The 56,018-nt window shown below is 55.7% G+C and carries 62 protein-coding genes and 2 pseudogenes (2 of these 64 cut by a window edge); 51 read left to right on the forward strand and 13 right to left on the reverse strand.

Annotated features, from left to right (window positions below; genetic code table 11):
• The 9 genes from Q1B13_RS19755 to pcaF form a co-directional block, all read right to left on the reverse strand.
• Positions 1-331, reverse strand: partial view of a bestrophin family ion channel gene (locus Q1B13_RS19755; protein WP_299083267.1) — the 5' portion only. The gene continues 179 nt to the left of window position 1, outside the view; the window shows 331 of its 510 coding nt (coding positions 1-331); it begins with the start codon at positions 329-331; the stop codon falls past the left edge of the window.
• A gap of 59 nt (positions 332-390) precedes the next feature.
• Complete coding sequence (locus Q1B13_RS19760) at positions 391-675, reverse strand: bestrophin family ion channel (protein ID WP_299083269.1); 285 nt, start codon at positions 673-675, stop codon at positions 391-393.
• Positions 676-1,058: 383 nt separating this feature from the next.
• On the reverse strand, positions 1,059-2,132 hold the full coding sequence (locus Q1B13_RS19765) for a 2Fe-2S iron-sulfur cluster-binding protein (protein ID WP_299083270.1): 1,074 nt from the start codon (positions 2,130-2,132) through the stop codon (positions 1,059-1,061).
• A gap of 18 nt (positions 2,133-2,150) precedes the next feature.
• Positions 2,151-2,507, reverse strand: coding sequence for a nuclear transport factor 2 family protein (locus Q1B13_RS19770; RefSeq protein WP_299083272.1), 357 nt, complete (start codon positions 2,505-2,507; stop codon positions 2,151-2,153).
• A 12-nt stretch (positions 2,508-2,519) separates the two neighbouring features.
• Positions 2,520-2,978 (reverse strand): 1,2-phenylacetyl-CoA epoxidase subunit PaaD, encoded by a 459-nt coding sequence (gene paaD / locus Q1B13_RS19775; RefSeq protein WP_299083273.1) that lies wholly within the window; start codon positions 2,976-2,978, stop codon positions 2,520-2,522.
• A gap of 1 nt (position 2,979) precedes the next feature.
• Positions 2,980-3,741: a 1,2-phenylacetyl-CoA epoxidase subunit PaaC gene (gene paaC / locus Q1B13_RS19780; protein WP_299083274.1), complete on the reverse strand. Its 762-nt coding sequence runs from the start codon at positions 3,739-3,741 to the stop codon at positions 2,980-2,982.
• Positions 3,741-4,043, reverse strand: coding sequence for a 1,2-phenylacetyl-CoA epoxidase subunit PaaB (paaB, locus tag Q1B13_RS19785; protein WP_299083275.1), 303 nt, complete (start codon positions 4,041-4,043; stop codon positions 3,741-3,743). The genes paaC and paaB overlap by 1 nt, the downstream gene beginning before the upstream one ends.
• On the reverse strand, positions 4,040-5,017 hold the full coding sequence (gene paaA, locus Q1B13_RS19790) for a 1,2-phenylacetyl-CoA epoxidase subunit PaaA (RefSeq protein WP_299083276.1): 978 nt from the start codon (positions 5,015-5,017) through the stop codon (positions 4,040-4,042). Before paaA ends, paaB begins: the two co-directional genes overlap by 4 nt.
• 12 nt (positions 5,018-5,029) lie before the next feature.
• A complete protein-coding gene (gene pcaF, locus Q1B13_RS19795) occupies positions 5,030-6,232 on the reverse strand; it encodes a 3-oxoadipyl-CoA thiolase (protein ID WP_299083277.1) in 1,203 nt (400 codons plus the stop codon).
• Positions 6,233-6,437: 205 nt separating this feature from the next.
• Here pcaF and Q1B13_RS19800 point away from each other — a divergent pair, with 205 nt between their 5' ends.
• The 19 genes and pseudogenes from Q1B13_RS19800 (at position 6,438) to Q1B13_RS19890 (ending at position 26,019) form a co-directional block, all read left to right on the forward strand.
• Positions 6,438-7,466 (forward strand): TRAP transporter substrate-binding protein, encoded by a 1,029-nt coding sequence (locus Q1B13_RS19800; RefSeq protein ID WP_299083278.1) that lies wholly within the window; start codon positions 6,438-6,440, stop codon positions 7,464-7,466.
• A gap of 73 nt (positions 7,467-7,539) precedes the next feature.
• The gene (locus Q1B13_RS19805; RefSeq protein WP_299083279.1) at positions 7,540-8,100 is read left to right on the forward strand and encodes a TRAP transporter small permease; all 561 of its coding nucleotides are present in this window, start codon (positions 7,540-7,542) and stop codon (positions 8,098-8,100) included.
• The gene (locus Q1B13_RS19810; RefSeq protein ID WP_299083281.1) at positions 8,097-9,593 is read left to right on the forward strand and encodes a TRAP transporter large permease; all 1,497 of its coding nucleotides are present in this window, start codon (positions 8,097-8,099) and stop codon (positions 9,591-9,593) included. Before Q1B13_RS19805 ends, Q1B13_RS19810 begins: the two co-directional genes overlap by 4 nt.
• A gap of 67 nt (positions 9,594-9,660) precedes the next feature.
• Complete coding sequence (locus Q1B13_RS19815) at positions 9,661-10,128, forward strand: DUF4863 family protein (RefSeq protein WP_299083283.1); 468 nt, start codon at positions 9,661-9,663, stop codon at positions 10,126-10,128.
• 22 nt (positions 10,129-10,150) lie between these two features.
• Positions 10,151-11,689 (forward strand): benzoate-CoA ligase family protein, encoded by a 1,539-nt coding sequence (locus Q1B13_RS19820; protein ID WP_299083284.1) that lies wholly within the window; start codon positions 10,151-10,153, stop codon positions 11,687-11,689.
• A complete protein-coding gene (locus Q1B13_RS19825; protein WP_299083285.1) occupies positions 11,686-12,498 on the forward strand; it encodes an alpha/beta hydrolase in 813 nt (270 codons plus the stop codon). The genes Q1B13_RS19820 and Q1B13_RS19825 overlap by 4 nt, the downstream gene beginning before the upstream one ends.
• Positions 12,498-12,911, forward strand: coding sequence for a DUF309 domain-containing protein (locus Q1B13_RS19830; protein WP_299083286.1), 414 nt, complete (start codon positions 12,498-12,500; stop codon positions 12,909-12,911). Before Q1B13_RS19825 ends, Q1B13_RS19830 begins: the two co-directional genes overlap by 1 nt.
• A 128-nt stretch (positions 12,912-13,039) precedes the next feature.
• Positions 13,040-14,701, forward strand: a complete 1,662-nt coding sequence (gene boxC / locus Q1B13_RS19835) for a 2,3-epoxybenzoyl-CoA dihydrolase (protein WP_299083288.1) — start codon at positions 13,040-13,042, stop codon at positions 14,699-14,701.
• 33 nt (positions 14,702-14,734) lie between these two features.
• Positions 14,735-16,186, forward strand: coding sequence for a benzoyl-CoA 2,3-epoxidase subunit BoxB (gene boxB / locus Q1B13_RS19840; protein WP_299083290.1), 1,452 nt, complete (start codon positions 14,735-14,737; stop codon positions 16,184-16,186).
• Positions 16,187-16,246: 60 nt separating this feature from the next.
• The gene (locus Q1B13_RS19845; RefSeq protein WP_299083291.1) at positions 16,247-16,414 is read left to right on the forward strand and encodes a hypothetical protein; all 168 of its coding nucleotides are present in this window, start codon (positions 16,247-16,249) and stop codon (positions 16,412-16,414) included.
• A complete protein-coding gene (boxA, locus tag Q1B13_RS19850) occupies positions 16,411-17,601 on the forward strand; it encodes a benzoyl-CoA 2,3-epoxidase subunit BoxA (protein WP_299083292.1) in 1,191 nt (396 codons plus the stop codon). The genes Q1B13_RS19845 and boxA overlap by 4 nt, the downstream gene beginning before the upstream one ends.
• Position 17,602: 1 nt before the next feature.
• Positions 17,603-18,049, forward strand: a complete 447-nt coding sequence (locus Q1B13_RS19855) for a thioesterase family protein (protein WP_299083441.1) — start codon at positions 17,603-17,605, stop codon at positions 18,047-18,049.
• 63 nt (positions 18,050-18,112) lie between these two features.
• The gene (locus Q1B13_RS19860) at positions 18,113-19,030 is read left to right on the forward strand and encodes a helix-turn-helix transcriptional regulator (protein WP_299083293.1); all 918 of its coding nucleotides are present in this window, start codon (positions 18,113-18,115) and stop codon (positions 19,028-19,030) included.
• 66 nt (positions 19,031-19,096) lie between these two features.
• Positions 19,097-21,169 carry an FAD-dependent oxidoreductase gene (locus Q1B13_RS19865; RefSeq protein ID WP_299083295.1) on the forward strand — a complete coding sequence of 691 codons (2,073 nt, stop codon included), beginning with the start codon at positions 19,097-19,099 and terminating at the stop codon, positions 21,167-21,169.
• A gap of 1,147 nt (positions 21,170-22,316) precedes the next feature.
• The gene (locus Q1B13_RS19870) at positions 22,317-22,793 is read left to right on the forward strand and encodes a DUF3768 domain-containing protein (RefSeq protein WP_299083298.1); all 477 of its coding nucleotides are present in this window, start codon (positions 22,317-22,319) and stop codon (positions 22,791-22,793) included.
• Positions 22,794-23,044: 251 nt separating this feature from the next.
• Positions 23,045-24,388, forward strand: coding sequence for a ParB/RepB/Spo0J family partition protein (locus Q1B13_RS19875; protein ID WP_299083301.1), 1,344 nt, complete (start codon positions 23,045-23,047; stop codon positions 24,386-24,388).
• A 294-nt stretch (positions 24,389-24,682) separates the two neighbouring features.
• Positions 24,683-25,138 (forward strand): annotated as a pseudogene (locus Q1B13_RS19880) (aldehyde dehydrogenase (NADP(+))); the annotation flags it as partial.
• A 306-nt stretch (positions 25,139-25,444) separates the two neighbouring features.
• A complete protein-coding gene (locus Q1B13_RS19885; protein ID WP_299083304.1) occupies positions 25,445-25,708 on the forward strand; it encodes a type II toxin-antitoxin system ParD family antitoxin in 264 nt (87 codons plus the stop codon).
• Entirely contained in the window at positions 25,705-26,019 is a 315-nt protein-coding gene (locus tag Q1B13_RS19890) for a type II toxin-antitoxin system RelE/ParE family toxin (protein ID WP_299083307.1), read from the forward strand. Before Q1B13_RS19885 ends, Q1B13_RS19890 begins: the two co-directional genes overlap by 4 nt.
• Before the next feature lie 214 nt (positions 26,020-26,233).
• Here the strand turns inward: Q1B13_RS19890 and Q1B13_RS19895 are convergent, their stop codons facing one another.
• Positions 26,234-26,539, reverse strand: a complete 306-nt coding sequence (locus tag Q1B13_RS19895; protein WP_299083309.1) for a hypothetical protein — start codon at positions 26,537-26,539, stop codon at positions 26,234-26,236.
• A gap of 175 nt (positions 26,540-26,714) precedes the next feature.
• Here Q1B13_RS19895 and Q1B13_RS19900 point away from each other — a divergent pair, with 175 nt between their 5' ends.
• Entirely contained in the window at positions 26,715-27,095 is a 381-nt protein-coding gene (locus Q1B13_RS19900) for a VOC family protein (RefSeq protein WP_299083311.1), read from the forward strand.
• A 924-nt stretch (positions 27,096-28,019) separates the two neighbouring features.
• Here Q1B13_RS19900 and repC read toward each other — a convergent pair.
• Complete coding sequence (gene repC, locus Q1B13_RS27055; RefSeq protein ID WP_366871118.1) at positions 28,020-28,244, reverse strand: replication initiation protein RepC; 225 nt, start codon at positions 28,242-28,244, stop codon at positions 28,020-28,022.
• On the reverse strand, positions 28,163-29,260 hold the full coding sequence (locus Q1B13_RS19905) for a helix-turn-helix domain-containing protein (protein WP_299083313.1): 1,098 nt from the start codon (positions 29,258-29,260) through the stop codon (positions 28,163-28,165). Before Q1B13_RS19905 ends, repC begins: the two co-directional genes overlap by 82 nt.
• 600 nt (positions 29,261-29,860) lie before the next feature.
• Here Q1B13_RS19905 and Q1B13_RS19910 point away from each other — a divergent pair.
• The 19 genes and pseudogenes from Q1B13_RS19910 (at position 29,861) to Q1B13_RS19995 (ending at position 46,598) form a co-directional block, all read left to right on the forward strand.
• Positions 29,861-30,595 (forward strand): helix-turn-helix domain-containing protein, encoded by a 735-nt coding sequence (locus Q1B13_RS19910; RefSeq protein WP_299083315.1) that lies wholly within the window; start codon positions 29,861-29,863, stop codon positions 30,593-30,595.
• A gap of 283 nt (positions 30,596-30,878) precedes the next feature.
• A pseudogene (locus Q1B13_RS27060) lies at positions 30,879-31,361 on the forward strand (LysM peptidoglycan-binding domain-containing protein); the annotation flags it as partial.
• Positions 31,362-31,424: 63 nt separating this feature from the next.
• The gene (locus Q1B13_RS19915) at positions 31,425-31,670 is read left to right on the forward strand and encodes a TcpQ domain-containing protein (protein WP_299083317.1); all 246 of its coding nucleotides are present in this window, start codon (positions 31,425-31,427) and stop codon (positions 31,668-31,670) included.
• Entirely contained in the window at positions 31,667-33,145 is a 1,479-nt protein-coding gene (locus tag Q1B13_RS19920) for a secretion protein (RefSeq protein ID WP_299083319.1), read from the forward strand. Before Q1B13_RS19915 ends, Q1B13_RS19920 begins: the two co-directional genes overlap by 4 nt.
• Positions 33,145-34,350: a hypothetical protein gene (locus Q1B13_RS19925; RefSeq protein ID WP_299083321.1), complete on the forward strand. Its 1,206-nt coding sequence runs from the start codon at positions 33,145-33,147 to the stop codon at positions 34,348-34,350. The genes Q1B13_RS19920 and Q1B13_RS19925 overlap by 1 nt, the downstream gene beginning before the upstream one ends.
• Positions 34,350-36,413 carry a hypothetical protein gene (locus Q1B13_RS19930; protein WP_299083324.1) on the forward strand — a complete coding sequence of 688 codons (2,064 nt, stop codon included), beginning with the start codon at positions 34,350-34,352 and terminating at the stop codon, positions 36,411-36,413. Before Q1B13_RS19925 ends, Q1B13_RS19930 begins: the two co-directional genes overlap by 1 nt.
• On the forward strand, positions 36,406-37,113 hold the full coding sequence (locus tag Q1B13_RS19935) for a hypothetical protein (protein ID WP_299083326.1): 708 nt from the start codon (positions 36,406-36,408) through the stop codon (positions 37,111-37,113). Before Q1B13_RS19930 ends, Q1B13_RS19935 begins: the two co-directional genes overlap by 8 nt.
• Positions 37,113-37,817, forward strand: coding sequence for a hypothetical protein (locus Q1B13_RS19940; protein WP_299083328.1), 705 nt, complete (start codon positions 37,113-37,115; stop codon positions 37,815-37,817). Before Q1B13_RS19935 ends, Q1B13_RS19940 begins: the two co-directional genes overlap by 1 nt.
• Positions 37,817-38,401: a hypothetical protein gene (locus Q1B13_RS19945; protein WP_299083330.1), complete on the forward strand. Its 585-nt coding sequence runs from the start codon at positions 37,817-37,819 to the stop codon at positions 38,399-38,401. Before Q1B13_RS19940 ends, Q1B13_RS19945 begins: the two co-directional genes overlap by 1 nt.
• A complete protein-coding gene (locus tag Q1B13_RS19950) occupies positions 38,401-38,529 on the forward strand; it encodes a hypothetical protein (protein ID WP_299083333.1) in 129 nt (42 codons plus the stop codon). The genes Q1B13_RS19945 and Q1B13_RS19950 overlap by 1 nt, the downstream gene beginning before the upstream one ends.
• The gene (locus Q1B13_RS19955; RefSeq protein WP_299083335.1) at positions 38,526-39,326 is read left to right on the forward strand and encodes a hypothetical protein; all 801 of its coding nucleotides are present in this window, start codon (positions 38,526-38,528) and stop codon (positions 39,324-39,326) included. The genes Q1B13_RS19950 and Q1B13_RS19955 overlap by 4 nt, the downstream gene beginning before the upstream one ends.
• Positions 39,323-40,996 carry an ATPase, T2SS/T4P/T4SS family gene (locus Q1B13_RS19960; protein ID WP_299083337.1) on the forward strand — a complete coding sequence of 558 codons (1,674 nt, stop codon included), beginning with the start codon at positions 39,323-39,325 and terminating at the stop codon, positions 40,994-40,996. Before Q1B13_RS19955 ends, Q1B13_RS19960 begins: the two co-directional genes overlap by 4 nt.
• Entirely contained in the window at positions 40,993-41,223 is a 231-nt protein-coding gene (locus Q1B13_RS19965) for a hypothetical protein (protein WP_299083340.1), read from the forward strand. The genes Q1B13_RS19960 and Q1B13_RS19965 overlap by 4 nt, the downstream gene beginning before the upstream one ends.
• Positions 41,220-42,269 (forward strand): type II secretion system F family protein, encoded by a 1,050-nt coding sequence (locus Q1B13_RS19970; RefSeq protein ID WP_299083343.1) that lies wholly within the window; start codon positions 41,220-41,222, stop codon positions 42,267-42,269. Before Q1B13_RS19965 ends, Q1B13_RS19970 begins: the two co-directional genes overlap by 4 nt.
• Before the next feature lie 40 nt (positions 42,270-42,309).
• Positions 42,310-42,915, forward strand: a complete 606-nt coding sequence (locus tag Q1B13_RS19975) for a hypothetical protein (RefSeq protein ID WP_299083346.1) — start codon at positions 42,310-42,312, stop codon at positions 42,913-42,915.
• Positions 42,916-43,025: 110 nt separating this feature from the next.
• Positions 43,026-44,138, forward strand: a complete 1,113-nt coding sequence (locus tag Q1B13_RS19980; RefSeq protein ID WP_299800327.1) for a hypothetical protein — start codon at positions 43,026-43,028, stop codon at positions 44,136-44,138.
• Positions 44,123-45,268 carry a hypothetical protein gene (locus Q1B13_RS19985; protein ID WP_299083351.1) on the forward strand — a complete coding sequence of 382 codons (1,146 nt, stop codon included), beginning with the start codon at positions 44,123-44,125 and terminating at the stop codon, positions 45,266-45,268. The genes Q1B13_RS19980 and Q1B13_RS19985 overlap by 16 nt, the downstream gene beginning before the upstream one ends.
• A 74-nt stretch (positions 45,269-45,342) precedes the next feature.
• Positions 45,343-45,636: a hypothetical protein gene (locus Q1B13_RS19990; RefSeq protein WP_299083354.1), complete on the forward strand. Its 294-nt coding sequence runs from the start codon at positions 45,343-45,345 to the stop codon at positions 45,634-45,636.
• Positions 45,637-45,986: 350 nt separating this feature from the next.
• Positions 45,987-46,598, forward strand: coding sequence for a hypothetical protein (locus Q1B13_RS19995; protein ID WP_299083357.1), 612 nt, complete (start codon positions 45,987-45,989; stop codon positions 46,596-46,598).
• Positions 46,599-46,880: 282 nt separating this feature from the next.
• Here the strand turns inward: Q1B13_RS19995 and Q1B13_RS20000 are convergent, their stop codons facing one another.
• On the reverse strand, positions 46,881-47,195 hold the full coding sequence (locus tag Q1B13_RS20000; protein WP_299083360.1) for a VirB3 family type IV secretion system protein: 315 nt from the start codon (positions 47,193-47,195) through the stop codon (positions 46,881-46,883).
• Positions 47,196-47,257: 62 nt separating this feature from the next.
• On the opposite strand from Q1B13_RS20000, the gene Q1B13_RS20005 reads away from it, so the two are divergent.
• The 12 genes from Q1B13_RS20005 to Q1B13_RS20060 all read left to right on the forward strand — a co-directional run.
• Positions 47,258-48,178: an ATPase, T2SS/T4P/T4SS family gene (locus tag Q1B13_RS20005; RefSeq protein WP_299083363.1), complete on the forward strand. Its 921-nt coding sequence runs from the start codon at positions 47,258-47,260 to the stop codon at positions 48,176-48,178.
• Positions 48,162-48,521 carry a TrbC/VirB2 family protein gene (locus Q1B13_RS20010; RefSeq protein ID WP_299083366.1) on the forward strand — a complete coding sequence of 120 codons (360 nt, stop codon included), beginning with the start codon at positions 48,162-48,164 and terminating at the stop codon, positions 48,519-48,521. Before Q1B13_RS20005 ends, Q1B13_RS20010 begins: the two co-directional genes overlap by 17 nt.
• The gene (locus Q1B13_RS20015) at positions 48,511-49,599 is read left to right on the forward strand and encodes a TrbG/VirB9 family P-type conjugative transfer protein (protein WP_299083369.1); all 1,089 of its coding nucleotides are present in this window, start codon (positions 48,511-48,513) and stop codon (positions 49,597-49,599) included. The genes Q1B13_RS20010 and Q1B13_RS20015 overlap by 11 nt, the downstream gene beginning before the upstream one ends.
• Positions 49,596-50,054, forward strand: a complete 459-nt coding sequence (locus Q1B13_RS20020; protein ID WP_299083372.1) for a hypothetical protein — start codon at positions 49,596-49,598, stop codon at positions 50,052-50,054. The genes Q1B13_RS20015 and Q1B13_RS20020 overlap by 4 nt, the downstream gene beginning before the upstream one ends.
• Positions 50,055-50,116: 62 nt before the next feature.
• Positions 50,117-50,635, forward strand: a complete 519-nt coding sequence (locus Q1B13_RS20025; RefSeq protein WP_299083374.1) for a TrbG/VirB9 family P-type conjugative transfer protein — start codon at positions 50,117-50,119, stop codon at positions 50,633-50,635.
• Between the two features lie 21 nt (positions 50,636-50,656).
• The gene (locus Q1B13_RS20030) at positions 50,657-53,068 is read left to right on the forward strand and encodes a hypothetical protein (RefSeq protein ID WP_299083376.1); all 2,412 of its coding nucleotides are present in this window, start codon (positions 50,657-50,659) and stop codon (positions 53,066-53,068) included.
• A complete protein-coding gene (locus Q1B13_RS20035) occupies positions 53,065-53,859 on the forward strand; it encodes a hypothetical protein (protein WP_299083379.1) in 795 nt (264 codons plus the stop codon). The genes Q1B13_RS20030 and Q1B13_RS20035 overlap by 4 nt, the downstream gene beginning before the upstream one ends.
• A gap of 181 nt (positions 53,860-54,040) precedes the next feature.
• Positions 54,041-54,847, forward strand: coding sequence for a P-type conjugative transfer protein TrbJ (gene trbJ / locus Q1B13_RS20040; protein WP_299083381.1), 807 nt, complete (start codon positions 54,041-54,043; stop codon positions 54,845-54,847).
• Positions 54,844-55,062 carry a hypothetical protein gene (locus Q1B13_RS20045; RefSeq protein WP_299800328.1) on the forward strand — a complete coding sequence of 73 codons (219 nt, stop codon included), beginning with the start codon at positions 54,844-54,846 and terminating at the stop codon, positions 55,060-55,062. Before trbJ ends, Q1B13_RS20045 begins: the two co-directional genes overlap by 4 nt.
• A 38-nt stretch (positions 55,063-55,100) precedes the next feature.
• On the forward strand, positions 55,101-55,301 hold the full coding sequence (locus Q1B13_RS20050; protein ID WP_299800329.1) for a hypothetical protein: 201 nt from the start codon (positions 55,101-55,103) through the stop codon (positions 55,299-55,301).
• The gene (locus tag Q1B13_RS20055) at positions 55,298-55,699 is read left to right on the forward strand and encodes a hypothetical protein (RefSeq protein WP_299083386.1); all 402 of its coding nucleotides are present in this window, start codon (positions 55,298-55,300) and stop codon (positions 55,697-55,699) included. The genes Q1B13_RS20050 and Q1B13_RS20055 overlap by 4 nt, the downstream gene beginning before the upstream one ends.
• Positions 55,689-56,018, forward strand: the 5' portion of a protein-coding gene (locus tag Q1B13_RS20060) for a hypothetical protein (RefSeq protein WP_299082935.1). The gene runs 24 nt beyond the window's last position; the window shows 330 of its 354 coding nt (coding positions 1-330); its start codon is at positions 55,689-55,691; the stop codon falls past the right edge of the window. Before Q1B13_RS20055 ends, Q1B13_RS20060 begins: the two co-directional genes overlap by 11 nt.

Below are 56,018 nucleotides of genomic sequence, written 5' to 3' on the forward strand. Positions count from 1 at the left end.
ATGGTAGCAACCAGCAGTAGAGGTATGTCGTTCTGCGGACCAGCAGTGAATAGACAATTGGCAACGGTGTTGTGGCAATCCTTTCACATCCAACCTGAGCCAGCGCCAAAGAGGAAAGTGTTTGCGAGATGGTCATCATGCCAAAGCCACCAATGGCCTCATCTCTTCCAAGATGCCCCATTTGATCCGCCATGGATCGATGCGCTGCGTTGGCAGGATTGTTAGTAGACGTCATCGCGTGGGAAATCTCTTCACCAATCCTATTTGTCGTTTTGCTATGCACCTGCACCTCTCGAAGCGATCCTCGGAGAAAATGGGCGAAGGCAACCACGTGTGAAAGGAGGTGCTCCCGATGCTCGTCTGAGTAGAGGCATACATTTGCCAGGTGTCCTATTTACGCACGTCAGCTATTATCGAACCCCAGAGTTTACGTGCTTCCCACCAACGATCGTATGCAGCGTTATTTCGAAATCTAAGCAACAGGGACAGAGCGACCCCAAATACCCCCATAGCTCCAATCGAGATATGGGGCAGCTCAAAGGCGTAATGATCGTTCAGTAGAACAACGATGGAAAACAAGGCGACGCCAACGATCTTGCCAACAATCTTTGGTACGATGGATCCCTGCATCACGAAGAACAAGGGCAGTGATGACGGAGAGGCTCTGACGATCATTGGTGCTGCTCCACATGACGAATTCCAGCTGTTTCTTCTGCTGTTGCGCAACCCTTGTCATTCATCTGGTTTGCGCAGAGCATTTCAAAGTTGGAAAACGGAGCGCCAGACAGCTTATGTCTAGGAACGTTGAGTATTGAGAGCACCCCTCCAAGGCGGACCTTCGCAGTATCGAGGCCAATGAACAGGCTAGTTCTTACCTGACTTTCACCGCGCTCGAACTGACCAACGAGGGTCGGTACAGAAAGGCCGTCAGTCGGAAAAACCCAACCGTCTTGCAGTCGCAGGGCCCGCGGAATGGAAAACGATGTGATTGCCACCAACGCATAGCAAACCATGGACTAACCCAATGTGTTTGTGCGACTGAGCCATGGCAATATTGCTCAGTGCCCGCCATCGTAGTCGATGACCACCTTGTCAGTCGTTGGGAAGGATTGGCAGGACAGGACATAGCCGCGGTCGACTTCGTAGTCCTCGAGGGCATGGTTTGTGGCCATTTCGACGGCACCCTCTTCGACCCGGCACATACAAGTGGAGCACACGCCGGCCTTGCACGAGAAGGGCGCGTCCAGAGAATTTTCCAGCGCGGCGTCAAGTAGCGTTGTGTCTTTGTCGACCTTCATTGTACGGGTCGCACCATCGATCGTTACGGTCAGCTCATAGGTTTGACTTGCCGCATCATCCACTGTGCCTCTGGTTGGGCGTTTCAGCTTGCCTGGCTGCGCACTTGCGAACAATTCAAACTTAATTTGATCATCGGATAGGCCATGGTCTCGCAACGCGCCTGCAATGCCAAGCATCATGGGCTCGGGCCCACAGATGAAAGCGGTATCAACTTCTTCGATACTGACCCAATGTTCAAACAGCGCGGCACACTTTTCTTTTGTTACGCGCCCAGTGAACAGGTCGATATCTTGGCTGTCTTGTTCGAGCACATGGATAACCGTCAGCCGACCCATATGCTGGTTCTTGAGATCTTCGAGTTCTTCCCGAAACATGATCGTGTTTACGCCGCGATTGGCATAGACGAGCGTGAACGTGCTGTGGGGTTCCTCGGCCATAACCGTACGAAGGATCGACAAGACTGGCGTGATGCCGGATCCGCCAGCAAAGCCGATGTAGTTCTTGGCTTTCTCCGGCTCAAGCGCAGCATGAAAGTTGCCCGCTGGGGACATGGCTTCGAGCACCTGACCAACTTTTAGTTCGGTATTGGCCCAGGTCGAGAAGGCTCCGCCATCTACTTTCTTGATCCCAACTTGCAGATGCGGCGCACCGCGCTCGACACAAATCGAGTAGGACCGGCGGATTTCGATTCCGTCGAAATCGCGCCGGAACGTGAGGTATTGGCCTTGGGTGAACTCAAAGTCTCCCCCATTGACCGGTTGCAACGTCACGACAACCGCATCTTTGATCGTCATTTCGACGCCGGTGACGGACAGTTCATGAAAGCGAGCCATGACATTACTCCTGTCGTTTTAGGCGTGGCGGAACAATTTCGACGTGATGCGCCAAGTGCCATCGCCCAATTGAGCGAGATGGAAGTGATTGGTGAAGTTCAGACCAAGCAGGTTCTTTTCTTCGGTTACGGCTGAGGCGATCTTGTCTGTCACCACCAAGCTGGTGGTTTCCGAAGCATAGTCGCTGCCAACTTCATTTGCCTCGAGGGCGCCATAGAATGGGGCAGGGCTGCCGTTGAGGAAGTCGGGTCCGAGGTAGCCCGTCATCACCGCATCTTCATGAAAGAGCGATTTCAGCAGCGCAATATCGCGGGTGGCTGTGCCTTTCGCATAGGCATTAACGACGGCTTCGGGGGTTGATGTGGCATCCGTCATTTTCTTCTCCATTCAGATGCATTTGAAATAGTCGAAAGGTTCAAGGCAGGACTTGCACCGCCAATGTGCCTTGCAGGGTGTCGAGCCAAACTGGCTGACCAAGGTGACATCTGCACTGCCGCATTGAGGGCAGGCGTCGGGACCGCCCGCCGCACGTGGAGGCGCGATGCCATAATCTCGTAGTTTCGCGCGGCCTTTTTCCGTCAACCAATCTGTGGTCCAGGCCGGTGAAATTTGGGTCTTGATGCGAACATCGCTCATACCCTTGTCTCTTAGCGCCGTCTCGATATCCGTTGAAATGACGCGCGTTGCAGGGCAGCCAGAATACGTAGGCGTCACTGCCACTTCTAACGTATCACCATCCCAGCACACGTCTCGCACGATCCCAAGATCAACCACAGAAATCACCGGAATCTCCGGGTCAGGCACATCGTCCAGCCAGGCCCAGATATCAGCGACGTCGGGTTTCATCTCACCAATTCAACCCAGGATAAGCGCGCTGCAGATGCTGCATTTGCGCCAGCATATGGCCTAGGTGTTCGGTATGTCGAAACCCGCTCTTTCCGCCCTTATGGGCGAACTCACTTGCTGGTTGTTGCAGGGTCGCTTGCTCTATGACAGAGCGAAACTTCGCGAAGCACGACTCTTTCAGCGTCGATGGCAAAGGGGCAATGCCTGCTTCAGCGATGGCGTCGTCGACGTCGTCATCGTGAAACATCTCGCCCACGTATGGCCAGACAACTTCAAGCGCATCTTGCATTCTCCTGTGGCTTTCTTCAGACCCGTCGCCCAGAGCGATCACGGTCTCTGTTGACCGGGTGACGTGGTACCGAACTTCTTTGATCGACTTCGCCGCAATTTCAGCAACCTGAATGTTGCTCGAAGTTTGAAGTGTCTCCAACAGAGCCAAATGCCAGGTGTCGAAAAAGAACTGGCGCATCAATGTATGGCCATAGTCCTCGTTCGGCCGCTCGACCAAAAGAAGGTTCCGGAAATCCGTTGCATCACGCAGCATCGCCAAATCGTCTGCACTGCGACCCTTTCCTTCGATCTCGCCCGCCAAACCCAACCACATTTGAGTCTGGCCGATCAGGTCAAGAGCGACATTGGCCAACGCAATGTCTTCTTCGAGCGCGGGCGCCATGCCACACCACTCGCTAAGACGATGGCCAAGAACCAGGGTGTTATCTCCGGTCCGGCAGAGGAACTCGAAGAGGGCAGTTTGATTGTCCATCACATTGCCCCCACTTCATCGGGAATATTGAAGAAGGTTGGGTGGCGGTAAGCCTTGGTTTGGGCGGGCTCGTACATCGGCCCCTTGTCGGACGGTGATGAAGCGCTGATCTGCGCGGTAGGAACCACCCAAATGCTGACCCCTTCATTGCGCCGGGTGTATACATCGCGTGCATTGAGGATCGCCATTTCGGCGTCAGCAGCGTGAAGTGAGCCGACGTGACGGTGGTTCATCCCGTGTTGGCCGCGGATAAAAACTTCCCAAAGAGGCCATTCGCGCTTGGTTTTGTCTGAGCTGGTCATTCTGCCGCTACCTTTCTTGCTGCTTTTTTCTCAGCATGTGCCAACAGACCGTCGCGCACCCATGCCCCGTCATCCCATGCCTTGTTACGGGCACGAAGTCGGTCGACGCTGCATGGTCCATTTCCCTGGATCACGTCGTGAAACTCAGACCAGTCCGGTTCACTGAAGTCGTATCCGTCTTTTTCTTCGTTCCATTTGAGGTTGTCGTCTGGGATCGTCAGGCCGAGGAAATCCGCTTGTGGCGCGGTCTGGTCGACGAACTTTTGGCGCAGTTCGTCATTGGTGTTCATCTTGATTTTCCAGGCCATAGACTGGGAAGAGTGAACGGAATCCTTGTCCGAAGGTCCGAACATCATCAGTGCCGGGTACCAGAACCGATTGAGAGCATCTTGAGCCATGCGTTTTTGTTCCGGTGAGCCAGTCGCCATCTTCATCATGACGTCGAAGCCCTGGCGTTGGTGGAAGCTCTCTTCTTTGCAGACACGGATCATGGCACGGGAGTAGGGGCCAAAAGAAGTGCGTTGCAGCGGCACTTGGTTCATGATCGCTGCGCCATCAACGAGCCATCCAACGGCACCCATATCCGCCCAAGTCAGCGTAGGATAGCTGAAGATCGAGCTGTATTTCATGCGGCCATCGAGCAGCATTTCGGTCAACTCGTCGCGCGAAACCCCTAGAGTCTCTGCAGCACAGTAGAGGTACAATCCGTGACCGGCCTCGTCTTGGATTTTGGCCAAAAGGATTGCCTTGCGCTCAAGTGTCGGTGCGCGCGTCAACCAGTTGCTTTCCGGAAGCTGCCCGACGATTTCAGAATGGGCATGCTGCCCAATCTGGCGGATCAAGGTCTTGCGATAGCCTTGAGGCATCCAGTCTTTCGGTTCGATCTTTTCACCCGCATCAATACGCGCCTGGAAAGCGGCAAGCTTCTCGGGGTCTTCCTTGGTCGCTTCAGACTTGACCATTTGAGCATACATGGGCGTTCTCCTCTATACGCGCTCAAGGATGAGGGCTATGCCCTGGCCAACACCAACGCACATAGTGCACAGGGCGTAGCGGCCTTGATTGCGTTGCAGTTGATAGGCGGCAGTCAGAACAAGACGGGCTCCGGACATGCCTAGGGGATGACCCAGGGCAATGGCACCGCCATTGGCATTCACATGTGGTGCGTCGTCGGCGATGCCCAATTGACGCAATGTAGCGAGGCCTTGACTTGCAAACGCCTCGTTCAATTCAATGACATCCATCTGTTCGATCGTAAGTCCTGAGCGCTTTAGGACTTTCTCAGTGGCTGCCACCGGGCCGATTCCCATCACGCGGGGCGCAACGCCAGCGGATGACATGGCAACTATCCGGGCTAAGGGCGAAAGTCCGTTGGCCTTTGCGGCTTCAGTAGATGCGATCAAAAGGGCAGCGGCCCCATCATTCACACCTGATGCGTTGCCTGCCGTGACGCTGAGCTCAGGGCCATTGACACCGTGCAGAGTGCCCAACTTTTCTGCGGTCGTGCCGGGGCGAGGGTGCTCGTCAGTGTCCACAATGATCGGGTCACCTTTGCGTTGCGGGACGTGGACTGGGACGATTTCTTCGTCGAAGGCCCCTGACACATGGGCAGCATGCCAACGCTCCTGACTGCGTGCGGCAAATGCGTCCTGATCCGCTCTGCTCACATCGTAGTCGGCCGCAACATTGTCTGCGGTTTGTGGCATTGAATCGACGCCATACATTTCTTCCATCTTGGGATTGATGAAGCGCCACCCGATGGTGGTGTCGTAGATGGCATTGGCGCGCGTAAAGGCATTTGTCGCCTTCGGCATGACAAATGGAGCGCGGCTCATGCTTTCAACACCGCCAGCGACGGTGATGTCATAGTCACCTGCCTTGATACCTCGTGCTGCAAATCCAACGGCATCCATGCCGCTGGCGCAGAGACGATTCACGGTTGTACCGGGAACAGTCTCTGGAAGTCCGGCCAAAAGCGACGCCATACGCGCGACATTGCGGTTGTCTTCGCCGGCCTGGTTGGCGGAGCCAAAGATCACTTCGTCGATCTGTGTTGGATCAAGTGTGGGGTTTCGCTCCATGAGCGCAGCAATGGGCAGGGCGGCCAAATCATCTGCCCGGACGGACGAAAGCGCGCCTCCATACCGTCCTATCGGGGTCCTCACACCATCACAAATCAAGGCCTGCATCCGCCATCTCCAAAAATTGATCGACCGGTTGGTCAATATATGGCATGATCGATTCTTGCAACAAGAAGTTACAGATTTTTCGCGATACACAATAACGGTAACAAAACGAGAGTCAAAAAATATATTGCATTATGTCGCGAAAGATGTAGCACTATGATGCACCATATGCATTAAAACGCATTGCACTAACCCTAGGGAGGGAACCATGATCAAACGAAGAACTATGCTTGGAATTGCGGGTGCCGTCTCGCTGGCATTTGCAACACCAGCACTTGCCGCCGAGTATGAATTCAATTTGCAAAGCTTCCTGCCAGCGCAGGCAACGATCCCATCCAAAATCATCGACGTTTGGGCTGATAAGATCGAGGCGGACTCAGAGGGCCGGATCAAAATCAATCGCTACGCGTCGATGCAATTGGGCGGCAAGCCTCCTGAGCTTCTTGACCAAGTCATTGACGGGGTTGTCGATATGACCTGGAACGTGATCGGCTACACTCCTGGTCGTTTCCCGTCGACCGAGGTCTTTGAACTGCCGTTCCTTGTGTCAGATGCGCGCCCTGCATCTGCGGCGTTTTGGACGATGTTGGAAGAGGACATCGCCGCCCGTGAATTTGCAGATGTGAAGGTTCTGGGGGGATGGGTCCATGGTCCCGGAGTGATCCATGCCAACAAAGAGATCACTACACCGGACGACTTCAACGGCATGAAAGTACGCGGCGCGTCACGACAGGTGAATGCGCTTCTTAATACATTGGGTGCGACACCTGTCGGCATGCCCGTGCCCGCCGTGCCCGAGGCACTTTCGAAAGGCGTAATCGATGGCACGACGATCCCCTGGGAAGTCACCGGTGCTCTGAAAGTACCGGAGCTTGTCGAAAATCACACTGAGTTCACTGGCCCGATGATGTACACTGTGACATTCGTCTTGGCGATGAACAACGACAAGTACGACGCGCTCCCAGAAGATCTGCAGGCCGTGATTGATACAAACTCCGGACTGGAATTCTCGGTATTTGCGGGTGAGGTGCAGCAATCATACGATGAACCTGCGCGCGAGATCGCGCTCGACCGTGGAAACAATATCATCACGCTCGATGAAGCGCAGTCCGCTGCGTGGGCGGAAGCTGCGATGCCGGTTTACGATGCCTGGCTTTCCGAAATGGAAAGCAAAGGCATCGACGGCCAGGCCCTGATTGATCGGGCGAAGGCACTGATGGCGGACTATCAAGGTTGATGTCCTGAAGAGCGCGCGGTTGGCAACCAACCGCGCGCCTCACAACACGACGTCCACAATCGGGGGGAGGGATATGCATCGCTTTATCGAGCGTTTGGCCCACGGCATGGCACTTCTTGGGGGTGTCGCTCTCAGTTTGCTGATCCTGCTCACCTGTTTGTCCGTTGCAGGTCGCGTACTGAACGGGATGTTGCACAATTGGATTGGGAGTCTGGCTCCAGGTTTCGCCGAATGGGCGCTCGATCTCGGGATCGGTCCTATCAACGGAGATTTCGAAATCGTTGAAGCCGGAGTGGCATTCGCGATTTTTGCCTTCATGCCCCTGTGCCAACTCACATCCGGTCATGCGGTTGTCGACATCTTTACTTCGAACCTCTCGCCGCGCGTGAACCGTGTGTTGCGCATGCTGACCGAAGTGGTCTTTGCGATTGTGCTGGTGGTCATCGCTGTTCAACTCTTTGGCGGCATGCTGGCCAAGCAGCGTTTCGGGGAAAACACCTTCATCCTCCAGTTTCCGGTCTGGTGGGGTTATGCCGCCAGCTTCGTCGCTGCCGCCTTGGGTGCCATCGTCGGAATCTACATGGCTGGTCTGCGGTGTCGTGAATGGCTGGTAGGTGAGGATCTTGAGGCATGAGCGATTTTGCAATTGGCCTGTTTTCCTTTCCTGCTCTTCTTGCCCTGATCTTCATCCGGGTACCCATTGGCTTGGCCATGTTCCTAGCTGGGGCCATCGGAATATTTCTTGTCACCGGCAGCTCAAACATCCCGCTTGGGCGCTTAAAGTCAGAAACCTACACGACGTTCTCGAATTATTCCTTGTCAATTGTGCCGATGTTTCTTCTGATGGGCCATTTTGCTACGTTGGGGGGCATGTCGACGGCTTTGTTCAAAGCGGCCGAAGGTTTCCTTGGGCATCGCAGAGGCGGTGTGGCCATGGCCGCCGTGGGCGCCTGCGCTGGCTTCGGAGCAATATGTGGATCGTCGCTGGCGACAGCCGCAACCATGGGTCGGGTCGCGCTTCCCGAGTTGAAACGATACGGATATGCTGGCGGATTTTCCACCGCTACGCTGGCCGCAGGAGGCACGTTAGGGATCCTTATTCCACCCTCAGTGGTGCTGGTGATCTATGCGATCCTCACCGAACAAAACATTGCCAAGCTGTTTCTCGCCGCATTCATACCCGGGATTCTTGCGGCCCTTGGGTATGTATTTGCGATCTCGATTTATGTCCGCCTTTATCCGGAAAGTGCAGGCACACGTGCAGCAATTCCATTTGGTGAGCGCTTTCGGCTTTTGCTTGACGTCTGGCCTGTCTTACTGGTGTTTTCGCTCGTTGTTGGCGGGATCTACGCAGGTTGGTTCACGCCGACGGAAGGCGCTGCGATTGGAGCAGCAGGGACCGGTCTCATTGCGCTGTTCAATGGCGGTCTCACCATCGCGACACTTCAGGAAAGCTTCATCACAACAGCCAAATCAACCGCGATGATCTTCTTCATCATTTTGGGCGCCGGGTTCTACAACGGGTTTCTGGCTCTGACCAATGTTCCGCAGGAGCTTGCGGACTATGTTCTGGGGAATGGATTCAGTCCGTGGATGATCCTTGCGATCATCCTGGTCTTTTACCTCATTCTCGGCTGCGTGATGGACAGTCTGAGCATGATCTTGTTGACGATCCCGATCTTCTTTCCGGTGATTTCTGTTTTGGATTTTGGGCTGGTGGACCTGGTGGCGATGCAACATGACGCGGCACGCGCTGCCCTGTCTGCCGCCACGGACCTGGCTCCGGAAATACGCAACGACATTGAGGCACTGATTGCGACTGGATCAGAGATAAGCCGTGATCTGCAAAAGGAAATCGGCATCCGCGTAACACAAGGTATGGCGGACCGGATCTCGCTGGAGCAAACGGCAATTTGGTTTGGCATACTCGTCTTGATTGTCGTTGAAGTCGGATTGATCACACCGCCGGTGGGCATGAACCTCTTTGTCATCAATGCGATGGATCCAAACACCCGCATGCTCGACACTTATAAGGCTGTCCTCTTTTTTGTTGGGTCCGACATCGTCCGGGTCGTCATCCTCGTACTTTTCCCCGCGATCACGTTGTTCCTGATCCCGTTCGGATGACTCTGCACGAACACTCAAAGACAGAATTCAAAGACACACCGAAATACACGAACGAAGGAGACACCAGATGGCCCAACAAGACTTCATAGACTTAGTTGGAAAGATCGCAGGAAAAATTGCAGATGCGCCGTTGGACCAGGCACTTGAGGCCCAACTAAATCGGGATTTAGCCCCGGGATCATCAGATTTCAGCAAGCTCGGGAATCTGTGCGCAGAAGGCGAGAGAGATGGATGGCTCATGGCGCGTGAAGCCGGAGGCATCAAATATGGCCGGGCGGTGAAGCCAGGCGAGATTCCGGGGAATTTCAGCGTCGACGTGGTTCGCATGAAGGATGTGCGGGGTCCACATCACATTCATACGCAGGGTGAGATCGGCGCTATCTTCCCGTTGGACGGAGAGCCGGCGTTCGATGGCAAACCAGAAGGCTGGTATGTTTATGGGCCAGGATCGGAACATCACCCGACTGTCACGGGCGGTGATGCGTACGTTCTCTATTTCTTGCCCGAAGGGGCAATTGAATTCACCGGAAAATGATGCGCCGGGTCGGGAGGAAATAATGTTAAAAACAGAGAATGCCGCGGCATGGTTCGTAGATCGCCATTTGGAAGAGGGGCGGGCCGACAAAGTCGCATTTCTTGAGGCCGACGGCAGTCAGCGCAGGATCACATACGGCCAACTGGCCACCGACTCCAGCGAGTTTGCCGGGGCGCTTCTCCGCGCGGGAATTCGTCGCGAAGAAAGAATGGCGATGCTCATTCGGGATCAGATTGAGTTTCCCGTCGCCTTTTGGGGCGCCCTGAAAGCCGGGGTCATTCCAATCCCCCTGAACACGCTCCTATCTAGCGCGGTATACGACACAATCCTGACCGATAGCCGGGCGTCTATTCTCGTGGTTTCTGAGGCTCTGTGGGAGACCGTTGAACCCGCCATCACTGAGAATCCTTTCTTGCGGACCGTGGTCGTGATTGGAGATGCGCCGCAAAACACAATCAGCTTCTCGGCTTTCACAAAGGGTGCCGAGCCTCAACCAACTGTGTCTGTGAGCGGAGACGAAACAGCCTTCTGGCTGTATTCCTCGGGTTCAACTGGAATGCCGAAGGGCGTGCGTCACGTTCATTCCAGTCTGAAGGCCACGGCAGACACATTCGGAGCACAAGTTCTAAATATCCAGACAGACGATGTCGTTTATTCCGTGGCGAAGCTGTTCTTCGCGTATGGTCTGGGAAACGGCATTTCGTTCCCAATGGCGGTTGGCGCAACAACTGTTTTGCTTGGCGGGCGTCCTGTACCCGATGTCGCCTTCGAGATTATTGAGCAGCACAAACCGACACTCTTTTGCGGAGTCCCAACGCTTTTTGCCGCAATGAACGCAGAACTCGAGAAGTCAGGGCGTTCGATTTCATCGAAATTGCGCCTGTGCACCTCAGCGGGTGAGGCATTGCCGCGCGAAGTCGGAGAAGCTTGGCAGAAGCACGTCGGCGCAGAGATTGTTGATGGGGTCGGATCGACGGAAATGCTGCATATCTTTTTGTCGAACAGACCCGGCGACGTCGTCTACGGAACCTCAGGAACCGCCGTGCCTGGTTATGAAGTCCGTTTGGTCGGTGACAATGACCAGGATGTCGGCGAGGGGGAAGTGGGCGAACTTTTGGTATGCGGCCCATCTTCGGCTGAGAGCTATTGGAACAGGCGCGAAAAGTCCCGGGAAACCTTCGAGGGTCTGTGGACCCGGACAGGCGACAAATACGAACGCACAAAGGAAGGTCGCTACATTTACTGCGGGCGCACGGACGATATGTTTAAGGTGTCTGGCATATGGGTTAGCCCCTTCGAGATTGAGCAAACATTGGTCGAGCATCCTGCTGTTCTGGAAGCGGCGGTCGTGGCCCATGCCGACGACAAGGGATTGGACAAGCCCAAGGCATTTGTGGTTCTGAAAGATGGTCAAGAGGCTGCTGCGATTGCAGACCTGAAGGACTATGTCAAAGATAAGATCGGGATGTGGAAGTACCCCAGGTGGGTTGAGATCGTTGACGATCTTCCCAAGACCGCCACCGGGAAAATTCAACGTTTTAAACTGCGAGCACAGTCATGACTTGGTCGGAACTCAAATCAGTGAATGTCGATGGTATGGTGTTGGAATGTGCCACTTGGGGGCCGTCCCCAACCGAAGCACCAACACTTGTACTGCTTCATGAGGGTCTGGGGTGTGTAGAGCTTTGGCGAGATTTTCCGGCACAAATTGCCGCTGATACAGGGCTCGGTGTGCTGGCGTTTTCGCGGGCCGGATATGGTCAGTCGGATCCTGCAACGTTGCCTCGTCAGCTCGACTACATGACGAGAGAAGCAAATACCGTCCTTCCCCAGGTCCTTGACGAAGCTGGAATAGGGCGTTGCATTCTCGTTGGACACTCGGATGGGGCGACGATAGCGGCCATTTATGCCGGCTCCGCAGTTGATGCTCGTGTGCGTGGACTTGTACTGATGGCCCCACACTTCTTCACGGAAGGCATGGGTTTAATGGCCATTGCGAAGGCAAAGGACGCGTTTGATACAGGCGACCTTGCGACACGAATGGCGCCCTACCATCAAGACCCGGAGGCCACATTTAGAGGGTGGAACGATGCATGGTTGGCCCCAATATTCAAAGACTGGGATGTCAGCGAGGTGATTGATTACCTACGTGTGCCGTCATTGGTCATTCAAGGCCACGATGACCAATACGGAACGAGCGCCCAAATTGACGAGCTTGCAACAAGGAGCTACGCGCCGGTTGAAGTTGCAATGTTGGAGAACTGCCGCCACTCGCCTCATCTGGATCAAGCGGAAAAGACGCGTCATCTGATTGCAGACTTCGTTTCGCGCCTTGAGAGGATAGAGCGGTCCGAAGTCCGGGTGGCATAGTGGCCAATTGGCGACCATCACACGCCTATGTTCCGGGGCAAACGTCCCGGCATCCGGAGGACCTTTTTGATCTGATCAAAGCCGGCACCGACACCATGTGTCTCGATGAGATCACTGGATCAAAAGCCTGGCAATATGGTTTGGCCTTTCTCGATGAGGGATTCTACTGGGAGGCCCACGAAGTTTTGGAAGCGGTCTGGATGAATTGCCCGCAAAACTCACCTGAAAAACTCATGACCCAAGCCGTTATTCAGACCGCAAATGCCCGATTGAAGCAGAAGATGGGGCGCAAGTCTGCTGCACGTCGTTTGGGCATAGAAGCCCGTCGCCTTGCGAAAGAAGCGGTAACCAGAGCGCGCGGCCCTGTACTTGGGCTCGATTCGCAAGACATGCAATATATAGCATCATTCTAGGAAGAATGCAGAGATACTCATAAAACTCTGATATACTTACATAAATATGTGAGATATTATGCACAATATCACTTTACCTGGAGCAAGTGACGCACTATCATGCATAACAACAGAAATAGGAGAGCGCCATGACACAGGGCATAGATTTTCAGACTGACCCCTCCAAATATCGCCACTGGCGCGTCGAATATGACGGCCCAATTGCCAATCTCATCATGGATGTGAATGAGGATGCTGGCCTGTTCGACGGATATCAGCTCAAGCTGAATTCATACGATCTGGGTGTGGACATCGAATTGTCCGATATCGTTCAGCGAATGCGGTTCGAGCATCCGGAAGTCAAAGTTGTTGTGATGCAGTCCGGCAAAGACAAGGTCTTTTGCGCCGGTGCCAACATTCGCATGCTTGGCGGAGCCGCGCACAGCCATAAAGTGAACTTCTGTAAGTTCACGAATGAAACCCGAAACACATTTGAAGCAGCCGAAGAAGACAGCGGTCAAAAGTACATCGCGGCGGTGAAGGGTGCCTGCGCTGGTGGCGGATACGAGCTTGCATTGGCATGCAACCACATCATGCTGACCGATGACAGTACTTCTTCGGTAGCTTTGCCAGAAGTACCACTCCTAGCAGTTCTCCCGGGGACCGGCGGCCTGACGCGCGTCACAGACAAGCGAAAGGTACGCCGTGACCTCGCGGATATTTTCTGTTCGATCGAGGAGGGCGTTAAGGGCAAGCGCGCGGTTGAGTGGCGGTTGGTAGATGAGGCCGTCCCAAACGCGACTTTTGAAGCTGTCGTACGTGAGCGCGCCGAAGAATTCGCTGCGTCATCCGCTAAGGCAGACGTCGAGCAAGGCGTCTGCCTGAACCCGCTTAACCGTCAATTCGGTGATGATGGCTCGGTCACATATTCACTCGTAGAAGTGGTTATTGACCGGGATGCCCGCAAAGCCACCATCACTCTGAACGGACCGGAAGACGCGGCACCAGCGGATATGGAGGCCTTCACCGCGCAAGGGGATCAGGCCTACCTGTTGCGGCTCGCGCGAGAGCTAGATGATGCCATCTTACATTTGCGCCTGAATGAAATGGACATCGGATTGCTTGTCTTCCGCACCCAGGGTGACCCGGACGCATTCCTGTCCCATGAAGATCTGCTGCGCAACAATGCTGATCATTGGTTGGCCAATGAGGTTTTGTCATACTGGAAGCGCCTCCTGAAGCGTATCGATGTAACGTCGCGGTCTATGGCGGCGCTCGTCGAGCATGGATCTTGTTTTGCAGGAATTCTCGCGGAGATCCTTTGGTCAGTCGACCGAACCTATATGATGGAAGACGAGTTTGACGGCGACAATCGCCCGACAGCGGCGGTCACAATGTCTGAGGCGAATTTTGGACTGATGCCAATGGGCAATGGCCTCACCCGGCTTGAAACGCGCTTCCTCGGAGAGCCGGAGATTGTCGACAAGGCGCAGGCGAGGACGGGGGAGAAGCTGGAAGCCGAAGCCGCCAACGATCTTGGTCTGGTCACAATGATCCTGGACGATATCGATTGGGAGGATGAAATCCGCATCTTCATGGAAGAGAGAGCATCTTTCAGCCCTGATGCAATGACTGGCATGGAAGCAAACCTGCGCTTTGCTGGACCAGAGACGATGGAAACCCGGATCTTCGGACGTCTCACTGCTTGGCAAAACTGGATCTTCAATCGTCCCAACGCGGTTGGTGCCGATGGTGCATTGCAGCGCTACGGCACTGGCGTCCGCGGAGACTACAACATGGAACGGGTTTGACCCGCATCCCCAGAAATCTAGCAGGAGAAAGACATGCTTGACCTCATCAATGTCAGCTATGACACGCAAATCCCCAATAACGTGGGCTTAAGTGAAGATCGCAAAGTCCTGAAGGCGCTTGAGAAATGGCATCCGGGCTATATCGATTGGTGGAATAAACTCATTCCGCAAGATTTTCAGGAATCCATGGTGTATCTGCGTACTGCGGTTAGCGTGGATCCAAAGGGCTGGGCCAAATTCGACTATGTGAAGATGCCGGAATATCGCTGGGGTGTTCTGCTTGCGCCGCAAGCCGAAGATCGCGTGATCCCAATGGGAGAGCACAAGGGTGAGAAGGCCTGGCAAGAGGTTCCTGGCGAATACCGCAATATGCTCAAACGCCTGATCGTCATCCAAGGCGACACGGAGCCAGGCTCGGTAGAGCAGCAACGGTTTCTTGGTTTGACGGCACCGTCCCTCTACGACATGCGGAATCTGTTCCAAGTAAATGTTGAGGAGGGCCGCCACCTTTGGGCGATGGTCTATTTGCTGCAAAAGTATTTCGGTAAAGATGGACGCGAGGAAGCCGATGACCTGCTCGTCCGCTCGTCAGGTTCCGATGAAGCGCCGCGTATGTTGGGCGCCTTCAATGAAGAAACACCCGATTGGTTGTCGTTCTTTATGTTCACTTACTTCACCGATCGTGACGGTAAGATGCAGTTGGAAAGCCTTGCACAGTCTGGGTTCGATCCACTATCGCGCACCTGCCGCTTCATGTTGACCGAAGAAGCGCATCACATGTTTGTTGGTGAAACCGGCGTGAGCCGCGTGATCCAACGGACCTGCGACGCTATGAACGCAGCGGGGATTACAGACCCTTATGACATTGGCAAAATTCGCGACCTAGGCGTGATTGATCTGCCAACGATCCAAAAGAAGCTCAACCTTCACTACTCGCTGTCGCTTGACCTCTTTGGACAAGAGGTGTCGACGAATGCGGCCAATGCCTTCAATGCTGGCATCAAAGGTCGCTACATGGAAAATCGGATCGACGACGACCATTCGTTGCAGCACGATACCTACGTTGTCCGGAATGTTGTCGACGGCAAAATCGTCAGCGAGGAAGTTCCTGCTCTGACGGCAATCAATATGCGTCTGCGCGATGACTATGTTCGAGATGCCTCCGGTGGCATTGGGCGTTGGAACAAGATCATCGAGAAGGCGGGTATCACATTCAACCTGGCTTTGCCTCATGAGGCATTCCATCGCCAGATCGGTGTGTTTTCTGCGATTAAGGCCAACCCCGAGGGTGATATCATTTCGACGGAGGAATGGAACGCAAGCTCCGAGAAATGGCTCCCGACAAAGGAAGATGGTGCCTACATCCAGTCACTCATGGTCGCCTGCTACGAACCAGGGAAATTCGCAGGCTGGATCGCTGCACCAAAGGTGGGCATCGACAACAAACCGGGCGACTTCGAATATGTGAAACTTCACATGGCCTAACGGCGTCAAACGGCGGGGCACAAGGCCCCGCCAAAACTTCGTGGCTTGAGGAGAATTGAGATGAAGATCGAACGTATTACAGTCAAAAACGCAGAGCCAATTTCCAGCATCGAAAAGATCGCCGACATTCAAGGGTGTATCGGGTGCAAAGGATGCAAAGGGATGTGTGCGGCACTGCTCGACGTCTTAACCGTCCCGACTATTGTGGCCAGCCGGAGCCCGGCATGAACAAGCCATTCAAGCAACATCTCATCGACCCTGAAGTCTGCATTCGTTGCTACACATGTGAAATGACCTGCCCTGAGCAAGCCATTGAACACGACGACAACAATGTTGTTGTCAATGCCGACCTTTGCAACTTTTGCATGGATTGCATTCCAGTTTGCCCGACAGGATCGATCGACGAATGGCGTGTCGTTAAAGACGCCCATAGTCTTGAAGAACAGTACTCTTGGGATGAACTTCCGCCACAAGAAGACATTGCAGGTCCAGCAGGAGATGCCGATCTGGATGCTTTGGATGAAGCGATGGCTGCACTCCTCGCTGATGCGCATCAAGGGGCAGGCGGCAAGGCAAAAGCGCCAGCGACAGCGGCAAAGCCCACGATCAATCTCCATAACCTTGGAAAGCCTGTTGAGGCCGTTGTGCAAGGAAATTACCGCCTGACCGATTCAGATGGGAATGTCGACGTTCGCCACATCATCTTGGATTTTCAAGGCCACCCGATGCCAGTGCTGGAAGGGCAGTCAGTTGGTATCATTCCGCCTGGAACCGACGCGGAAGGAAAGCCCCGTCTTCCTCGTCTCTACTCTATCTCCAGTCCGCGCGATGGCGAACGAAGTGGCTATAACAACGTGTCGCTTACCGTCAAACGAGAGGAGCATGGAGTTTGCTCAAACTTTGTTTGCGATCTTGAAAAAGGGGATACCGTTAAGATTACCGGCCCCTTCGGTGCGACCTTTCTGCTCCCAGATGATCCTGAAGCCAGAATCATGATGATCTGTACTGGCACCGGCTCCGCACCTATGCGTGCCTTTACCATGCGACGTCAGCGGACAGTCGGCGCAAAAAACGGTGGGATGACGATGTATTTCGGAGCACGTAGCCCCAAAGACTTGCCCTATCACGGGCCGTTGAAAAAAGTACCCGAGAGTTTGTTGAAACAACATCTTGTTTTTAGCCGCGTTGAGGGCGAACCCAAGGAATATGTGCAAGATCGCATGCTGACGGATCAACCCGCGATCGCGGACATGCTCAAGGATCCCAAATGCTATATCTACATTTGCGGGCTTCGGGGAATGGAAGAGGGTGTGAATTCCGCGTTTTCGACAATCGCAAGCGATATGGGCACCGATTGGCTGTCATTGCGAGACACGATGCGTGAAGAAGGACGCTACCACGTTGAAACCTACTGAGATGTCGCCTCGGCCCTGTTCTGCGCATTGTCACAGGATCAATGTGAGCTGGGGGGACTGCGATCCGGCCAGGATCGCTTACACAGGTCGACTGCCTTGGTTTGCACTTGATGCCATCAACGGTTGGTGGGAAACGCATCTCGGAGAGGGTTGGTATCAGATGGAGCTCGATCGCAATGTCGGGACGCCATTTGTACGACTGGAGATGGATTTCAAAAGCCCTGTGACACCGCGCCACCCATTGATTTGTCACGTTTGGCCCTCTCGCCTCGGAGAGACGTCTATCGAGTTCCGCGTGGACGGCGAGCAAGATGGGGCATTGTGTTTTGCTACACGCACTGTGAGCGTCTTCATTGTCGCGGATGCCTTTAAGAAGTCTCCGCCTCCCAAGGAGATAACCGACATCCTTGCACCATTCATTGCTGAACTGGATATGGCTCAAGTTTAGCCATTCCCTTTTGATGATGTTGGTGCATACTATGCATTATTGTTCATCAAGGGGGTTCGCCCTATGGCGGAAATCGCGACTTTTTCGGGTGGGGCCAAGAAGCTCGACGACAAAACCGAAATGGAACGGCAGGTTGCCGCCTTGCTCGTGCATGTAGGATTGCGTGTTCGTGCTTCTCGGGAGCGTAAAGGCATTTCACGGCGGGTTTTGTCTGAAATGTCAGGTGTATCCCCGCGCTATTTGGCCCAGCTTGAAAGTGGCGAAGGCAATATCTCCATCGGGCTTCTGAAGCGGGTTGCCCATGCGCTGGATCACAAGATCGAATGGTTTGTAGGCGCAGAAGACCCGTGGACCTCAGAAAAGATGCGGGTTGCAGAGATGTTCGCCACGGCCGACAAGCATAGACAGCAGCTTGTTTTGAGTGCGCTGAATCCGCTGCCGACGGAGGCCAACAAAGCCGAACGCGTCTGTCTCATTGGTCTGCGTGGTGCTGGGAAGTCCACACTTGGACGCATGGCCGCGGAGAGGTTGGACGTTCCATTTCTTGAGTTAAACAAAGAGATTGCGCTCTATGGCGGTATGCCAATTGACGAAATCATGGCACTCTATGGCCAAGAGGGATATCGCAAGCTCGAGGCGAGTTCACTAGATCGCGTCATCGAAAACTATGATCGCATGATCCTTGCAGTTGCAGGTGGTATCGTTGCGGAACCCGAGACCTTCCGAAAACTATTGTCAAGGTTCCATACCATTTGGATCAAAGCCAGCCCGCAGGAACACATGAACCGCGTGCAGGCTCAGGGCGATGAACGCCCAATGGCTGGAAACGCAGATGCCATGGAGCAGCTGCGGTCGATCCTAAAGAGCAGGGAAGGGCTCTATGCCAAGGCGGATGCACAGCTCGACACAACTGGGACGCCGCTCGAAACTTCCCTCGAGCAACTTTTGGAGCTGACAAAGATGTGTGGGTTTTTCGCATAGGCCGCACACTTTTGCCGTTGCAATATATCACATCACAGGCATTATAGCGCTAAAAAGGAATCGTTAATGTCTGTCGAAGTCCGGCGCGAAGGCACTGTTGCCTTCGTCACGCTGTCAAATCCGCCTGTGAACGCAATTGGCCTGGAGGTGCGCAAAGGGTTATCTGAAGCGCTCGATTGGGTGAATGGGCAAAACGGCCTTTCCCGCGTGATCCTCAGTGGATCGGAGCGCGCCTTTGCAGCGGGAGCCGATGCGCGTGAGTTCGACGCCGATCCGGTTGCGCCCCATCTTCCCGACATCGTGGCCCGTATTGATGCCTGCGAAACGCCCTGGGTTGCGGCGATTTCTGGCGTGGCTCTAGGAGGCGGCTGTGAGCTGGCCCTGGCCTGTCGTTACCGGATCGCAAGCCCATCAGCAAAAATCGGATTGCCGGAAGTCACGCTCGGCGTGGTTCCAGGCGCTGGCGGAACGCAGCGTTTGCCGCGCCTGGTTGGCCTGAAGGCAGCGCTTGATCTTGTTGCAACGGGGCGGCCTGTTTCAGCCAATCGGGCCGAGGAAATTGGACTGATACACGGGCAAGCCGACGATCCAGTGATGCTGGCGCAGCATCTTGATCTTGGTACGATTGCATTGGAAGTGGCCATCAGCACGTTGCCGAAACCAACAGCGAATTCAGATGCAGTTGAAGGTGCGCGTGCCCTTGCAGAGCGGAAAATGCCAAATCAAATTGCGCCGAAACGGGCCATTGATCTGATCGCGGCGTCCGCGACGATGACTTTGGAAGACGGCATGGCGCAGGAGCGCGAGGCCTTTCTCGCACTACGCCGGGGCGATCAGGCGCACGCCCTTCGCCACATCTTCTTTGCGGAGCGTGGAGCCCGGGCGCCTGATCGCATCAAAGGAGCCGAGCAACCGCTTGATCATGTCGCGGTCGTCGGCGGCGGCACGATGGGGGCAGGCATCGCCTACGCGTTGCTGAATGCCGGATTGACCGTGACTTTGTTGGAGACGGACGCGGAAGGCGTCACGCGCGCAAACGAAAATGTTGAAAAAATCGTGGCGGCCAGCCTGAAGCGCAGACTGATTTCGGACGCTGATGCGCAGAGCCACCGTGCAAAGTTCCTTGCGACCACTGACTATGGGGCGGCCGCAAAGGCGACCCTTGCCATTGAAGCGGCCTTCGAGAGCATGGAGGTGAAAAAGACGATCTTTGGAATGTTGCAAACCCATTTGCCCGCAAACGCAATCCTTGCCACCAACACCTCATACCTTGATGTCAACGAAATCGCGGCTTGCGTACAGGATCCATCCCGGGTTGTAGGTTTCCACTTTTTTGCGCCAGCCCATATTATGAAACTGTTGGAAATCGTCGAAGGCAGCCAGTCAAGTGATGCAGCCCTGGCAACCGGATTTGCCCTGGCAAAACGACTTCGCAAAATTCCAGTTCTTTCCGGCGTCTGCGATGGTTTCATCGGCAACCGAATTCTGGCCCGCTATCGCGAGGCTGCGGACACTGTATTGCTTGAAGGGGCAGCGCCTTGGGAAGTTGACGAGGCAATGGTCGAATTTGGTTATGCCATGGGCCCATACGAAGCTCAGGACTTGTCCGGGCTGGACATTGCCCATGCAAATCGACGCCGCCAAGATGCCACCCGTGACCCCAATCGTCGTTACATTCCAATTGCGGACCGGATGGTCGAATTGGGCAAGCTTGGAAAGAAGACGGGTGCTGGCTGGTATCGGTACCCGGGAGGCGCTGGCAAAGTTGAAGACCCAATCGTTGCTGACCTTGCGATAGAGGAAGCGCATCTTGCAAAGGTGGAAAGACGAGAATTCACTGCTGAAGAAATCCGAGAGCGCTTGCTCATTGCGATGATCAATGAGGCAGCCGACATTTTAGACGAAGGCATTGCGGCCTCTGCCGCCGACATCGATCTTGTAACAGTGTTTGGTTACGGGTTTCCACGTTGGCGGGGAGGGCTGTTGGCCTATGCAGATACATTGGGTGCGTCCAAAATTCTGGAAAAGCTCAAGTCGTTTGCTCAAGAAGATCCCCTAGTCTGGACTCCGAGTCCGAGCGTCATAAAATGTGCGCAAGAGGGATCTTCATTTGCTCAACTATTCGGGAAGGGGACCTGAACGGAAGGCCGCGTCCAGTGGTGGTGAGGAGACTTAAAGGGAGGGAAATGAATATGACAGCAGAGCGACTCAAGCCAGTCCATGTCGATGAATTTGCAACCGATCTGAGGGCGGTATGCGGAAGGTTCCAAGTCAGTCCGCCGCGGCGCAAGCATCACATCGACTCTCAGCTTTCAGTTCGGAGCTCGGCAGGCTTCGATGTTGTATCTGTGTCGCAAAACGCGCAGAGAATTGATCGAACCCAACGAGACATTCGTCGCATTCCCGGCGACCATTTTTTCCTCATCATTCAACAATAAGCTGGATCCGTTCTTCAGCAAAACAACCAACCTGAAGAGATGCAGGTTGGAGACATGTTTGTTGTCGACAGCGCAACACGGGGTCTGCTCCGGCTCAGTGCAGAATGACACCTCTTATGAGCGTTTTTGTGTTTCCCGACACGATGAGACTATCCCGCTGACGCGGAATGGTCAAAATTTGTAGCCTGTACAGGCGCTGGAGACGGTGGGCCGAACCGAGTGTTGTCATGCTCTCATCTGCGCATTCTCGCGTGCTGCCTTTGTGGCCTGCTGCGGTGCCCGAATGATTACAGGGTTTTCGTCGGGTTTGCCGAAATCCCTTTCTCCCAAGGTCGAAATCACGGGCACTGGAAAACTGCCGATCCCCTCGGGTTGCGATGTTGAGAACCTATAGCAGCTCATCGGCATTTGGATGTGTTGAAGAGGCTTGTGAGATCCGCGCGGGCGCGCGGCTCACTTGATCCATGAGACAGGGCAGGGGATCCACACGGGCTTGCGCCCGCGCTCACCCCGGCCCTGACATTCTCATAATTGGCTGAGCAGACCGCCGGGCGGTCTGCTGCGCTTGATTTCCCCGAACGTCAGGGGGCCGAAAATCTCTCGTATCTGATCCGGTCCAGGGGGAAGGCGCAAAGAGAGATCCGCGCCAGGGCGTGGCTCACATATCTCTTTCCCATGCGCCTCAAGCAGAAATCGTGAAAATCCCGGTTCCTCCCACGCGCCAGCGCGCGGGTCCCTCCCAAATTTCCCCAATTTCAGCCTGACCCCCAGTCCTCAGATCAGAAACGGATCTTTTCCATCGGCCCCCCTCCTTGCCGGGGAAAAACGCGGATGGGGTGCGGGTGTCGATGTCACAGCCAATGGGCCGTTTCCTTGGCCCATTGGAACAAACCAAACCGCAAGCGGACAGGCCGGGGAACATCGGCATTCGCGTCACCACGAAGGAAACAGATATGAATGCACAAGTTGCAGATATGGCAATGACCCAAGCGCAGATTTGCGCAATGATTGCCGAGCAGAATGACGCTTTTCGCAAGCGTGAATCCGCAGGCGGGAGCGGCCAGTGGGTCTTTACCACAGCTATCGACAACGAAGGCCCGGCATTCTTGCAAGCCTGCCTTGAGGCGGTCCAAGCCTACGACGATTTCACCGAGGAAAACGACCCACAGGGAACCCACGAAATGGGGTTCATGGAAGTGATGGGCAAAAAGGTCTGGTGGAAAATCGACCTCTACAACCGGACCTTTGATGGCGGTGCCGAGAACCCAACCTCGCTGGCCGATACGCGCCGCGTCCTGACCATCCTTTTCCCGAGCGATTACTGAAATCGGCTCCGCCCGAAAGGGTGGGGCTGGTTGCGCAACCCGCGCAGGAAAGGAGGTGAGTGCATGAACCCATACACGATTGACCGTCAACGCAAGTTGGCTTGGAGCAATCTCAAGAAGGGCGGCCTCTCGAGCAAGATCGCCCGCGCCTTCTTGAAACTTCACGCAGCCGTCTAGGCGGCCCCGCTCTACCCCGGAAGGGGTAGGGCACCCTTAACACAAAAATTCACCACGAAACAAGGAATGCCCTTATGACTAAACAATCGAAAATCGACATCGAAGCCGCAGCCGACATCATCGAATACGTCGCGTTGAAAGACCTGTACCTGTCCGACATCAACCCGCGAAAAGAGGTTGACGAGGAAGGCATTGCGTTGCTGGCCGACAGCATTGCGACCTGTGGTCTGATCCAGAATCTCAATGGCTTGCGTGACGAGAGAGACAAAATCGGCGTTGTGGCAGGCGGACGCCGGTTGCGCGCCCTGTTGATTGCTGTTGAGAGCCGCCCCGATCTGGCGACCGTACCTGTCAAAATCACGACCGATCCGGTTGTGGCGGAGGAATGGGCAAACGCCGAGAACACAGCACGTGAAGCGCTGGACCCGGTTGACGAAATCCGTGCCTATCGGGCAATGGCCAAAAAGGGCAGCCCGCTTGCGACCATCAGCCGAGCCTTTGGCGTGACGGAGCCCCATGTGCGCCGCCGCATGGCACTGGCCAATCTGCCCGAAGCTGTACTGGACGCGCTCAAAGCCCGTGACATCAGCATGGGTATCGCGCAGGCCATGACGGTAGGCGACAACGAGACGAAAATCCTCGAAACTCTGGACCGGGCAAAGAACAGCCATTGGTTCTCGGAACATGACGTCAAAAAAGCGCTCAAGCCCGAGGCAATCGACAGTGATGACCGAAAGGCAAAGTTCGTCGGTCTGGACGCCTATGAGGCAGCAGGCGGCACCATCACCGCTGATCTGTTCCAAGAAGAAACCCTCTTGAACGACCCGGAAACCATCGAACGCCTGTTTGAGCAAAAGCTGCAAGCTCAGGCTGAGGCGATCCGGGCCGAGGAAGGCTGGGCATGGGTCATGGTTTCCCCGGAGAGCAATGTGTTTTGGTACGAACTGCAACGGACAGAAGGCTTTGCCCGCACCTACAAGATCGAAGGTGTTCTGAGCGAAGAACAATCCGAGCGCTATGACGAACTGGCAGAACTGGCGAATGGCGATGCCATTGACGAAGCCGGAGAGGCTGAATTGGAAGCCTTGGAAGCGATCATCGAAAGCGACTACAGCGCCGAGCAAAAGGCTCTGGCCGGGATTGTCGTCAATGTCAGCCATCGCGGGACGATCGTAGTTGAGCGTGGTTTGGTGAAAGCCGAGGATCAGGCGGCAGCGGTCGAACAAGGTGTGATCGAAACCAGCAAGCACGGGTCAACCGAGGCGAAGAAACCCGAAAAGCCTGCCTATTCGCAGAAGTTCATTGACGACATGACCGCAATCCGTCTGGCGGCAGTCCAAACAGCGCTGTTGACCAAGCCTGACTACCTGCAAAGCCTGTTTGCATTCGCCATGTCCCCAGCTGTCACTGTACCCTAATTAATCAGAATTGGGCTTGAGATTTTCGTTTGTTTTCAGCGCTCGTCTGTACCCTTAATTTCCATACTGTACCGCTAATTGCAGTATTGTACCTTTAATCGCCATACAGTCGGAGCTGTGGATAAGTTAGGAGGCCGACTGAGCCAAAATAGCCCATCCGCCGATAATGATTGGGCAATCTGCGTTGAGGGGTTTCAACCAGGGCCACGGATGTATTGCAATTAAGGGTACAAAAACTTCCAAAATTGCCTCAAATCCGCAGAATCTGGTTAATTAGGGTACAGTGACAGCCGCGGCGTGCAAAGCCTGCTGAGAAGCACCTGTGACCTTAGAAACGCAACGCCTTGCCTGTTTCGGACGACCGGCGCCGATTGGCTGGCCGACACGGAACTTGGCGAAGAGGTGTTCGGCCCTCTGGGGTTGATCGTGACGGTTCGGGATGAAAGCGAGATGCTGGCTGTCGCTGAAAGCTTCAAAGGCCAGCTAACCTGTACCTTACATATTGACGAAGCCGACAGCGATACCGCCAAGGCGCTTCTGCCGGTCCTCGAACACAAAGCCGGGCGGGTATTGGCCAACGGCTTTCCCACCGGCGTGGAGGTGTCCGACACTATGGTGCATGGCGGTCCCTACCCGGCCTCGACCAACTTCGGAGCAACCTCTGTGGGCACCTTGTCCATTCGCCGCTGGCTGCGGCCAGTGTGCCTGCAGAACATTTCTGCGGCCCTTTTGCCAGCTGACCTAAATTAACCCTGGGCGGGCATTCAAGCACTAAAGACACCTGGAGACTCGCAAAGTGTTGAGGCAAAGCTCAACGCCAAACGGTTTCGCAAATGAGTTGCCGTCCTCACCACTTTAGCCAATCATACTCATTTCTCTCGCGCCAGCCGTGTAGAATTTCGACTCTTTAATTGCTTCGCGTTCGATCAAGGTCTGCTTTGAGAAAGCCGCATAACGGCTATTGCACTCGAGACACTCGGCACAAACGGGCGCTCTGGCGACAGAACCGTTGACTTGACCCTCGGGTATGACCAAGTATGACTGCGGAGGGCCGTTATGACCATTAAAACCACGCTCAGCTTTACCGACCGTCACCACCGCTTCCTCAAGGAAAAGGTCGGCGAGGGGGTCTATGCCTCGGCGTCGGCTGCTGTTGCCGCCGCCGTCGAACGGATGATCAAGGACGATGAGGCACGCGAGGTTGCATTGGACGCCATGGCCGACGAGATCCGCCGCCGCTCCGAGTCCCCACGTGATGCATATGTCGAACATGATGCCACCTTCGGCCCGGCACTGCGACGGCTGGACCGCAACGCGTGACATACACGCTGCGCTACCATCCGTCGGTAGCAAATGATCTGTTGGTCATATCAGAGCTGGTCCAGGACTATGCGGGCCCGCAAACCGCGCGTCGCAAATTGGCCGAAATCGCTGAAGTCGCCCGGAGTCTGCGCACGCTGCCCCATCGAGGCACAAAGCGCGATCACATATTACCAGGACTTCGCGCCATTCCTGCAGCCCGTCGCGCGGTGATCGCCTTCACGATTGATGAGGACGCGCGCGAGGTTCTGGTAATCGCCATAACTTACGGTGGGGCCGATTGGATATCCCGCACGGGACACCGCAGCTGACTCACTCCAACAGATCGCTCGCTGGATCTTCTACAAAATCGACGTCATCATAGTATCGCTGCACGTGTGCAAGTGAACGATGTAATGACAGTCGCATTACCGTGACACATTTCCGCACTTATAATGTTGTCTGGCGGGGCAGGGGGGCTACTACTGGTCGATAGCATACTTCATCAAAGTCTCGCCAGAGAAAGGATGAGAAGGCGAGACGATATTAGACTGTCTGGTCTTCGTGCCATTCTTTGATGGTTCTGCACAGTCTCGACATCGCAAATCCGCGATGAACGCGGACATCGAGCATGTCAAAGCCTTCAGAAAACTTAACGACGTCCTGCCCGTCCACGATGAACTCAAATCGCCCACTCGAATAGGCGTCCTCGTGATTGTAATCGACGACCCTCCAACTTCCGAGAACTTCGCCGTCTCGGGTGATCACATCGCCTTGCGCCAGCTCAGGCTGGTACACACTGTCCATCCACTCATCAATGCCAACAAAATTTATTGGGTAGGTCAACTTCATGCTCGAAAATCCTCAAGTAGCGTTCTTGAACAGCGCTCAGAAAAACAGTTGTTCTGCAGCAGACCTTGGACGCCTTCCTACTGAACACTACACAAACCTGAGTGGTGCAGAAAGAGACCAGATCGTTCTGGGGCTGAAGTTTGCCCGATGATTTAAAGCTCGATAGGGTTTGATCATGCACATCTATGGTTTCGATCACATCGTTCTCTGTGTTCACGACGTCGACGCCACCTTAGAATTCTACGAGCGAGTTCTGGGCATGGCAGTGCTTGAAGAGCGACCGGGGAAGTGGTCGCTTCATTTTGGGTCGAACAAGATCAGCGTCCAGGATGCGACGGACCTGCCCAGGCTCGTTGAGAAAACAGTTCCGGGCAGCGGCAATTTCTGCGTCCTGACCGACTACCCTATGGAAGATGTCGTTGCTCAACTGCAGTCCCATGGCGTTGCGATCGTCGAAGGGCCTGCGGAGAAGTCTGGAGCGGTCGGCAAACTAGTGTCGGTCTACTTTCGCGATCCTGACGGCAATCTTGTCGAAGTCAGCAATCGAGAACTATGATGATTTGCTTGAGGGGGCACTTTTAACGCGATCGACGAAATAGACCCGGATCTTATTGATGATTGGGGTGTGGAAGACCGCCTTGAGAAGTTCACAGCTGTGAACTCTGGCCCCGACAAAGACACGGATGCCCCCAACCATTCACTTGAACAGCTGGCGGACAGCATTCGAGAAAATGGCCGGCAAGTACCAATTCAGGACCGTTGATTTGCTATAGTTAAATAGGCCCCAACTATGGATTGGCCGTGTAGACATCGCCGTGTGAACTCCTACGAACCAAACTCAAATCGCGTGAAACTTCAGATCCAATTGTGGACGGTTGGAAAGTGGAGATGTTCTGTCAGGAACCTCAACAACACGAAGGCCAAACCAGTTCGATGAATGTCTTTAGATTGTGTCTTTCTCTCACCTTGTGCCTGGCATTCGCCGCCCCTGGATCAGCTGACACCAGTTTATTGAAGCACTTCCTTCAGAGATGTGGTGAAGCCTATTTTGCTGGCCTTGAACCGAGTTTTTCAGACTTACAACCTTCTGAATTACAAGACTTGGAAGGTTACACATTTTTCGACCTCACGAATGGGTACTCAATTACCGTTTCTGACCCCGAAAGTAATGTATCCGTTTGTGGAATAGGTCTGCGTTTCCCGGACAAGTTTAATGGAAACTTGCAGGACGAAATCGACGAGTTCCTGCAATGGGCTGCCGGGAAAGAGGCAGAAGGAGTACTGTATGAGGCAACGTCCTGGGAGCTAAATGGGGTAACTCAAACGTCCTTCGAGTATGTCAATACTGAACCTCCAACCCAATGTCCGGGTTTGACCTTTGGACATGGGATAGACCAATCGCTCCCTATATTATTTCTAGTGATTAGGACAATTGAGAGAAGCGAATGCAGAACATTTCTCGGGTCATGAATTGCATGGTTCAGGACCCTCGTTTAGCCAATGCGATGAGGCTGGCGTTAATCCGCAGATCACCAACGGCGTAGCGTCTGGTCATAGCCCTTAAAACTCCCCCAGGGTTCTTGATTGGCGTTTGAGGATGAGACCTGTTCCGATCGATGATAATCAAGCAAATTGTTGTTGTCTCGACGCCCATTTGCAGCACGGCTTCGCGATATGCGTCATGGTTGATCCCCAGCGGTACCATCCTGTCGATCCCCGCGTTGATGAAGTCCTGAGAGCTTGGTTTGGCTTTTCACCTTGCGATATCACAAGACTCGTTTGCATTTCATCCGTACAGAGCGCCAAAAGCCGATCCGGTGTCAGCCAGTCCAGGTTTTCGGACTTGCTCGCATCGGAATCCGCTTCATGATTGCTTTCAAAGCAATTCTCACCGCCGGTAGGCGGTGCAAAGATTTCAGTGTCTGCCTGCTTACAGGCAGGCGATCTTTCAACGTGATCGTTACAAGGTACATATAGATCATGAGTTGTATCTTGTAATAATGGTAGGACACCAGAGTCCGGGTGGCCGGACTCTTTTTGCTTCTTTTCAAAGAACAGTTCGATCTTATCCACCAGGTCCATGACAACTTCCAGGTGGTGCCTCAACTCAGTTGAACCCACAGAAGCAGGGAACCTGCGCGGCCAGTCGAGGAACGCCTGGGTGAAGCTTTCAACTGTCGAGCTGCTGGGCCACTGTTGCTGTGCAGACATGATTGAGTTTTTGACGCGCTTGTGGCCGGCACTGATCTTCAGTTTGAGTTCACGGCGCTCCTGTATCTCTTGATCAAGTTCCGCATCTATTCCCAGGAGTAGGGGGGTCGCTTCAATCAGTGGTGTCAGCGATATACCTTGGCGGAATTCGCTGCCATCAGATCTTTTGAGACAATAGCGCCGGCCACTCAGGCCAACATCCTTGCTCACAAACCTGTGGACTTCCTCAAGGGCGACCTCAATCCGCCTGATTGATCGTTCCGATACACCAATGCGCCGCGCGAGATTGCCTTGCATCGAATAGCACATCGGTTCTGTGGTCGGATCTGTCCAGTCTCTCGGCCGCGTTTCCGACACCATCAGTAGAAGGACCGACAACTCGTTGGCAGAAAGACCAATGTGCCGTCCTGTTCGAACCAACACTCTTTCTACATGTCCTCTTGTCATTCCTTCCGGCAGCGCAGGGTATAGGTCTTCGCCTCTATCTTGTGTTTGGGTGTTCGCTCTCATGCTCGCTCCTCTATCGTGAAGCAAGGCTTGGGCCGACGAACCGGCATAACTTTTCTGTTCGCACGAATGCGTTTTTACTTGCCTGTCCTGTAGGGAATGCGGTAGAAAATAGGTGCAAACAGATTTTCTTTGCATCCCCCCGTATTGGCCATCCGCCTTGCGGGGGTTTGTTTTTTGGTTGGTTCGGTTTCCTTCTCGATTCGGTCTAAGGATTGATGGATGTTACCAGCGCAGCTGGTCGGCGGCTATAACTCGTAGATGAAGCTGGTAAAACTACTACCTGTGGTATCAGCGTCTACGCCCAGATTTCATCCTCTAGGTCTTCAGGGTGCTGCGTAACGTAGCAGAACAATTTCCCGGTTCGCCCTGTGTCTAACCGCATGTTTGTTTCCAATTCGCCCCTAATTTCCTTTCCAATGGACGGATTATGTCATGTTGAGAGTCTTAGACAGGGGATGTGAGTTCCACAACAAAAACTTTCGAAAACAAAAATAGTACGTCCAAAAAATGTTCAAAAAAACCCCAGCCATCCCTGTTAAAAAATGACTCGAAATCAAGGCGATAGCAGTGCACAACGGCTGCAAAAGGGAGGCTGTTAAGGTGTCAACGCTGAAGGATCTTGGCTACACGATCCGCAAGATTCGCAAGGGAAAAGGGGTGACGCAGGCTGAACTGGCCAAAAAGGCTGGGATAGGCGTTCCTACAATGAACTTTATCGAAAACGGCAAAACCAGTCCAAGGTTGGAAACACTGGAAGCTATTGCTGAGGCCCTTGACACCAGCGTGCCGCACCTTATGACGCATCAGCTCGACACAACTGTTCCGCATAAGCAGGATCTGAAGGTCAGAGTAGCTCGAAATGTGCGCGACAGACGCGAGTACCTCGGTTTGTCGCGGCGCGAGATGGCCGAGCGGGTAGGTTTTGTACAGCAGTACATTACGAAGGTTGAAGGCGGCACTCGGCTTTTACTTTTGAAAAACCTCATACGGGTGTCATATGCACTCGAAACTCAGCCGACCTGGCTTATCTCGGATGGGTTTGACGTTTCTTTTTCGGTGCCGGATGAGGTGAGATATCCGGAAACCACTGAAGTTATGGAGATACTCGAAGCACAAAGAGTATACAGAAAACTGTCCATATTTAAGATGGGAACTGTGACTGGCCATGGTTCTGCAATCTGGTACAATATGCTGCGATCCGGAAACATATCGATTGTGGTGTTTTTGCAGATTTGCCGCGCGCTATCTTTAGATCCGGAAGATTTGATTGATGCTCGATCTTCAGAACAGGATGAAATCTTGGCTAAAATGTTCTTCCCGAACGCCGCGCGTTAAACATAGTTTTCTTCTATCCAAAAATAGAAATCTAATATTTCCTCGTACAGCGCCCCGCCGCTAGTCTGATGTGGATAACTTCGAGGAATGCACCTCCAGGTTATCTAGAGCAAACTTGGGGGCGTCAGCTCGGTGAATGTATGCGTGGCTTCTGCACTGCTATCTCCGAAACAAGGGCTTGGGGTAAGCCCCGCTAAAACCCGATTTGTGCAACGAAGTGATTTTTAGCCATGACTGATTCACGGATATGAGTCGGTTTTTACGTGATTGGGTTCATGTACTGATGTTTAATCGACTCCAGTTCCTTTTCTTGGCCTTGCCCCTGGCACTTGGTGCAAGTCAGGCTTTGTCTGCCCCGCTGATTCAATGCCCCGACTGGCGGCAATATGTTGTCAAAGAGTCGAGCGCGACGCTGCGGTCTTCTCCGCCAAAGCAATCGTTTGAGGTTGCTGTCGCCAACGGCAAAGCAGTCCAGGCGAATGTAAAGCCCCACAAGAGCCCCGCTCAAAACAAACGCACCGAGCCACTCCCTCTGCCGAAAGGCTTTTGGAACAAGGTAAGGCCAGGCGCCAAACCTGCGACTGTCGGTAAGACCCCAACGCCGGGCTCCCCGGCCGCCATCTCTTCGCAATGTCGCTATGTCGTCGTGAAGGGCGACACGCTTAGCAAGATTGCCGCCAAAAAACTGGGAACCGTAAAACGCTGGAAAGAAATCGCGCATGCAAATGGTCTGTCGGGTTTATCTCCCATAAGCCCGGGACAAGTCCTCAAATTGCCATGCGCAACCGGTGGGAAGGGGCCAGTTCCGATATCGCCCCTTCCTGCTCCAATGCCCGTCTGGACGGCACGTCCCGGCGAATATGTCACTGATGTCGTCAAGAGATGGTCAAAGTCGGCTGGCTACACCTACAAACAAGTTGGTGTCGATGAATGGGAAGTAACCGTTCCCATCGCCATCCGCGGGTCTTTCAAGGACGCCCTCAAAGAACTGGTCATTGGCTTTGAAGGCAGCGGGCATCCGCTTCCAATCAGCATTTACGCCAACAAGGTCGTCAGGATCGGGAGGCCCATATGATGAACCTCCTCAGGGCAACGAGCGTGGCGCTGGTAACGATGACCGGGCTGACGGCATGTGAAGCGTTCAATGAAGCCGATGATTTGGTTTCAGGTATTTCAAAAAGGACGGCGGACGAACGGGCGCGATTGAGGGCTGCTCAGCGTGGTCAACTTCACATCGTTGACCGGCCTTTCTACGGAGAAGCGGTCAAGGTCGAACGCGGATCCCGCAGTGGCAAGCCTCTGCCCAAGCGCCTTGAGGGCGCGCGCAGTATCTCCGTCACAACTTCTGGTGAGGCCGCAGACATCAAGACGCTCGCGGACGCGATCTCCCAGCAGGCGGATATGCCTGTAAACATTCGCACTGTGTACAGCTTGCCGGAAGGAGAGGTTATCGAGATCCCGATCGGATCAACGATGCGCGTTGAGCACCAGGGATCACTGTCTAAACTGCTTGATCAGATTGGCGCGCGTATGGATGTGGCCTGGTCCTATGACGGAACAGCAATCACGTTCGACCGGATGGTAACCCGCCGCTACAACGTGCCGATCCCAACTGGGGGGTCTAACCTGACATCATCGATCGGCGGCGTTCAGGGTGGCAATCGTACTGTCACATATGAGCGCAACATCGGTGGGTATGATGCCTGGACGGATCTGCGTGTGCAATTGGAAGCTGTAGCACCCCCTCCGGCCCTGCTTACGTTCGCGCAGTCATCAGGCCGTATCTCGGTTTTTGGTCCGCCTTCTGTTCAGGCGCGAGCAGCCGCAGTGATTGCGGATTTCGACGATGTGTTTTCCACTCGAATTGGACTGGAGGTGGCAGTCTTTTTTATTGATGCGAGCAAAAGCAACGAGTTTGCAGTTGGACTTTCCGGATCCGGAAGTCGTGGTAGCATCAACGGCGTTGTTGGTGCCCTGACGGGCAACGGCGTCGCCACGCTAACCAACAATTTTGGTTCGATCGACTTCCAATCGGTGGCCAAAAACGATGCGGTTGTCGATTATCGCTTTGGATCTCAAATCGCCCAAAGCGGTGTCATCGCTCCGATTGTGCTGACGGAGTCGCAAAACTACGTCGCGAGAACCACAAACACAACTGATCAGAACGGCAACGTATCAACTGCTGTTGAAACGGCCACCATTGATACGGGTATTTCGATCCACGCACTGCCGCGCCTGGTCCAGAACAACCGGATCCAGCTTTCACTGACGTTATTGCAAAACGATCTGACGGAACTGGAGAGCTTTGAATCCGGCAGCAGCACGGTGCAGCTTCCAAGAGTCAACGAGCGGGCGCTGCAGAATGACAGCGTTTTGGCGCCGGGCGAAACGTTGGTCCTGTCGGGATACGAACAGGACCGCGCCTCCCGCTCCAATACCGGTGCCGGAAAGGCGAGGTTTCTTGGCCTGGGTGGCCGGACGAAAGGGAATGTCGGCAAGGTCCGCATGGTGGTTATGGTCCGGCCCGCAATCATTCCGGCAGCTGGCTGATGGTGCGCGTTGTTACATATCAGGGAACCGAGGCGGTTGCAGGTCTGACCTGGGATTTCAGGAAGAGGCGCCCGTTTTGGAAGGCTGCACCGATCGCTGCGGAGTGGTCGGATCGGACGGCCTTCCTGCCGGACCAACAGGATTTGCTTGGCAAGCCGAGCCTTCTGTCGCTGCTGGCGCTCAGCTTGCCGGACAAGGTGAATGAAGATGCAGTGCTCTTTGCCTATGAAGATTCGGCGCAGGACCTGTATTTCATGGCGATCATGGTGCGCGGCAAGCCAAAACTGGCCGAAGAGACACTGTTTGATGATCGTGATGCATTCCTCGCCAGCGTAAAGCAGGAAAGTGGTAGAGGTCAGGTCAACAGGCTTGCGACAACCCGGGACCTGGCCGAGCTGGCGCAGGCTGATATCAAGGTCCTGGTGTTTGAGGATCTGGCCGACAGCATCCAACCGGTTCGTGTGACAGGCAAGCTTCCCGAAAACGCGTCAGAAACTCGACTGATCGCAGGTGCGATCGGCCTCGTATGCGTGGTTGCGCTCGTTTTCGGTGGCTTGTTCTGGATGAACCGGGCTGAACCTGAGCGGGTAGAGATTCCCAAAGTTGCAGTGATCGTAGATCGGGATGTCTTTGAAGAAAGCTGTCTTGAGGCATTCCGGGAGGGTTGGCCGCGGGCCCCAGGCTGGGACATCGTGCGCGAAGGCTGTGCGACACCGGAGATGCGCGATCCGGCCCTGGATGGAACGTTGCGGGTCAAAGCGCTGGCTTATCGCGAGTATGTCCTGGACCGTTCCTATAATGGGGAAATCGCCCGTCGGGCTGCCGCGGCGGTGCATGAAGGCACCTCTGTCAGTTTGCTCATTGAAAATCAGAGGCTCTTTTCAACCAAAGTTATTGAGGCACCACTCACGGAACTGGCGCAGGACGGTGCGGAGACACCGCCTGCGCCAACGGATCTGCGGGATATGGTGGCTGAAGTCTTCCTTGGCCACCTCAATCTCAGCGTGAGCCTTCCCGGTGGGGTCGGAGATCGTGTGCGGGTCGAGTTCCGGGGCAGTTTAGAGGACGCTCTTACCACCGCCCGGCGTCTGCCCGGAACCGCGATTTCGCGGCTTTCGCGCAAAGGTGACACCGTCACGCTCGACCTGTCTCCCCTGGAACCCCGCCTGATACCCCGTTCATCCTTTGAGGAGGACCCCACCTGATGCGACATCTGTTTTTGACCTCTGCGCTCTGCACAAGCCTGAGCCTCTATCCCGAACTTGTTGCCGCACAAAGCTGGGAGAAAAAGCAGCTGCATGAAGCCGTGATAAATTCGGCCGCCAACTACACGACAGTTTTGCGCACCGCGCATGACGAGGTCAGAAAATACATCACCTGGCGGGGTTGGAGAACCCACCTGACCGAAGAGGAGCGGGAACAGCTTTCCGCAGATATCCTTGCTGCGATCGCCGCCAATGAGAAAGTCACTCAAGACCTGGTCCCGTCCTTGTTGCAGGACAGGCTCGACAGCTACGATGTGCGGTTTCGCTATTGCGACGGCAAGTTGCTGACGTACTTCGGAACGCCGGATTTCAAGCACAACATGTCGGCGGAGCAGATTGCCGAAGCCCCGATCCTACGGGCCCAGCGTCAGAACCAGCGCTATACCGGGCGGCGGCTTGGTGTGCTGGAAGAGGGTCCGGACGGAATGGTGATGGCTCTGGCACGTGACCCTGTGACTGGTGGCGGGCAGCGCAGAATTGTTCTTGATTGCCTGCTGGAGGGTGAGGCTGGCGCCGAACGGCTTGAGGCCGGGACCCTGGGCTATATCAGTAATGCGCCCGCGAAGTACGGAATAGCTCATGTCAAACGGCGGCGGGAATCGGAAACCATAGCCTGCCCCGACAGGCAAGTTGGGCTCGGTCAGACCCGGCGGCGATATCTCAGCACGCCCTTTAACGGGCAATGGGATCAGATCGGCGATTCATATTATGACACCTCATTCGGCGGCGATGGGAACTGGACGGTCTGGGTAGATTTCTGTCGTGACCCGGTCACGATCCTCCGACGGGATGTAGAAGTCTGTGACGCGGTTCTCCGAACTGCAACGCAGGAAATCACGCTCCCGGGGGAAGGGCAGGCGGTGTATGACTACTACCTGACCGAAGCAAAGGATCCGACGGATTTCACGAAAACGGTATGGTTGCCTTCTGATGCGGACGGCAATTTCACCCCCACGGCCGTTGGAGTCCTGTCGAAGTATTCGAACTGCGACAACCTTGAGGCAGAAGCGCGAGTCACACCTGCAGTCAGCACGGTCACCGAAACCGACCAGCGTGCCTGCTCTGCGGGCTGGACCCATGGCAATCGAACCTATCAACGCACGGTAACCACGACGACCTATACCTATTCAGGCATGAAGCCAGGCTGGGAAAATGGTCTGTCTGCCTCGGATATAAACGTGTTGAGCTATGGCAGTTGGGGTCTGAAGGGTAACAGCTGTCGCAAGTGGGTTTCTTCGACGCAAATGCAGCGAAAAAACACGGATTGCAGTTGCCAGGGAACGTTGAGGTACCAGCGCGCGGTGATCACCAGGGGCTGGGACTGGCAGAGCAATGCCGACCAACTCAACACCACCCATGGCAATTGGGAACATCTGTCCGGGAGTTGTGAACCGGCCTGGAAAGTCGAGCGGCAGGGCGGCTCCTGCCGCAGGTCGCCTCCTCGCGGCGGTGGCGGTAACGAAGAACGTGATAACGAAGACAATGACGGTGATGGCTACCAGGACAGCATAGACCTGGATGACGGCGACCCGAATGTAGGGGATCGCCGTGACAATGGTGGTAACCGTGGAAATGACAACGGTGGCGACGACAAGATCGTTTGCACCGCGATGAATGCCGCCTATGGGTTTGGCTCTTTCCGCCAGGCGATCTGGCTGCGCTATGCCCGCGATCATCTCACGGAATTTCACCAGACCGGCTATCACCTGATCTTCCTGCCGCTGGTGCGCCGCGCCTACGGGCAGGACGATCGGTTTGCACGTGGTTTGCGCAAGAGCTTGGAACACATCATGCGCGAACGCACCGCTGATATCCGGGCCGAGATGCAGGGCTCCAAACGCCGCAAGCTCGGTCGTTTCTATCGCCTGACGCTGGAACCGCTTTGCTACATCACCGGTCGCCTTGCGGGCGGCGGCAAAGTTGCAGGTGTTGAGGATGTCCCGGTCATTGCCGGGCGTCTGAACCGCAACAGCCAGACACTGATCGGAGGACAAAATGCTTAAACTCAAATCCACGCTCGCTGCGTTGCTGGCCTTTGCAGTCACGACCGCGGCTGTAGCAGAGATCGATGAGTCCAAACGCATCGTCTACAAGCGCGGCGAGATTTTCCAGAATGTTGCCGCCGAACATGTACGCCCACTCCTGGCCAATACAGCCTGGGTCAGCACCTGGTGGGACGGGCAATATATGGATAAGGGCGGGTATGCAGCGATTGTCTGGTATGGTGCGGATGGGCGCGAGCATGCCTGTATCACCAACAGCAGCACCGGAAAAACCGGTGGTTGGGGTGCCGCGCGAGCTTATTCCGGTTATGAGAAAGATTTCAAAGCTTTCAAAGTGCGTTATCCGCTCAAGCGGGCCATCGATGCGCACGGAGACGCCTGGTACCAACTCCTGCGCTACAATGGCCAAACCGGGGAACTGACGACCTATCTCGCCGGCAAGCGCCGCTGGTGGGAAAACGATGTGGGCCACCTGCAGGCCCGCCTTCCGGCGGTCACCTGGGAGATCTGCCCGGACTTTCCCTCCGCTGAAAGCCTGGGGGCAAAGGTCAACACCAAACAGACCTCGCGCTTCTACAAGGAACTACTCTCACAGGACCCGGGTCAGCGCATCCTGCGTCCGCAATATGTCAATGAATGTGCCCATGAGTGGTACGGCAGAAAAGCGCGCAGGAACAGCCCAGCGTGCGGTGGCAACTGATGCGAATTCTGTGCCTGCGATATCCTGCTCTGGCCGCTTTTGTGGTGTCAGTCTGCCTCGGATCCAGCCTCCGGGCTGAGACAGATGACGCCTGGAGCAGGATGTTTCAACTCAGACCCACGCTCGCTGCGCTGTTTGCTTTTCCAGATACCACGCCGGCCCCGGCAGAGAACGAGGTATCCAAACGCATTGACGACAAGCGCGGCGAGATCTTCCAGAGAATTGCCGCCGAACAAGCGTCTCTGTTGTCGGCCAATACGGCCCGGGTGATCAACTGGCGGGACGGGCAATACATGGAGAAGGACGGGTATTCTACGATCGTCTGGTATGGAGCGGACGGGCGTAAGCATACCTGTATCTCAGATAGCAGACCCGCAGACAACGTGGCGCGAAGCTATTCCGGCTATGTGCTTAACTTCAAGGCACCCTATCCGCTCAAGCGTTCTATCAGTTCTGCCGAACAAACCGGATACCAGTTCCTGGGTTACAATGACAAGACGAAGGAACAGACCACCCATCTCCCTGATGCGCGCAGTTGGTGGAAAAACTATATCGGTCATTTGCAGACCCGCCTTCCTTCCCCTGTCAGGGATAATTGCCGGAACGCCCCCTCGACCGAAGGCCTCAACGCAGAGATCCAGTCGACGCAAATCTCCCGGTTTTATGGGGAATTACTGCAACAGAGCCCAAAGGAGGGCAACTGATGCGTGTTTTCCGTCTGCAATATCCTGCTCTGGCTGCCCTGGCGATGTCCGTCTGCCTGTGTACCGCCTTCCGGGCCACAGCGGACGATGCCGCTACGATCATGGTGCGTCTTGGGGAGACTGCCGGCAACGTGATGGAAATGCCGGACGGACGCCGCTTTGTGATTTATCTGCCGCTGAAACAGATCTGGGAGATCAGTGCGACCGGGTTTGTTATGGCGGCGGCAGATGTGGAGATGCAATCCGGTTCAGACGGCATCCTGACGCTCTACTGGGACGATGGGGAAGTCCATGAGGTGGATTTAGCTGAAATCGAAGACCTGACGTTTCTTGAAGAAACCCCTGAGATTATCACCCAGCTTGACCAGATCGTTGGTCAGCCGCTTCCCAGCCCGGTGGGTCCATTGCCTGCGGGTGCGCAACTGGCCGAGGCTGGCGCGGTGTTTTTCACAAACGACGTGATCGGTGACTGGTCGGTGATCGGTCGCCAAATCTGGTACAGGCCCGTGGCGGGTCAACCCGATCTGATCGACCCGGTCGATCTTGTGGCGGCGCTGACCGTTTCCGACGAGGGAGGCGAGTGATGTATACCCGCTTCCCCTTCACCATGGCGCAGCCTTTCCGCGTCGCTTTGGCCCCGGCTGCGACCACGCTGAGTTCAGTTCAACCCTTTCCCACTCCAATCTTCGAGTTGAAAGAGAAACGCCCATGATCCCAGGCCGCACCCGTCTCACCCCCCTGATCTTGATTGCCTGCGCCGGTTTTGCCACCCCGGGTGCTGCGCAGAACTTTTGGTCGACAGTCACCGGATCTTCGGCCGAGGCCGACTCTGACGAGCGGTCCCGGGATATCCTGAGTTGTCCGTTCGATGAACTGCTCGCCGCCTATACATCGATCTACACGGATGTTCAGCGGATCAACTCGGAAGCGTTGTTCAACGAAGTCACAATGATCTGCACCATGCGACAGACACGGTTGAAGTTGGTTCTGGATAACGAAGAAGCGTTTCGCTCAAAACTCGCGGACATGCAGGCGAGCACACAGGCGGCTGTGATCGGATCAGACATTGCCGGGCAGTGCCCGGCTCTCCCGGAACCATCAAGTCCACAGGCCGCAACCAAACCTGAGCTGCAGGAAGAACCCAACCTTGCAGAACTGAAAGCCGCAAAGGCGGAGGAGATCGCCCGGGACGTGCTCGATTGTGCCGCTCCGTACCAGGTGGCAGCTATCCTTGGCTCACCGGTTCTGGGCCCGGGCCTGAGTGCGATCCTGATCGAAGATGCAACCGGCAAGCAGTTGACCGTAAAAGTCGGTGATGTCTTGCCCGGGGGCATCCGCATTGATGAGGTCACGCGAGAGGGTGTGATGGTTGAGGCGGGCGGCGAGCGCGAACGCTTGCCCAAGCGACCGTCCTTGCCAGAGATTTACGATGGCGGTGGTGTGATCGCAATTCCGGCTACGGTGCAGGATCTGTTTGGCAGCCCGAAGGTCCAGGAGCTGCCGGAATGAACGTTCTGTCATCCCTGCAACGGTTTTTACAGCCCGGGATGCCCACCCCATCGGCGTTATCCAATGGCATTCTTGATCTACCCGTCAAGGAGTTCAGTGGGTTCAGGTCGGTTGCGGCCGTGCATAGCGACGGCACCTGCTTTGTGGCGGAAGGGGTATATCAGCACGAGGATACCTTTGTCGAAGGGTTGCGGCGGCTGCGGGAGACGGGTGTCATCACGCAAACGGGTTCTGTAGAGCAGCGCCGGCTGGACGAGATAACGGCGCTCTATCGCCCGGACAATGGAGCGAAGCAGGACGATCCCCTTGACCTGGAAGCGAAGCGGAGCGGCCGGTGGCGGCTGCTCCAGTTGCTGGAAGAGGCGGCTGAAGCGCGGGCTTCGGATTTCGAGATCATCGACCGAGAGACCCATACCGATGTGCAGATCAAGATCGCGGGCCGCTGGTTTCCCTATGGCCACCCCTGGACATCAGATGAAGGTAAGAACGCGCTGTCTGCCGCCTTTGATGCGCAGGATCCAGGCTCTGGTGAGAACATGGCACAGGAGACCGGGTTCCAGGGATTTTCGATCAGCCCACAGGAAAAACTGCGGCTCCCGGCCAATGTGATCAAACTGCGCTGTACACGAGGGCATCATGAGGCAAAGACCCGGACCGCCTCTCATCTTGTCGCACGGCTGTTCTACAACACCGATCATGAGACCGGTACGCTTGCGGATCTTGGCCATGACGCAGAAGTCCTGAGCAAGCTGGCGAAGGTGCGTGCAGACCTGCGGGGCGCGATCATTGTTGCCGGCGAGACGGGTGATGGCAAGTCAACAACCCTGACCCGCAATACCGCGCAGATCGATGACGACCATGGTGGGCATGCCAAGATCGTCATGCTGGAAGACCCGGTGGAATACCGGCTGAATCGCCCCAGTGTGACCCAGATCGCGATGCAATCTGCGGGCACGGAAGAGGAACGGTCACGCCATTACGGGGATGCGTTTCGCCATTTCCTGCGCAGCAACCCTGATGTTGGAATTATCACAGAAATCCGCGACGGAGCGCTTGGCCGGGAAGCCATCAAATTCGTCCAGTCGGGGCACCTGTTTTGCTCCACGTTGCACGTCGACAGCGGGCACCGAATTCCGTTCCGGTTGATCACGATGGGCGTACCACCTGAGGAATTGGCAGAACCGGGGCTGCTTCGATTGTTGATCAAGCAGACATTGCTGCCGCTGCTCTGTGATCACTGCAAGCGCCCAATGGCAGAGGGAGACCTGTCTCCGCCCGACCGGGCGATCGTGGATCCGCTGATGGAGGACCGGGACAGGGTGTTTCTGCGCAATCCGGAGGGCTGCTCCAGATGTCAGCGCAAGACCAGCGAGATCGGCCGGTTGGCCTGGTGGGGGTATCAGCGCGAGACCGCCGTGGCCGAGGTCATTGAACCTGATGAGACGTATCTCGGTTTCGTGCGTGACAAGGATTCAATCGGTGGGCTGCAACACTGGCTTAAACCTCGCAGCGAAGGCGGCATGGGCGGGATCACGATTGCCCAGAAGATGACCGAGCTGGTGCTCACGGGTCAGGTCGATCCGCGCGATGCGGTGCGCAAGCACGGTGACCTGTCTCAGCGCATGACCGCGGTTCAGAAAGCGGATCTTAAGTGGGGTGACGCGAAATGAATGACACGCATATCCACGACGAAATAGAACTTTTGCTTGAACATCACGACCAGGCCTCTCGGCGCCTTAGGCGTTTGACTTTTCTTCTGGCTGTGGTCGTCGCGACCGTGGTGGCCGCCAGCTTTACGATCGTCGTAAAGACCGTCAGTTCAGCGATCCGGACCGTGGGCAGCTGTTGGGCAGCCCGCAAAAGCCTGATGCCGCAATCCTTGGAGTTAGACGGATGACAAACGATCTGATCCTTGCCTTGCGACGGTTCCGGTTCACCGCGCATCGCCGCTCTCAAGCCTGGCGGTTGATGGCGGACCTGCTGGAAGCCGGGCTACCGCTGCAGGATGCGCTGGAAACAGCAGCCGAAGTGGCCCGGGAACAAGGTCGGGGCGTGGTTGGTGAAATTCTGCTCGATGTCCGGGAGGGTTTTGCGGACGGGGAGTTCGAACATCGGATCACCCGCTATGTGCCCGATTCGGAAGCGCTCCTGTTCCGGAATGCAACCAAGGCCGAACCGGTCAGGATATTCCGCGCAGCGATGCGACTGGCCGACCAACAGGGTACAACGCGCCATGCGTTTCGTTCTGCGATGGGGGAGCCGGTCCTGATCCTGTTGCTGATCGGTGCGACGTTCCAGATGCTGGGCGCGCAGCTGTTTCCGATGCTGGCGGACACAACGCCAATGACACAATGGCCCAGCGTAGCGCGGGTGCTCGGGCAATTCTGCGTCTGGTTTGCCGCCAATACCTGGATTCTGCTTGGGTGTTTTGTGCTGTTCGTGATCGGGCTACGGGCGGCGATGCGTCACTGGACGACCTGGCCGCGGGATATATTGGACCGGATACCGCCGTTTTCATACTACAAGTTGCACGAAGGTGTTGGCTTCATGTTTGCAATTACAGAGCTTGCGCGCATGGGCGTTACACTCCAGTCGTCTCTGCTTGATCAGATGGCAAGGGAGGCTTCGCCATATCTGAGATCCCGCATCGCGGCAATCGCCAGGGAAATCCAGAATGATGAGAACTGGGGCAGAGCCTTGCCTGCGACCGGGCATGACTTTCCGTCTCGTGATCTTAACGCGGTCTTGGGTGCGCTGTCCCGGCGCAACAACTGGGTAGAAAAGTTTGCAGGTTTCCTGGACCAGTGGCTCGCTGATCTCGACAGGACCCTGAAAGCACGCATGGCCATCCTGAAAGTGGCGCTGCTGTTTTTTGCGGCCGCCGTGATCGGCATCATCATGTTGAGTGTTTTATCCATCTTCCAGTCCCTGACGGGGATTTAGAGGCACGCACACCATTGATGAGCAAAAAGAGGCAAAAGAGATGACAAGAACAGATATCGTTTCCGGCGCAAGTCATGTGGCGAACACAACAGGCATAAAGAGGCTCAATCGGAGGCTGCGCCAGCCGCGCCGGAGCCGACGCGGAGCCCTGGGTGGTCTGGTGGGCATGATGCTGGGTCTTGTGTTGGCGCTGATCATCCTTGCGGGGATCTACACTCTCTTTACCGGGATTCGGGATCAAATCCGTTCTGCACAATTGCAAACACAATTGATCCGCGCGGTTTCTGTGATCGATCGAGCGCACAGCTATTCGGGGATCTTCGCCAATGGCAGCCTTTTAGGCTTTCTGAACGGGGAAGGGTTCAGCAGCCGAGAGCTGATGCGGGATGCAAACAACAATTGGATATTCACATCCCCCTTTGATACGGACATTATGATCGTCGGCGATGGCACGCGCGACTTTACGGTCACGATCTCGGGTTTGCCTCCCGGAGCCTGCAGATCGGCTGCTCTGGCGTTTCAGGACAGAGGATCCGGGCTGGACAGCCTGACCATTCAAGCAACCGCCGTCGCGTTACCGATGACAGAAGCGGCCGTAGGTACGGCCTGCGACAATGACCTCAATGTCGTTGCACTGACGTTCTGAGGCCGGATCTGATGCGCCATCCCCGCATATCCCACTTGCGCTACCAGCCCCTCACCGGGGGTCGGCTAAGAGGCCTTGCGCCCCGCAAGAGGCGGCGGGGATCGCTGATGGTGAGCGCCGCACTTGGGATGATGATCGCAACCCTGGTCCTGACATTGATGATACAGGGCGAACTGCGCAAGGCACAATTGGCCCGCAATCTGGCCCGGGCCGAACAGGTTGCGGAAATCGCCGCCTTGTTTGATCTCTACGTGCATGAAAACCGGGTTGCGCTCGCAGCGTCCATCGCACCGCTGTGGCAGCGGGGCAGGGCCACGAACGCAGCCGAGCGTGCGGGGTTCGAGGCATGGGCTGATGGGGCGGTGAACTGGGACATTCCCGGGTTCGACCTGTCCTATTTGGTTCTTGATCTGTCGGAAATCGAGTTTCTGTCGGAACGCATCATGTACTCGCCACTGGATACCTATGGGTTGCTTTTGCTCAGGGCCGTCGAGGACCCGGTCCATGCGGATCTGGATGGGCTGCTTGATGCGCTGGAAGCACGAGGGCTGAACTCCGGACGGAAGGGTGAGACACTTTCTGATCGTCTGATTCCGGCTGCGGCCCGGGTCGAAAACATCCTTGGTCGATCGCTCGGGAACGATGAAGCCGCCATTCTGACCGCATCCCTGTCCGGTGTATCAGAGGAATACATGCTGCGGCAGGAGCGGGTAGGGCATCCGGAGCCGGGCTTTAGTGACGCGAACGGGACATTTGACCTGGGCAGTAATTCCATCATCGGTACCGACAGGGCCACGGCGGATAGCGCAACGGTCAACACGGTGACCGGGCGTGTCGAGGCGGGAGCGCAGACAGGCTCTGTTGAGGAAGTGACCGGCGCGCTGACGTTGGATGGAGAGATCGCCGCTTCGTCCTTGCTGGTCTCTACCTCGCTGGGGGTCGGGACGATGGAGGCGCCATCCCTGCAGGCTGCACAGGTTACGGTCGCAGGCCCTGTTGTCGCAGACACAATCTCGGCCACCGCAGGTCCGGTTTCGGCATCGCATATGTTCACGAATACGGCGACCGTGAGACAAGACATCACCTGGGTCTGGAGCATTCTGGCCAGTGATGTGCTGGCGGAAGATCATCTGTCTGTAGAGACAGCAAATGTAAAAACCCTGGCGGCGAAGTCGGCCAATATTCAACATTTGAAAGTGAGTGGATCATGCGCCGGTTGCTGAAGAATTACAGAACGCGCCGCCCGAGTATTCCGCGCCGGACCCGGCGAGGGTTCAGCGTTGTCGAGGCGGCGCTGGTTTTGCTCATTGTCGTCGTTGTGCTTCAATCCGCAATCAGCCTCGGCCGGTCGCATTTGCGTAATCATCAGGGGCTGAACGAGGCCCGGCTACTGACACAGGTGGTGGATGCCGGTGCGACATTGGCGCTGCGCGATCTCGATTACCGGATCAATTCGGAGATTGGAGTGGGGAAGGCGCAGGTGCTGACCCTTGGCGACCTGGAAGCACAGGGACTTTGGACGGCCGGTTCTGACCGGCTCACGGCCCTGAGCCGCACAGTTACACTTATTCTGCATGCACGCGGGTCGGAGGAACTGGTTCTGCTGGCGCGCGCAACGGCACTCCCCGGCGAAACCAATCCCGCCTATATCCCTGCGGGTGGGGAAGGGGTTGGGCTGGTAGGTTTTGTGTCCCCAGATGATACGACACGTCTGCGTGGACCCGGGATCGACTATGATTTGACCGGGGTCCAGGCGCTGACTGGCGGACCATCACAATGGGATGCGGTGGCCATCCGGGTTGTTCGTATGGATCGGAATGTTCTGCCCTTCCTGCACCGCACAACACAGCCCGGCTTTCCTGAGCTGAACCGGATGGAGACGGATCTCAACATGAACGGTTCCAGTCTCGTGGGTGCAGGCGTGCTGGATGCGGACCAGGTTATGGTCACAACGGGTCTTCAGGCGGGCACCGTCGCGGGAATACTGACGGTGGATGGGGATATAACGGCAGCTGGTGCGTTGGACGTGGGCGGAACACTGGGCGCCAATGCGGCGACAATCGCCGGTGCAGCAACAGCCGCTTCGCTAACAGTCACAAACCAGGCGGCGATAGAGACTCTGGATACTGGCACATTAACTACCGCCAGCTCGGTCTCGGTGAACCAGGATCTTGTTGTCGAAGGGACCACAACACTGGATGTGCTTGCGGTGAATGACCTGTCCGCCAAGGGTATCGAGGCCGGGAGGATCACCGCCGGAACGTTGGCAGCGGACACCGTGTTTGGCACGACGGCCAACTTGGAAACCGGCCAGTTGGAGAGGCTGAACACAGGAGGATGTGTGGGATGCTAGAGATCAAGGCTGCGCGGAGCAGAAGTCTGAAACCTCGTATGGAAACCTATCCTCGGGGGAGAAGGTTACACCTCATGGCTGGTGTCGCTTTGCTGATAACAGCGTCTTACGCCAGTGCTCAGGAGGCTTCTGAAACTGAAAAAGGGACTGTCGGAATACGGGATGTAACTGTGCTCAAACAGGCCCTGTTGGCGGATGTTCGGGCCCTTGAGCGCATTGTGGCCTACCAGGAAGGCTTGTTGCGATTGGCAGACGAAGATCCCGAAGATGCTCTGGCCGCACGTCGAAGCCAGCAGGACTGCATCGACGAGATTGCTGCACCTGCACTCTGTGCGGTGCTGACTGGCAGCTACGGCAGTAAGGAATGAAGTGCCGTCACGGCCGATGTTCGGAACAAAAACATGTAACGGAAGAAGGAGAAAAGGACCCAAAAACAAGAGCTACATAAACCGAACCGTCCCACGGAACTCACAACCTGTCGGACGATAATCGGGTTCAGGACCGTGTTCCTGAATCCTTTTCAACACCAAGCATACCCCAAAATTCCTGACTTGCGAGTCAGGGACCGGGAAAGATTTGTCCGAAGAAAGGGCATTGCGTTGCCAGTGAATCCGAAGTGCCCTGAAACGGGCACACACGAAAAACCCCTTTGCACTCCGATCGCTTTGACGGCGTTTTCCGGCGTGGAGACGGGGCTGATCAGTGGAGACTCGGTACGATGATCCTGTCGGTCGCAGCCTTGAGCCTGTTCACAGTTTTTCTGATCGTTGAAGATATCCGTTGGTTCGAGATCAACTATGGGGCATTGGGCGTCGTAACGCTGAATGGAATCTGTCTGAACGTCCTGCTGGATGTGTCGGTTTTCGATATGCTGGGGGGCGGGCTCACCTGGCTCATTGCCTCGGTACTTGTTCGCTTTGCATTGGGACCAAATGCGCTGGGGCAGGGTGACATCTGGCTGATGGGTGCCATTGGTTTGCTCGCCGGGGTAAACGGCGCGCTGGCTGCCCTCGGAATCTATGGCATCCTGATGGTTGCCACCCACCTGAGTTATAGGCGGGCCAGATCCCGGCCGAAAGGCCGTCGGATCATCAGCCTTTTCCCGGCGGCACTGCCCGGTGGTTTGACAATTCTGCTGCTGTTTTGCTGTCGGATAGCTGGTTTCGACATCAGCTTTGGTCTGGCGCAAGAAACCAGCACTGACCTCGACTTGTTGCTGCTCGTCGGCGTTGTGATTTTAGGCGATCCCATCGCAGTTATCAGTGCGGCACTTGGTATCATCTGGATCGTGTTCGACCGCCACTCCCTACAGAGAGGGTGCGCAAGATGACTGACCCGGTTTCATCGAAACGTCTTTGGCAATCAGTTGTGACGAAAGCCATTCGGGATCTCTGTAACAGCAACCCTCACAATCGCGAGGATGTCGAGAGTTGGGTCGGGTCATACCCTAACGCCGATTTTCGGGAAGTCTGTTTTCTCGCAGGGTTAGAGGCACGCCGCGTACATACGACCCTGTCCTACATGTGTCAGCTTGCCCCGGCAGATCGCAAAAAACTGCTCGATAAGTTTACCCCGGTACTCCGCAACAGGAAGGCGGCATAATGATGGCGCGTCAGTTTGATTTCTGCTGCAAAAACGCAGGCCGGAACAGGACTTCGCGTCTCGGGAGCCTGCGGGGCAGTCTCATGGGCCGTATCCGTTTCCACATGATCCGGAAATATTGCGGGTCATATACAGCGATGTCACGCAGATACTTCATCTGCCCAAGAAAGATGACAATTCCAACCACCACGCCGGAAGGTGTCACTCCGAACACGGCCACCACAATAACCGCGGACAACATCAGCGCGAGAATGACCGGAACGCGCTCGGCCCCTGCCAGGTGTCGGCTGCGCGAAAGCGTTTTGATGCGGACGGTCGGGTTCATGGGCGGTCTCCATTGGGTCACTGCAGAGATTTTATCACAGCACACATTCGCAGGGGAATGCCATGCTGGATCTTAAACGCCTCCTCGGAAACTTCTATTCCGCGCTGGAGGATGACAGCGTGGTTGAGATTTCGCTCAATCCCTCCGGCGACGTGTTTGTCGAGCATTTCGGTGCCCCTGCGTCTGCGGTTGGCCAAATGCCCACAGCCATGGCGGAGCGCTTCATTCGATCCTGCGCCACAGCAACCAACGCCCTGATTGACAAGTCCGCGCCGATCTACTCAGGCCGCATTCCGGGTACGGCACACCGCATTGAGGCCATCCTGTCGCCATTGGCAGATGGCCCGATGTTCTCGATCCGTCGACACCGGAACCACGTTTTCCCGCTCTCGGAGTTTGCCCCCGATGAGCGGCTTCAGGAAGAGATTATCGGCGCGATCGCCGCGAAGAAGAACATTGTGATTGCCGGGTCCACCGGATCTGGCAAAACAACGCTGACCAACTCTTGCCTGAGCTGCCTGAGCGAGGTTGCACCCGACACACGCCTTCTGGTGCTTGAGGACACGCCTGAACTGAACTCCAGTCTGGCCAACCTGGTTCCGTTGCACAGCACGCACAATGTCAGCCTTGATCGCCTGTTGGTCTCCGCGCTTCGCCTTGCTCCGGATCGCATCGTCCTGGGTGAGGTCAGAACCGGTATTGTTCTCATGACGCTGCTCAAAGCCTGGAATACCGGTCATCCCGGTGGCGTAACAACGATCCATGCCAACTCTGCTGCAGATGTTCTGGCTCGCATGCAAACACTCACCGAAGAGGTCAGTGTTGGCGATCAAACCCGACAGATACTCTCTTCGCTTGATCTTGTTCTGTTCGTCGCACGCGGAACCAGTGGATCAAGAATTACCCAGGTCGGAAGAGCCGTGCCCTGTGATGACCCTCAAACCCCTTTCAAACTGGAGTTTAACCATGTCGAAAACCCTTAACAGCATCACCTTTCTGGTCGCTCTGTCAGCTGTGGTGCTGGTGACAGCAACACCGGCTTTGGCCAGCGTCGAAACGGATCTGTTTGGATCATCCAACCCGCTCGCCAAGATGACCGGCTTTATCACGGGCCCGTTTGCCTTCTTCTTGGCGATCGTTGCGATCGTCGTGGCCGGCGTCCAATTGATGGGCGGTAACGACATGTCCGGTGTTTCCCGACGCATCCCGAGTTTGATTTTGGGAGTGGGCTTCATCCTGCTGGCGGTCAATGTCCTGAACTTCCTATTCGGGGGTAACAGCGCGGGTGCAATTCTTCTGCCGACGGAAATCATCCATGTTAGCTGAGACTGAAACCACAGGTTTTGGAGGGAGGCTGCATGGGATTGTGCTGGCGGCTTCTCTCTTTACGGTGGGGGCGTCTCCTGGAACGGCACAAGACACCTTCGAGGAGGAGGTGTTTGGCCCGACTGATGCCCCGGTCGAACAACCGGTTTCCCAGAGCGAGCCAATTGCGGCTGTGGCTGAGAACCCTGTGGAGGAGCAAAAACCGGCTGAAGTCGCGCCCGAAGAAGCTGCTCCGGCAGCGGAGGTCAAGGTTGCACCGAAAGCGGCCCCGGAACCTCGCAAACCCAACCAGATAGAGTTGACGCGCAAGGCGGTCGAGTTTTGGGAAGACCGCACGGGTGTGGTCACGCCCGGTCCGGACGGACGGGTTATCTACGTGTATGGGCAATCCATTCCAACCCTGCTCTGTTCGCCAGGAATGATCTGCGTGGTCGAACTGGAACCGGGAGAAATATTGAGTGACACGCCGGCCCAGTCGGACACGGCGCGCTGGCAGGCTGAGTTACGGTATCGCGATGGAGACCCGCCGCAATTCTACTTCGCCTTCAAGCCCAGCGAGGATGCCCCGGCAGTGTCTAATTTCGTCATTTTCACTGATAAGCGCATGTATTCGATCAAACTGGTCAAGGATCTGTTCAACAGCACTCCGATCCTGAGCTTTGATTATCCCGATACGCGAGCAAAAAGGCTTGCTCAGGAAATCGAGGAGATCAAGCAAAAGAGGATCGACAAAGCGAATGCCGCGAAGGCAGAACGTCGGGTACAGACTGCGCGCACCGGCGTGTCCACGACCAGGGGCGCGGTACCGGCCAGCGAGTTGGACTTCAACTATTCCATGTATGGCAAAGCGCCGTTCAGGCCGCTGCGCGTCTACAATGATGGCCGCAAAACCTATGTGGATCTGCCGGCAGGCTACCGGGGTGATCTGCCGGTTGTAATCGGAGGCAGGGCGGAAGCTAACCGCGCGTTTAACTACCGACCGGCCAAAGGCGGCAAGCAAATCATCATCGACAAGGTTCTGGGCAAGTTCGAGCTGAGGAACGGTCGCAAAGCTATCCGAATAAGGAGAGGATCGTGAAAGCTCGGTTGTCAGGTCTGCTTGCTGCAGGTGCCATTCTGTCCGGATGTGCAACATCAATACCGATGATAACGCAAGCGTCCGAGGATCTGACGCCGGTTCAGTCCTGTGCCATCGGCTATGACATGGCCCGCACCATCCACCGGTCGATCTCGCTGCGCGACACGGTGGTCATCGCAGCAAACAAGACCAGCGATTGCGAAAAACACGCGCTTCGATACCTGCGCCTGACTGGTTTTGCAGTGGATGAGAGCGGCCAAAAGAACGCAAGGAAGGCGCTGGATATCGAAGTGATGGATGAAAGCGACGGTGCGGTGACAGTTGTTGCGACCGTCGCGGGCAACCTGCGGATCGCCCGAAGCTATCGTCTGGCCGAACAGGGCGTTTATGCGTCCTCGGCACCATCAATCGTGCAGCTGCCTTCGGAATACCGCAAGCGCTGGAACATTTCATGAGCTCATCAGTACTTAGGCCGGGACGCGGCCGAGTTTCCCTTAGCAACAGAAAGTAGGAAGTTATGAGTATCAATCCTGGCCTCCGCATCACATCCATTCCCCGCAAGTTGAAACAGGTCGCAATGATTGCGGCCTGCGTCGTCGGAACCGTGCCGGCGATGGCTCAAGGGAACAACCAAACAGATCCAGCAAACTTCCTTAAACTTCACCAGCCAATACACCGGGTGGAAGTCTACGACGGGATGCCCAAAACGCTGGCTTGCAACCCATCAACGATCTGTCTGGTCAAGTTCGAATGTGATGAGGACATCGTCAGCGTCGGGCTATCTGACGCGGCTTACTGGGAGATGCTATCCCCGACAAAGCAGGATTTGATTCCGCGTTCCTATGTCGGGTTCAAACCCAGATCAAACAACTGGCCAGCCAATGCCATCATATTCACCAACAAACGAATTTATGAATTCAGCCTCGTCATCGACGATGCTGAAAGGACATCTGTTCTGAGCTTCACCTACCCGGACGCAGAGGGTGACGGAGCTGCAGCTGATTGCACCGGCACCGGCACAACGGCGGATCAGTAGGTTGCAGGGTCAGGAGTTGTGATGCTGTTTCCAGATGGTCTGAATTGGTTGGGGCTTACGCCCGCTGCAAAGAGCCTCTCTGACGTTCTGAACTGGTCGAGCCTGCTCGCACCGGGTGTTCTGGGGTGTAAAGACGGCAGTTTTGTTTGTGGTTGGGCGGTTTCCGGGCTCGACACAGAAAGCCTGGATCCAGCGGCGTTCGAGGCGCATCTGGATCGTCTTGCCAGCGGCTTTGGCGGTTTCGGGGACGGCAGCTGTTTCTGGGTGACGCTTGACAGAAAAACCTTTGCAGGTCTGCAGGCGCATGGAACCCACGCCAAGTACCCTGCTTTGGACCTTCTTGAGCTTGAGGCACGCGCAACGCTTTCATCCAGCGGCGCAGTGTTTGAGAACACCATACATCTCGCTTACCAGTATCGCCCCGGCGATCCCAATGTGCCGGTGGAACTAGCACTCAGGGAGTTTGAGGCCCAGTGCAGACTGGTTGAAACACGTCTTGGTGGTGTCCTTGCGCTGCGACGGCTTGGCCATGCAGTCGAAGAGAACCTTGACGGCAAAATGCTGCATTTCGATGAGCTACTTGGATACCTGGCCGGAACGCTGACAGGCCGTTCCCGACGTGTTCGGGTGCCTGCGGATCTTGAATACCTGTTTCTGGACAAGTTGCTCAGTGTCGAATTCACGCAAAAGAAGCTGGACGAACTACCCTTTGTGGAGGACCGGCCGACCGCAATCATGACCGTCGACGGGTTTCCCGATGAGCTGCCGCGTGGTGCGCTGGAGATTATCGAAACCATGGGGTTTGAATTCCGCTGGAGCGCGCGGATATCGCCCTTCTCGACCAACACAGCACGGAAGGAAACCAAAAGCGCTAAGAAAGAATGGTTGCAAAACGCAGTGGATCCGAAAGCCCAGCTGTCCGAAGGTGGTGGGGGAAACCGGGATGAGTTTGCCGACGAAATGGCAAGTTCAGCCAATGCGATGATGGTTGATGTCAATCGCGGTGTCGCGCATGGCACATATCTCTCGACTCTGACGGTCTTTGGCCCACCCGGATCTTCGGCAAATATTCTGGACGAGGGCATCGAGAAGATCACAGCATTCATGCTCGATGCAGGATTTGAAATCCTGGTTGAACGGGAAGGGGCTCTGGAAATGTATCTAGCCAGTCTTCCGGGTCACGCCCACCGCGGTGTCCGGGAGGTGCTGGTATCCATCCGCGATGCTGTCGAGATGATCCCGCTGCGAACCAGTTGGAAAGGCGAAAAATACAACCCATCACCACTGCTGCCGCCAAAATCGCCATCGCTTATGTTTGCGCGTTCGATGACGGGTGAGCTGTTCCATTTCAACTTGCATGTGGGTGAGGCCGGGCACGCTTTGGTTCTCGGGCCAACCCGGGGTGGTAAGTCGGTGCTGCTTGGATCGGTTGCCGCGAATTTCTTCAAATATCGCGATGCCCGGGTCATCTTCTTCGACAAGGGCAGTTCATCCCGCCACATGTGCAATGCCTTTGGGGGTCAGTTTACGAAGTTCGGCGCCAAAGGTGGCCGGGGGGTTGCGCCGTTGGCGCACCTGCACAGGTTGGGGCTTGAGTGGGGTGTCAAGTGGATCGGCGAGATGGCTCGACGGAGCGGTATCACGATGACACCGGCTCTTTATGACGAAATCCGCGAAGGTCTGAACAACGCCCTTGAAACTGAGTTTCTGACACTTTCAGACCTGCAGTCCTTTGTTCAGGACAACGACCTTCAGGCTGCTATCCGGCGGTTCAGTCGTGATGGTGGTTCTGGCCTGCTCGATGATGATGAGGCACCGCTCGAATGGTCGAAGATGACCGTTTTTGAAACTCATGATCTCTTTGATATGGATGAAGATACGGCCGTTCTGACGCTCGATTACATCTTCGCTGAGGTTCAGTATCGGTTTGATGGAACGCCAACTCTAATCATGATCGACGAGGCGCATGCCTTCCTGCTCTATCAGCTCTTTGCAGATAAGATCCGCTTCTGGACCAAAGAGGGTGCCAAATCCAATGTTGCGGTTATTCTTTCCACGCAGGAGATTGGTGACATCCGTCGCTCGGAGCTCAGGGACACACTGCTGCAGCAGTGCAAGACCCGTATTTTCCTGCCGAACCCGGTCGCCAGATCGGAAGATGTGTACGAGGATTATCGCGCTCTGGGTGTCAGCAGCACCCAGATCGACCTGATCGCATCCCTGACACCCAAACGGGATTACTACCTCGTGAAACCGGACGGCCAACGCGTGGTCGAGTTTCTGTTTGGCCCGGTCGCACTGTCCCTGCTCGGCAAGACCTCCACTGATGAGAGCAAAGAGGCCGGGCGGCTCTACGCCGAAAACCCCGATTACTGGAAGGACGAGGTGAGCGAGATCATCGCCCGCCAATATGAAGCAGGAGGCTCCACATGAAGCATTTCCCTATCATCTCAACCCTGGTGCTGTCGGTGATCTCTGGCCCGCTTTACGCGATGAACGCTAAAGAGTGGACGCAGTTGGCCAACAATTTTCAACTGGCCAGCATCGTGGCCCTCGAAGGCGAGCACCTGGCGGTCAACGCAAAAACACTGACAAACGAAATACAGCAACTTGCAACCCAGATCCAAACCTATCAGGCGATCCTCCGGAACCTCGATCAATTGCCCGATACCGTGCTGACCGAGGCCATGGAGCCGGTGCAGCGATTGCACGGGGTTATGGCGGAAGCACGTTCGGTTGCCGCGGACGGACAACGGCTTGATGAGTTTCTGCGATCTGACCTGATCACCGATCCACTTTTTGATGGCCAGGTCTTGTCAGATGCGCGGCTGGCCGAGCGTTACGACGAGTGGATGAAGGTCTGGGACGGCACTCTTGCAGCGGGACTGCAGCAGGTTGGGCTGACATTCGAAGACATCGGGTCTGAGGCCCAGTTGCTCGATCGTATCTCCGGCCGGTTCTCCGGGGTCGATGGCAACCTTAAAGCGCTGCAGGTCTCCAATGAGCTCTCTTCTTCAGTTGCCCGACAGCTGGTTGATCTGCGCGCCCTGACGGCGACGCAGGTACAACAAAACACGGTCGCGTGGTCCCGCGTCCTTGCAGATCTCGATCGCAAGGAAAGCGCCCAGCGGGAAACGGATGTCGAGATCCAGGAGAGCATCGATGCCTATGACGGCAGCAGCGATCACAGATCAGTCAACGAGATATTGGGGCTGGGACGATGACCCGTCTGCGGCTCCATGATCCACACAACAGGACGTTCCTGCGCTTGTCGGCGCAGGGAATGGTCATCGGCCGGGATTGCGTCTGGAACGGGATACTGCGGCAATCCAAGACCTTCAGGAAACAGGCTCTCAAGGCCCTTCAGGGCTGGCCTTTCATTGTTTGTGAGGCAGGAGGCCCGACATGAGGCATTTCTCTATCATCTCGACCCTGGTGCTGTCGGTGATCTCCGGCCCGCTTCATGCAGGTGGTTCAGAATCAAACGCCAAAGAGTGGACACAGTTGGCCAACAATTTTCAACTGCTCAAAATCGTGGGGCTCGAAGGCAAGAACCTGTCAGTCAGTGCAAAAACACTGGCAAACGAAATACAGCAACTTGAAACCCAGATTCAAACCTATCAAGCAATCCTCCGGAACCTCGAGCGTATGCCCGATACCGTGCTGACCGAGGCCATGGAACCAGTGCAGCGATTGCATGGGGTTATGGCGGAAGCACGTTCGGTTGCCGCGGACGGACAACGGCTTGATGAGTTTCTGCGATCTGACCTAATCACCGACCCTCTTTTCGATGGGCAGGTCTTGTCAGATGCACGCCTGGCCGAGCGTTACGACGAGTGGATGAAGGTCTGGGACGGCGCTCTTGAAGCGGGCCTGCAGCAGGCCGGCCTGACTTTTGACGACATCGAGACTGAAGCCCAGTTGCTCGATCAGATCTCCGGCCGGTTCTCCGGGGTCGATGGCAACCTGAAAGCGCTGCAGGTCTCCAATGAACTCTCTTCTTCGGTTGCTCGACAGCTGGTTGATCTGCGCGCCCTGACGGCGACGCAGGCACAGCAGAACACGGTCGCATGGTCCCGCGTCCTCGCAGACCTCGATCGCAAGGAAAGCGCCCAGCGGGAAACGGATGTCGAGATCCAAAAGAGCATCGAAGCCTATGACGGCAGCAGCGATCACAGATCAGTCAACGAGATATTGGGGTTGGGGCGATGACCCGGAAACACAAGTCCGCATATCAGCGATTGGTGTTTTTAACTTTAGCAATCTGTGCCGTGTGTTTGCTTTTCATCGCCCTACTGGAACTGGGTGAATTATGGAGTCGCTATCAATCCGACAAAGGAATTGAGGATGCGATCAAGTGGCTCGAGCAGCAGCGCCAAAATTACACGCCCCGAACCGTCAATGAGATACCGGGGTTGGGAGAATGAGCAAAAGAAGCAGCAAATTCGTATTTGTTCCAAACGAAATGATCGCTTTGGTTTTCAGCCTGATAACCTTGGTGGTCTGTATCGGGATTTATATGCAACTCGGCCGTCTCACGGCGGAACTTGACCGCAAGGAAAGTGCCCAGCGGGAGGCCGAGCTGATGATCCAGGAAGGCATCGAGGCTTTTGAGGCCAACGACAATCACCGAACGATCAACGAAATTCTGGAACTCGAGAAATGAGCCGGACCCGTCAGCCCCTTCCGGACCGCCGCCTGGCGGAGACCCGGCGTGTTGAGACGCCGCAGGGGCATACGGCCTTTATCTCGGTGGGATATCAACCGAGTTCGCCGCTGAAGCCCCGCGAGGTGTTCTACTGCGAAGGTTTCAAATCCGGCAGCGACCTTGAATATCATATGCAGGACATGTGCGTGCTGATCTCGCTGCTCCTGCAGTTCGACATGACGCCTTCAGACATCGCGCGGTCCCTCTCCCGTCGGAAAACAGAGATGGGCGAAGTGGCTTATGCCAGCCTTGTGGGTTGGGTGCTCGAGGCCGTGTGCCAGCCGCCCCAATGGGCCGATCAGGTGACCCTTGCCGATGATCCCCCGGAACAGGAGGGCCGTGCCAATGAAACCTGATAACTTTGGGGCTCCCCCCGGCAAACCAGTGTCGGACGAAGAGCGCTTTGCCGATCTCCTTGACCCGCTCTGGTCCTCGGCTGACGACTATTACCTGGTGACCGAACGGGGGCAGGGCAAGCGCTTCGCCTTTATCGCCGGAGAGCTTGGGCGCAACCGTGTTACCGCCGAAAGTCGCTGGCAGCGCTTGAAGGCGGTCGATGACATTGAGGAGCTGTTACTCCGTTACGGATTGTCGGACATGCGCTATTGCCGATCGCTGCCGGAGGACTACCGCCTCCCCTCTGAACCTCTCGATGCAAAGGGAAAGCGGGTTCCC

This window comes from uncultured Ruegeria sp. (assembly GCF_947489545.1).
In the GTDB taxonomy this organism is placed as follows: Bacteria; Pseudomonadota; Alphaproteobacteria; order Rhodobacterales; family Rhodobacteraceae; genus Ruegeria.

Coding starts and splice junctions, on each gene's coding strand:
- Q1B13_RS19920 (WP_299083319.1), top strand. CDS start 31,667: ATGATGAACCTCCTCAGGGCAACGAGCGTGGCGCTGGTAACGATGACC.
- Q1B13_RS19855 (WP_299083441.1), top strand. CDS start 17,603: ATGTCGCCTCGGCCCTGTTCTGCGCATTGTCACAGGATCAATGTGAGC.
- Q1B13_RS19930 (WP_299083324.1), top strand. CDS start 34,350: ATGCGACATCTGTTTTTGACCTCTGCGCTCTGCACAAGCCTGAGCCTC.
- Q1B13_RS19860 (WP_299083293.1), top strand. CDS start 18,113: ATGGCGGAAATCGCGACTTTTTCGGGTGGGGCCAAGAAGCTCGACGAC.
- Q1B13_RS20010 (WP_299083366.1), top strand. CDS start 48,162: ATGTCGAAAACCCTTAACAGCATCACCTTTCTGGTCGCTCTGTCAGCT.
- paaB (WP_299083275.1), bottom strand. CDS start 4,043: ATGACCAGCTCAGACAAAACCAAGCGCGAATGGCCTCTTTGGGAAGTT.
- Q1B13_RS19925 (WP_299083321.1), top strand. CDS start 33,145: ATGGTGCGCGTTGTTACATATCAGGGAACCGAGGCGGTTGCAGGTCTG.
- Q1B13_RS19935 (WP_299083326.1), top strand. CDS start 36,406: ATGCTTAAACTCAAATCCACGCTCGCTGCGTTGCTGGCCTTTGCAGTC.
- repC (WP_366871118.1), bottom strand. CDS start 28,244: ATGGTACCGCTGGGGATCAACCATGACGCATATCGCGAAGCCGTGCTG.
- boxA (WP_299083292.1), top strand. CDS start 16,411: ATGAACAAGCCATTCAAGCAACATCTCATCGACCCTGAAGTCTGCATT.
- Q1B13_RS19770 (WP_299083272.1), bottom strand. CDS start 2,507: ATGACGGATGCCACATCAACCCCCGAAGCCGTCGTTAATGCCTATGCG.
- Q1B13_RS20000 (WP_299083360.1), bottom strand. CDS start 47,195: ATGAACCCGACCGTCCGCATCAAAACGCTTTCGCGCAGCCGACACCTG.
- Q1B13_RS19970 (WP_299083343.1), top strand. CDS start 41,220: ATGACAAACGATCTGATCCTTGCCTTGCGACGGTTCCGGTTCACCGCG.
- Q1B13_RS19905 (WP_299083313.1), bottom strand. CDS start 29,260: ATGAGAGCGAACACCCAAACACAAGATAGAGGCGAAGACCTATACCCT.
- Q1B13_RS19975 (WP_299083346.1), top strand. CDS start 42,310: ATGACAAGAACAGATATCGTTTCCGGCGCAAGTCATGTGGCGAACACA.
- paaA (WP_299083276.1), bottom strand. CDS start 5,017: ATGTATGCTCAAATGGTCAAGTCTGAAGCGACCAAGGAAGACCCCGAG.
- Q1B13_RS19995 (WP_299083357.1), top strand. CDS start 45,987: ATGATCCTGTCGGTCGCAGCCTTGAGCCTGTTCACAGTTTTTCTGATC.
- Q1B13_RS20045 (WP_299800328.1), top strand. CDS start 54,844: ATGACCCGGAAACACAAGTCCGCATATCAGCGATTGGTGTTTTTAACT.
- paaC (WP_299083274.1), bottom strand. CDS start 3,741: ATGGACAATCAAACTGCCCTCTTCGAGTTCCTCTGCCGGACCGGAGAT.
- pcaF (WP_299083277.1), bottom strand. CDS start 6,232: ATGCAGGCCTTGATTTGTGATGGTGTGAGGACCCCGATAGGACGGTAT.
- Q1B13_RS19760 (WP_299083269.1), bottom strand. CDS start 675: ATGATCGTCAGAGCCTCTCCGTCATCACTGCCCTTGTTCTTCGTGATG.
- Q1B13_RS19800 (WP_299083278.1), top strand. CDS start 6,438: ATGATCAAACGAAGAACTATGCTTGGAATTGCGGGTGCCGTCTCGCTG.
- Q1B13_RS19965 (WP_299083340.1), top strand. CDS start 40,993: ATGAATGACACGCATATCCACGACGAAATAGAACTTTTGCTTGAACAT.
- Q1B13_RS20030 (WP_299083376.1), top strand. CDS start 50,657: ATGCTGTTTCCAGATGGTCTGAATTGGTTGGGGCTTACGCCCGCTGCA.
- Q1B13_RS19875 (WP_299083301.1), top strand. CDS start 23,045: ATGACTAAACAATCGAAAATCGACATCGAAGCCGCAGCCGACATCATC.
- Q1B13_RS19940 (WP_299083328.1), top strand. CDS start 37,113: ATGCGAATTCTGTGCCTGCGATATCCTGCTCTGGCCGCTTTTGTGGTG.
- Q1B13_RS19820 (WP_299083284.1), top strand. CDS start 10,151: ATGTTAAAAACAGAGAATGCCGCGGCATGGTTCGTAGATCGCCATTTG.
- Q1B13_RS20015 (WP_299083369.1), top strand. CDS start 48,511: ATGTTAGCTGAGACTGAAACCACAGGTTTTGGAGGGAGGCTGCATGGG.
- Q1B13_RS19815 (WP_299083283.1), top strand. CDS start 9,661: ATGGCCCAACAAGACTTCATAGACTTAGTTGGAAAGATCGCAGGAAAA.
- Q1B13_RS19870 (WP_299083298.1), top strand. CDS start 22,317: ATGTCACAGCCAATGGGCCGTTTCCTTGGCCCATTGGAACAAACCAAA.
- Q1B13_RS19845 (WP_299083291.1), top strand. CDS start 16,247: ATGAAGATCGAACGTATTACAGTCAAAAACGCAGAGCCAATTTCCAGC.
- Q1B13_RS19900 (WP_299083311.1), top strand. CDS start 26,715: ATGCACATCTATGGTTTCGATCACATCGTTCTCTGTGTTCACGACGTC.
- Q1B13_RS20005 (WP_299083363.1), top strand. CDS start 47,258: ATGCTGGATCTTAAACGCCTCCTCGGAAACTTCTATTCCGCGCTGGAG.
- Q1B13_RS19945 (WP_299083330.1), top strand. CDS start 37,817: ATGCGTGTTTTCCGTCTGCAATATCCTGCTCTGGCTGCCCTGGCGATG.
- Q1B13_RS19990 (WP_299083354.1), top strand. CDS start 45,343: ATGGCTGGTGTCGCTTTGCTGATAACAGCGTCTTACGCCAGTGCTCAG.
- Q1B13_RS19825 (WP_299083285.1), top strand. CDS start 11,686: ATGACTTGGTCGGAACTCAAATCAGTGAATGTCGATGGTATGGTGTTG.
- Q1B13_RS19985 (WP_299083351.1), top strand. CDS start 44,123: ATGCGCCGGTTGCTGAAGAATTACAGAACGCGCCGCCCGAGTATTCCG.
- Q1B13_RS19805 (WP_299083279.1), top strand. CDS start 7,540: ATGCATCGCTTTATCGAGCGTTTGGCCCACGGCATGGCACTTCTTGGG.
- Q1B13_RS19955 (WP_299083335.1), top strand. CDS start 38,526: ATGATCCCAGGCCGCACCCGTCTCACCCCCCTGATCTTGATTGCCTGC.
- Q1B13_RS20025 (WP_299083374.1), top strand. CDS start 50,117: ATGAGTATCAATCCTGGCCTCCGCATCACATCCATTCCCCGCAAGTTG.
- paaD (WP_299083273.1), bottom strand. CDS start 2,978: ATGAAACCCGACGTCGCTGATATCTGGGCCTGGCTGGACGATGTGCCT.
- Q1B13_RS19915 (WP_299083317.1), top strand. CDS start 31,425: ATGCCCGTCTGGACGGCACGTCCCGGCGAATATGTCACTGATGTCGTC.
- Q1B13_RS19895 (WP_299083309.1), bottom strand. CDS start 26,539: ATGAAGTTGACCTACCCAATAAATTTTGTTGGCATTGATGAGTGGATG.
- boxC (WP_299083288.1), top strand. CDS start 13,040: ATGACACAGGGCATAGATTTTCAGACTGACCCCTCCAAATATCGCCAC.
- Q1B13_RS19950 (WP_299083333.1), top strand. CDS start 38,401: ATGTATACCCGCTTCCCCTTCACCATGGCGCAGCCTTTCCGCGTCGCT.
- Q1B13_RS19960 (WP_299083337.1), top strand. CDS start 39,323: ATGAACGTTCTGTCATCCCTGCAACGGTTTTTACAGCCCGGGATGCCC.
- trbJ (WP_299083381.1), top strand. CDS start 54,041: ATGAGGCATTTCTCTATCATCTCGACCCTGGTGCTGTCGGTGATCTCC.
- Q1B13_RS20055 (WP_299083386.1), top strand. CDS start 55,298: ATGAGCCGGACCCGTCAGCCCCTTCCGGACCGCCGCCTGGCGGAGACC.
- Q1B13_RS19810 (WP_299083281.1), top strand. CDS start 8,097: ATGAGCGATTTTGCAATTGGCCTGTTTTCCTTTCCTGCTCTTCTTGCC.
- Q1B13_RS19885 (WP_299083304.1), top strand. CDS start 25,445: ATGACCATTAAAACCACGCTCAGCTTTACCGACCGTCACCACCGCTTC.
- Q1B13_RS20035 (WP_299083379.1), top strand. CDS start 53,065: ATGAAGCATTTCCCTATCATCTCAACCCTGGTGCTGTCGGTGATCTCT.
- Q1B13_RS19865 (WP_299083295.1), top strand. CDS start 19,097: ATGTCTGTCGAAGTCCGGCGCGAAGGCACTGTTGCCTTCGTCACGCTG.
- Q1B13_RS20050 (WP_299800329.1), top strand. CDS start 55,101: ATGATCGCTTTGGTTTTCAGCCTGATAACCTTGGTGGTCTGTATCGGG.
- boxB (WP_299083290.1), top strand. CDS start 14,735: ATGCTTGACCTCATCAATGTCAGCTATGACACGCAAATCCCCAATAAC.
- Q1B13_RS19765 (WP_299083270.1), bottom strand. CDS start 2,132: ATGGCTCGCTTTCATGAACTGTCCGTCACCGGCGTCGAAATGACGATC.